The 57,671-nt window shown below is 29.3% G+C and carries 39 protein-coding genes, 2 tRNA genes and 2 rRNA genes (2 of these 43 cut by a window edge); 9 read left to right on the top strand and 34 right to left on the bottom strand.

Annotated features, from left to right (window positions below):
• The 28 genes from R9C05_RS00470 to R9C05_RS00335 all read right to left on the bottom strand — a co-directional run.
• Window positions 1–100, bottom strand: partial view of a cation-translocating P-type ATPase gene (locus tag R9C05_RS00470; protein ID WP_121940639.1) — the beginning only. 2,801 nt of this gene lie to the left of the window's left edge; only the first 100 of its 2,901 coding nucleotides appear in the window; the start codon lies at window positions 98–100; its stop codon lies off the left edge, out of view.
• Window positions 101–171: 71 nt separating this feature from the next.
• The gene (locus tag R9C05_RS00465) at window positions 172–1,899 is read right to left on the bottom strand and encodes a hypothetical protein (protein WP_121940638.1); all 1,728 of its coding nucleotides are present in this window, start codon (window positions 1,897–1,899) and stop codon (window positions 172–174) included.
• Between the two features lie 73 nt (window positions 1,900–1,972).
• Window positions 1,973–2,155: a hypothetical protein gene (locus tag R9C05_RS00460; protein ID WP_121940637.1), complete on the bottom strand. Its 183-nt coding sequence runs from the start codon at window positions 2,153–2,155 to the stop codon at window positions 1,973–1,975.
• Window positions 2,156–2,158: 3 nt separating this feature from the next.
• On the bottom strand, window positions 2,159–3,091 hold the full coding sequence (locus tag R9C05_RS00455; protein WP_277870171.1) for a carbohydrate ABC transporter permease: 933 nt from the start codon (window positions 3,089–3,091) through the stop codon (window positions 2,159–2,161).
• A gap of 10 nt (window positions 3,092–3,101) precedes the next feature.
• The gene (locus R9C05_RS00450; RefSeq protein ID WP_121940635.1) at window positions 3,102–4,142 is read right to left on the bottom strand and encodes a carbohydrate ABC transporter permease; all 1,041 of its coding nucleotides are present in this window, start codon (window positions 4,140–4,142) and stop codon (window positions 3,102–3,104) included.
• Window positions 4,142–6,094, bottom strand: a complete 1,953-nt coding sequence (locus R9C05_RS00445) for an ATP-binding cassette domain-containing protein (protein ID WP_121940634.1) — start codon at window positions 6,092–6,094, stop codon at window positions 4,142–4,144. Before R9C05_RS00445 ends, R9C05_RS00450 begins: the two co-directional genes overlap by 1 nt.
• 39 nt (window positions 6,095–6,133) lie before the next feature.
• Window positions 6,134–7,150 carry a thermonuclease family protein gene (locus tag R9C05_RS00440; protein WP_121940633.1) on the bottom strand — a complete coding sequence of 339 codons (1,017 nt, stop codon included), beginning with the start codon at window positions 7,148–7,150 and terminating at the stop codon, window positions 6,134–6,136.
• A 29-nt stretch (window positions 7,151–7,179) separates the two neighbouring features.
• Entirely contained in the window at window positions 7,180–9,297 is a 2,118-nt protein-coding gene (locus R9C05_RS00435) for a P68 family surface lipoprotein (RefSeq protein WP_318613926.1), read from the bottom strand.
• 414 nt (window positions 9,298–9,711) lie between these two features.
• Window positions 9,712–10,518 carry a nucleotide exchange factor GrpE gene (locus R9C05_RS00430; RefSeq protein ID WP_121940631.1) on the bottom strand — a complete coding sequence of 269 codons (807 nt, stop codon included), beginning with the start codon at window positions 10,516–10,518 and terminating at the stop codon, window positions 9,712–9,714.
• A gap of 1 nt (window position 10,519) precedes the next feature.
• Window positions 10,520–11,533 carry a heat-inducible transcriptional repressor HrcA gene (gene hrcA / locus R9C05_RS00425; RefSeq protein WP_121940630.1) on the bottom strand — a complete coding sequence of 338 codons (1,014 nt, stop codon included), beginning with the start codon at window positions 11,531–11,533 and terminating at the stop codon, window positions 10,520–10,522.
• Window positions 11,534–11,646: 113 nt separating this feature from the next.
• A tRNA-Arg gene (locus R9C05_RS00420) sits at window positions 11,647–11,723 on the bottom strand.
• A 4-nt stretch (window positions 11,724–11,727) separates the two neighbouring features.
• Window positions 11,728–11,802 (bottom strand) — tRNA-Cys (locus R9C05_RS00415).
• Between the two features lie 172 nt (window positions 11,803–11,974).
• Window positions 11,975–12,880 carry a hypothetical protein gene (locus R9C05_RS00410; protein WP_121940629.1) on the bottom strand — a complete coding sequence of 302 codons (906 nt, stop codon included), beginning with the start codon at window positions 12,878–12,880 and terminating at the stop codon, window positions 11,975–11,977.
• Window positions 12,880–13,797, bottom strand: a complete 918-nt coding sequence (locus R9C05_RS00405; RefSeq protein ID WP_170141519.1) for a DnaD domain protein — start codon at window positions 13,795–13,797, stop codon at window positions 12,880–12,882. The genes R9C05_RS00410 and R9C05_RS00405 overlap by 1 nt, the downstream gene beginning before the upstream one ends.
• 315 nt (window positions 13,798–14,112) lie before the next feature.
• Entirely contained in the window at window positions 14,113–14,997 is an 885-nt protein-coding gene (locus tag R9C05_RS00400) for a 5'-3' exonuclease (RefSeq protein ID WP_121940627.1), read from the bottom strand.
• Window positions 14,998–15,005: 8 nt separating this feature from the next.
• Window positions 15,006–18,011 (bottom strand): DNA polymerase III subunit alpha, encoded by a 3,006-nt coding sequence (dnaE, locus tag R9C05_RS00395; protein ID WP_121940626.1) that lies wholly within the window; start codon window positions 18,009–18,011, stop codon window positions 15,006–15,008.
• 112 nt (window positions 18,012–18,123) lie between these two features.
• Entirely contained in the window at window positions 18,124–19,017 is an 894-nt protein-coding gene (locus R9C05_RS00390; protein ID WP_147437877.1) for a hypothetical protein, read from the bottom strand.
• A gap of 229 nt (window positions 19,018–19,246) precedes the next feature.
• Entirely contained in the window at window positions 19,247–20,122 is an 876-nt protein-coding gene (locus R9C05_RS00385; RefSeq protein ID WP_121940624.1) for a hypothetical protein, read from the bottom strand.
• A 17-nt stretch (window positions 20,123–20,139) separates the two neighbouring features.
• Window positions 20,140–21,033, bottom strand: coding sequence for a hypothetical protein (locus R9C05_RS00380; RefSeq protein WP_121940623.1), 894 nt, complete (start codon window positions 21,031–21,033; stop codon window positions 20,140–20,142).
• A gap of 335 nt (window positions 21,034–21,368) precedes the next feature.
• Window positions 21,369–24,267: ribosomal RNA gene (locus tag R9C05_RS00375) — 23S ribosomal RNA — on the bottom strand.
• 179 nt (window positions 24,268–24,446) lie between these two features.
• Window positions 24,447–25,965, bottom strand: a 16S ribosomal RNA gene (locus R9C05_RS00370).
• The 16S and 23S rRNA genes sit together here, the layout of an rRNA operon.
• A gap of 392 nt (window positions 25,966–26,357) precedes the next feature.
• Window positions 26,358–26,834, bottom strand: coding sequence for a transcription elongation factor GreA (gene greA, locus R9C05_RS00365; RefSeq protein WP_121940622.1), 477 nt, complete (start codon window positions 26,832–26,834; stop codon window positions 26,358–26,360).
• Window position 26,835: 1 nt separating this feature from the next.
• A complete protein-coding gene (locus R9C05_RS00360) occupies window positions 26,836–27,537 on the bottom strand; it encodes a BC85_0335 family putative methyltransferase (RefSeq protein ID WP_121940621.1) in 702 nt (233 codons plus the stop codon).
• Complete coding sequence (locus R9C05_RS00355; RefSeq protein ID WP_121940620.1) at window positions 27,530–27,913, bottom strand: hypothetical protein; 384 nt, start codon at window positions 27,911–27,913, stop codon at window positions 27,530–27,532. The genes R9C05_RS00360 and R9C05_RS00355 overlap by 8 nt, the downstream gene beginning before the upstream one ends.
• A 4-nt stretch (window positions 27,914–27,917) precedes the next feature.
• Window positions 27,918–28,346, bottom strand: a complete 429-nt coding sequence (ruvX, locus tag R9C05_RS00350; RefSeq protein ID WP_121940619.1) for a Holliday junction resolvase RuvX — start codon at window positions 28,344–28,346, stop codon at window positions 27,918–27,920.
• Window positions 28,347–30,998 carry an alanine--tRNA ligase gene (alaS, locus tag R9C05_RS00345; RefSeq protein WP_121940618.1) on the bottom strand — a complete coding sequence of 884 codons (2,652 nt, stop codon included), beginning with the start codon at window positions 30,996–30,998 and terminating at the stop codon, window positions 28,347–28,349.
• Window positions 30,999–31,290: 292 nt separating this feature from the next.
• Window positions 31,291–34,038, bottom strand: coding sequence for a magnesium-translocating P-type ATPase (gene mgtA, locus R9C05_RS00340; RefSeq protein WP_121940617.1), 2,748 nt, complete (start codon window positions 34,036–34,038; stop codon window positions 31,291–31,293).
• Between the two features lie 280 nt (window positions 34,039–34,318).
• Window positions 34,319–35,065, bottom strand: coding sequence for an ATP-binding cassette domain-containing protein (locus R9C05_RS00335; RefSeq protein WP_121940616.1), 747 nt, complete (start codon window positions 35,063–35,065; stop codon window positions 34,319–34,321).
• Window positions 35,066–35,103: 38 nt separating this feature from the next.
• Here R9C05_RS00335 and R9C05_RS00330 point away from each other — a divergent pair, with 38 nt between their 5' ends.
• From R9C05_RS00330 to R9C05_RS00310, 5 genes are all read left to right on the top strand, one after another.
• The gene (locus tag R9C05_RS00330; RefSeq protein ID WP_121940615.1) at window positions 35,104–35,343 is read left to right on the top strand and encodes a Smr/MutS family protein; all 240 of its coding nucleotides are present in this window, start codon (window positions 35,104–35,106) and stop codon (window positions 35,341–35,343) included.
• A gap of 80 nt (window positions 35,344–35,423) precedes the next feature.
• The gene (locus R9C05_RS00325; protein WP_121940614.1) at window positions 35,424–36,401 is read left to right on the top strand and encodes a ribose-phosphate pyrophosphokinase; all 978 of its coding nucleotides are present in this window, start codon (window positions 35,424–35,426) and stop codon (window positions 36,399–36,401) included.
• Window positions 36,373–37,068 carry a 16S rRNA (guanine(527)-N(7))-methyltransferase RsmG gene (gene rsmG, locus R9C05_RS00320; RefSeq protein ID WP_121940613.1) on the top strand — a complete coding sequence of 232 codons (696 nt, stop codon included), beginning with the start codon at window positions 36,373–36,375 and terminating at the stop codon, window positions 37,066–37,068. Before R9C05_RS00325 ends, rsmG begins: the two co-directional genes overlap by 29 nt.
• A 216-nt stretch (window positions 37,069–37,284) precedes the next feature.
• Window positions 37,285–45,648: an ABC transporter permease gene (locus R9C05_RS00315; RefSeq protein ID WP_121940612.1), complete on the top strand. Its 8,364-nt coding sequence runs from the start codon at window positions 37,285–37,287 to the stop codon at window positions 45,646–45,648.
• Between the two features lies 1 nt (window position 45,649).
• The gene (locus R9C05_RS00310; RefSeq protein ID WP_121940611.1) at window positions 45,650–46,552 is read left to right on the top strand and encodes an ABC transporter ATP-binding protein; all 903 of its coding nucleotides are present in this window, start codon (window positions 45,650–45,652) and stop codon (window positions 46,550–46,552) included.
• 113 nt (window positions 46,553–46,665) lie between these two features.
• On the opposite strand, the gene R9C05_RS00305 is transcribed toward R9C05_RS00310, so the two are convergent.
• On the bottom strand, window positions 46,666–47,532 hold the full coding sequence (locus R9C05_RS00305) for a LicD family protein (protein ID WP_147437875.1): 867 nt from the start codon (window positions 47,530–47,532) through the stop codon (window positions 46,666–46,668).
• A gap of 182 nt (window positions 47,533–47,714) precedes the next feature.
• Between R9C05_RS00305 and R9C05_RS00300 the strand changes: the two genes are divergently transcribed.
• From R9C05_RS00300 to recO, 4 genes are all read left to right on the top strand, one after another.
• A complete protein-coding gene (locus tag R9C05_RS00300) occupies window positions 47,715–49,883 on the top strand; it encodes a HinT-interacting membrane complex protein P80 (RefSeq protein WP_121940609.1) in 2,169 nt (722 codons plus the stop codon).
• Between the two features lie 9 nt (window positions 49,884–49,892).
• On the top strand, window positions 49,893–51,653 hold the full coding sequence (locus R9C05_RS00295; RefSeq protein ID WP_121940608.1) for a HinT-interacting membrane complex lipoprotein P60: 1,761 nt from the start codon (window positions 49,893–49,895) through the stop codon (window positions 51,651–51,653).
• The gene (gene hinT, locus R9C05_RS00290; protein ID WP_121940607.1) at window positions 51,653–51,985 is read left to right on the top strand and encodes a histidine triad protein HinT; all 333 of its coding nucleotides are present in this window, start codon (window positions 51,653–51,655) and stop codon (window positions 51,983–51,985) included. Before R9C05_RS00295 ends, hinT begins: the two co-directional genes overlap by 1 nt.
• Window positions 51,986–52,055: 70 nt before the next feature.
• Window positions 52,056–52,721: a DNA repair protein RecO gene (gene recO, locus R9C05_RS00285; protein ID WP_121940606.1), complete on the top strand. Its 666-nt coding sequence runs from the start codon at window positions 52,056–52,058 to the stop codon at window positions 52,719–52,721.
• Here the strand turns inward: recO and R9C05_RS00280 are convergent.
• The 5 genes from R9C05_RS00280 to R9C05_RS00260 all read right to left on the bottom strand — a co-directional run.
• Window positions 52,718–53,596, bottom strand: a complete 879-nt coding sequence (locus R9C05_RS00280; RefSeq protein WP_318613923.1) for an ECF transporter S component — start codon at window positions 53,594–53,596, stop codon at window positions 52,718–52,720. The genes recO and R9C05_RS00280 overlap by 4 nt on opposite strands.
• Before the next feature lie 95 nt (window positions 53,597–53,691).
• Entirely contained in the window at window positions 53,692–55,062 is a 1,371-nt protein-coding gene (locus tag R9C05_RS00275) for a M17 family metallopeptidase (RefSeq protein ID WP_121940605.1), read from the bottom strand.
• 16 nt (window positions 55,063–55,078) lie between these two features.
• Window positions 55,079–56,440: a M17 family metallopeptidase gene (locus tag R9C05_RS00270; RefSeq protein WP_121940604.1), complete on the bottom strand. Its 1,362-nt coding sequence runs from the start codon at window positions 56,438–56,440 to the stop codon at window positions 55,079–55,081.
• Between the two features lie 216 nt (window positions 56,441–56,656).
• Window positions 56,657–57,301, bottom strand: coding sequence for a uracil-DNA glycosylase (locus R9C05_RS00265; protein ID WP_121940603.1), 645 nt, complete (start codon window positions 57,299–57,301; stop codon window positions 56,657–56,659).
• Window positions 57,291–57,671 carry the 3' portion of a methionyl-tRNA formyltransferase gene (locus R9C05_RS00260; RefSeq protein WP_121940602.1) on the bottom strand. Its footprint extends 480 nt past the window's final position, so 381 of the gene's 861 nt are visible here — the last part of the coding sequence; the start codon falls outside the window, past its right edge; the stop codon is at window positions 57,291–57,293. Before R9C05_RS00260 ends, R9C05_RS00265 begins: the two co-directional genes overlap by 11 nt.

Here is a 57,671-nt window from a genome sequence, read left to right as displayed (position 1 = left end):
TAACTTCATCTTCACTTAGTCCTTGTTTAAGGTCAGTTTTGATCAAGTTTTCGTCCAAAACATAATTTGAAGTAGAATCATTTTTGTTCTGTTTTTTCATTATTCTCCTTCCAATAAATTAATCATTATTTTAAATTTTAGTTGAAAAAAAATTAATCTTAAAATTTAAGATTATTTTTCAAGTTCATCAATGGTTCCAATATAATCAGCAGATGATATTTTTACCATCCTTTTAATTAAATCATAAGCTTTTGCATTAGCTTTAAAATCATCTTTATTAGTTGATGGATTTTTTTGGTCATCAAATAAAAAGTATGACATTGCAAGTTCTAAATCATTTCTAAATCTATTTGAATAAGCATCAACTGGTTCTTCAAAAGCATGATAATCATTATTCTTTATAGCCTCTTTAAAAAGTTCAAATGAACTTATTAATGCAGCATTTTGTTTGTTTTTAATAGTTTCAAATTTATTCAAATATTCTTGTGTTGGATAAATATATTTATTCTTGTAGTTGAAGTATTCAATAGGAGTAATGTCTTTAACAAAGTCATCGCTTTGATAAGTTTTGTTAAAATTCATTTTTTTGTTATAAAGTCATTTAACAAAAGATTTGACATGTTTTTCTCTTGAAGGTTTGATTTTGACACCCATTAGTGAAGGCCCTTGAAGTAAGAAATTACTACTTTTTTGACCTTCACTTTTCTTTAAAGGAGAAGGTAAAAATATGAAATCATCTATTGTTAAAGATGATTGAAAGCTTACTTCATTAGCAAGGTTAAAAATTGAATCATAACTATGTGAACTAATAATTGTCATCATTATATTCAAACCTAAAGGAAGTTCGTATCCATGGCCTGCTCATTTTTCTCTTCATTTATCGCGAAGTCCAATAGAATCATGAATTCTTAGTTCTTTAAATTCGTTGTAAATTGTTTCAAAGGTTTTGAAAAGACTTGATTTTTTATCTTTAAGGTTTGAATAATTTAGCTTAAAATTATTTTCTTTTTCTTTGCCATATTTCAACATATAATTGTCAAAATTTCCATCAGCCAAATCGAATGCTTTTTTAAAAAAATGATTAGCGGTGTGACTTAAATATAGAGGGTAAATATTCTTCTTTATTTCTTTCTCAAAGGACATAGAAAGTTTATAACTTGCATTTTCTAATTTGTCACTATAAGTAAAGATTTCATCAGTAAAATTGAAATCAGTTTTTGTTACATAATCATTGTTAACTTTGAATTTTAAAACATTATTTAAAGCACTAACTTTATCAGCGTTATTAACTTTTAACTTTTCAAAATAATCTTTGATTGAAATAAGTAATTTTGTTTTAGTTTTATCAGGCGAAATTAATGATTTTTTGCTTTCTTTTTCAATCTTGTCAAAGATAAAACCAAAGACAAATTTGTTGATTATGAGCAAATCAATGCTACGACCAAAAGGAAGGAGAAATTTGTCATCTTTTTGAACGTTTGGAATTCCTAAATTTCTATTTTCAGGAAGTAGTTTTTCTAAAAATTTAATGTTTTTAACTTCCTCTTTAAAATTTATTAATTTATTGTATCTTGCAAGCACGTTTGCCATGCTTGGATAATAAAAAATTAAATCAGGCATCATATGATTATTTGCCTCTAAATCATTTTCTATATATCTTTGAAATGGTGTTGAAGAATTATTAAAAGGAACAACACTTACATTCATCATTTTGCTATCTTTGTCTTCGTTGTATTTTGCTACAATTTCTTTAAAAACTGAGTATCTTGCATCATCAGTTTTGAAAGGAATTATTAACTCAACATAACTATTTTGCTGGCAACTTGCCCCGATTAAGGGAAGGGCAAATGTTGGGGTTAAAATCAGTGAAGATAGGATTATTTTTTTCTTTAAATTCATAGCCTTATTATATATTAAAAAAACAGCAACATATAAATTTGCTGTTTTAGATTTCCTTATTTTTTTAAGTTTATTAAACGCCCTTGTTTACTGCTTGAATTATAAAGTTTATTAATCCAAATGTTGCAAGTGCAACAATAGCTAAACCGGCAACAATAACGATAAAAATTAATACTCAAGAAATTGATTTTTTTACTCTTTGTTTTCCTTGTTGTTTTTTAATTAAAGAATATTCATAATTATCAATTTTTTCCATATTCTATCCTTTCGTTGCATTTCCTTGACGTGAAATTGCGTTCATAATTCTCTTTCTTAAAACAAAGTAAACTACAAACATTGGTAAGATTCCAAGAATAGTTCCGGCCATACGAATTGAAGTATAAATAATTTCAACTTCACCAGCACTTTCTTTAGATTTACCAACTTCCATGAGCCAGATGTTCATTACGGTTCATGAACCGGGTTCTTGTTTAGACAAGATAAGTAGAGGTCATGAGAATGAGTTTCAAGATGCAAGGGCAGTTAGAATTGCAACAGTTCAAGTGGTTGCTTTTACCATTGGCATTGCAATTTTAGTAAAGTAAGCGAATGCACTTGCTCCATCAAGCATTGATGATTGACGTACAACTCCTTGAATAGATTCGAATGAGTTTCTATACATAAATCCAGAAAAGACTGATGCAGCAAATGGCATTGTTAAGGTAACAATTCTAATTGGCGATATTTTCCAATCGACATGTCATCCGAGACGAACAACAACAAGATATTGTCCAGCCATTAAGGCAACTTCAGGAAGAACTAGCAATGCTAGGAAAAATCCTCATGAAAGTTGTTTGAATCTTCATTTTTTAATTGAGAAAGCATAACCAAAGGTTATTGAGAAAAAGATTCTTAAAACAACTGAAAGTGCAGTTATTCCAGCAGTGGTTACGATTGCTTTCAAGTAACCAGCTTGTGCTGCTGTTCTAAAGTTTTCAAAGTGAAAATCAACGCCTTTTTTGTCTGGAAATTTTAATGGGAATAAAACTAATGTGTTTTGGTCATTTTGTCAATATTTATCTAATAATGATTGGTTAATCATGTAATAGAATGGAAACATAATAAGGATTCCGAAAAATACAAGTACAAATATTTTAAATACTCAAGTTAAAATAACGCTAATTGGTCTGGTCGTTTCAACCGGCCTTACCATTGCTTCTTGTTTAGACTTTAAAAGTCGTTTTTGACTTCAATGTCTGAGTTTCAATCTTACGAGTGACATTTAACGCTCCTATCTTTGTACTTGCTTTGTATGCTAGAGTGACTAATTTTCTAAGTCCAAATGAAATAGTTACACCTAAAACGAAAAGAATTACTGATGCTGCACCACTTCTACCATATTCTCCACCACGAACCATTGAGTAAATGTAAAGCATAATTGATGATCCACCATGTGCAACAGCAGTTTCGGGACTATTATCAAATAAAGCTAGTGGGAAGATTTTAATACCACCAATTATTCCAATTGTAATTAAGAATGATAGGGTAGGTTTAATAGAAGGTAAAGTGATGGCAAAGAATTGTTTTGCTTTATAAGCACCATCAATTGAACCAGCACGGTAAAGGTTTTGGTCAACTGATAGCATTGCTGTAGTTAGAATTAATACTTGAAAGGCTAAGTTTCCTCAAACCCCACGGAACACAATTACTCCAAAAGCTGATCAGTTTCAATCCGATGTATCTTGCAAGAATAAGAGTGGTTTTTTAATAAGCCCCAGTTTTTGAAGTAAGGTATTAATAATTCCACCCTCACGTCTGAAGATATAAATAAATGAAATTGAAACTGCAACCATGCTTGTAACATAAGGTAAGAAGAATACTGTTTGTCAAAAGCTTCTTGCTCATTTTTTAACAACTTGAGTAATTGCTATTGCTATTAAAAGAGAGCAAGTTAGACTAATTGGTAAGGCAATTATTGCATAGACAATTGAGTTTCTAATACCTGTTTGAAAACCATAGTCTTTAAAAATATTGACATAGTTTGCAGTTGAAAGTTTGGCTTCATCAATATAGAATCCAGTTCCTCTATCTAGAAATGATTTGTAAATAACTAAGATAAAAGGAATTAAAGTGAAAAGTAAGATTGTTAAAAATGATGGAAGAATTAATAAGAATGGTTTTCAATAAGGTGTTCTTGTTGAGAGAATGCTTAAATTATCACCAATGTTTTTAACTCTCATTTTTTTTCAAAAATATCTTTTCATTAATCAATTCTTTCCCCAGTTTCAGCATCAAAGAAATGTAATTGATCAATTGATTTGAATCCAAGTTTAACTTGTTCGCCAATTTCATAAACGCTTTTTTTGGTTAAATAAACGTTACAGATCTTGTCAATTTCTTTGATATAAATTTGAGACTGAATTTCTTTTCCAAGATATTCTATGTTTTTGATTTCGCCAGTAAACATGCCTTTTGAGCTTTCAATTAAACTCTCACCACGAGCACCAATATGAATTAATTGTTTGTCATATTTAACTGGAAGTTCTGCAATAAGTTTGTCACTAATATATGCCTTGCCATGTTCAACTTTTGCTTCAAAAATGGTCATTTCAGGCATACCTAGAAAACGAGCAACAAATTCATTTTTTGGCTTTAAATAAAGGTCAATTGGACTTCCGATTTGTTGAACTTTTGCAGTTGACATACAAACAATACGATCGCTAATTGACATAGCTTCTTCTTGGTCGTGAGTAACAAAAACTGTAGTAATTCCAAGCTCTTGTTGAATAGAACGTATTCATTTTCTGGTTGAAATTCTTAGTTTTGCATCTAAGTTTGAAAGAGGTTCATCTAGTAATAAAATCTTTGGTTTTTTAACAATAGCACGAGCAATTGCTACCCGTTGTTGTTGTCCACCAGAAAGTTGAGTTGGTTTTTTACCTAAGTTTTTTGTAATTTCTACTCTTTGAGCTACTTCTAAAACATCACGAACGATTGCTTCAGGAATAGTCAATACATCTTTTGAAAGTTCTTCGATTTTTTCTTGTAAAGGTTGAGGTAGGAATAAAATCAACTTGTTAAGTTTTGATGAAAAAGTTAGGCCAGTAATACTGTGTTGTTCAAAAATTGGGTCAAATAATGAATTAACTTTTTCACGGTAAGCGTTATCAACGAATTTTTTTGTAGTTTTAAAGTCTTGGTTTTTCTTTCTAATTTTTTCGTTCAGTTCGCTTGATTTTCTTTCCTTAAGTTTTGCTTTATATTGAACTTTAGCATCTTTAATCGCTTGAGTTAGTATACGCTTTTGTTCTTTATAATTTTCTTCATATTGATCTTCAAGATCTTTAATTTCTTGTTTGCATTTAGATTTTAAAGATGCTTTTTTATCTGCAAGAGATGCCTTTAATTCTTCAGTTTGAACTAAGAATTTTGAAACATCTTGATTAGTAAGCTTAGCTTTAGAAATTTCACGATCAATTGTACTTAATTGTGAAGAAAAGTGTAAGTTTAATTTTCTTAAATTTTCTTCAAGATCATGTTGTAAGTTTTTAATTTTTTGTAAAACTTCTTTGGTTAAACTAGTTAAGATTGCTGTTTTTTTAGTAATTGCTAAATTGTATTTATTTTGTGAATCTTCTGTAATATCAGAAAGTTCAGCTTTTAAATCAATTAAATATTTTTGTATTTCTCTTGGATTATCAATTGTGTGAAAACATTTTGTTTTTAGGTCACTGATATCATCTTCAGCAACATTGAAGTGTTCTAAGATTAACTTAAAAATTTGTTGTTGAGCTAATTTTGTTTTTTCAATCGTTTCTTCTCTTCAATGTTTGTCATGAGCAAGAGGGAATGCTATATTTTCATAAACTGTCATATGTGGATAAAGTGCATAGTTTTGGAAAACAAGACCAAGTTCTCTTTGTTGAGGTGAATATTTTGTAACGTCAATTCCTGAGAAAAAAACTTTTCCACTTGTAGGTCTAAGTAAGCCTGAAATAGCATTTAAAGTAGTAGTTTTACCTGAACCAGATGGTCCTAATAAAGTAACAAGTTCACCCTTTTTAATTTGGAATGAAACATTATCAACTGCTACTGCATCACCGAAGTCAATCACAAGATCTTTTAACTCAATTGCTGCAGCATTTTTATTATCAAAATAGCGCTTTTGAGAAAAAGCATGGATTTTTTCTTGGGCTAGCATTTCTGCTTTGTCCATTTTTCTCCTTAATTTTTTAAGTTTATTTTGCGATATAAACTATAAACCGTATTGTTTATTTCTTGAATCAATGAAAGCGAAAATACTATTATTTGGTTCAAGTTTATCGAATTTACTAAATTCGGCACTTAGGATATATTCACCGCCACCGTTGGCAATCATTCCAATTCCATGATCTACATATTCTAAAGTGAATTCATAAGGTGAAACCATAGCTTCGCCTCTTCCCCCATTTTTGACATCATTTTCAACGCCTTTGTATTTATAACTTTCTGGGTTGTAGAATCCACGATTTTGTTCTATTCCTTCATTAAATGCATAAGCCATGTAGGGCAACATTAAAGCAAATGGTGAGTCGAATTCTTTTTCATTATAATTACTTGTAAAAGCACCCGTTTCACCTGATGAAAAACGAGGCAATGTTCAGCCACCGGCTAACATTTCTGTTGAAAAATTACGGTAGAATTTTCCTTGTTCTTCACCAGGTTTGTCAAAGAAGATATTTGCAACTAAACGATCATATGATGAATTTGCTCAATTCTCTGCAATTGCTCTAATTTTTGCACCTTTTGGAATTATAGAATTTGCATATCTATGATCTAAAGCCGCAAGAGCTCTTTCTCTTCTTTTAACAGTTGGGGTTCCTTCTTCAAGAGTATCAATACCTGAAATTCTAATTTTGCAAGCTCTTTTGATACCCCCACCATCAATTCAATCTGCTTTTAAAGTGTCACCATCAGATCAACCAGTAACGGTCATGTCACGGTAATTGAATTTTTCTCAATAAGTTCCTTGTCATGTTGTTAATGCACCAGTTATTGGATGTTTTTTGCTTAAAGTAGTTTTTTTATAAAATAGTTTACCTATTTTTGCATAATCTTTTGGCTCAATTCCTTCATAAAAAGAATTTAATTTGATGTCTTTGTAACTTACACCTTTACTGTTATAGTATTTTTTAACTTTTTCTTCTTTTTTACAAGAAGCAGCTAAAACAGTAGTTGGAATTAATGGTAGAGAAATTAAACTAATATTTAATAATATTTTGTTGGTTTTCATTAGATTATTCCTTGTTTTTAAGTCTTTTATTAATCTAATCTAGTTCCAAGAATTTGTTTAAATTTCTTTAATAAGCTTTTGAAATCATGAGGTTGACCATTGCTTGCTGAGTCCATAGCATTCTTGCCTAATGTAGTCATAGTATCACGTAGAATTTGTGATTGAGAAGCTGCAACGTCTTCAACTAAATGATAGTTTTTGTCATTCATAGCTTTTCTAAAGTTATCAAAAGCAACTCTATTTGCTGCATTTAATTTAATTTTTCCTGGATCTTGGCTAAATCATGCACTTGTTGTTGAAACATAACTACCTAAACCATTGAAAACATCAATTGGGTTACCATTAAATGTTTGTGCGAATGCTTTGAAGTCTTTAAGTTGATGAGTAAAGAATCATTTAACAAATAATTTTGTTGCTTTATCTTCTCTTTCGTTTGCATGAATTCCAATAAATGATGGGCCTTGAGCAGTAACTGAGAATGTACTTGCCGCATCAGTGTTTGCTTTAAGTGGAACACTCTTTCACATTGCTTCATCAAAGTTAAGATTTTCTGTGCCTGATGTAGAATCAATAAGAATTTTTGTTGATGGAATGTAGTAAAAATCTAAGGTTGAAGCACCTTTACCGTTAAGAATTTTCCCTAAATATTTTGCATTAGGAATTTCTTTTCCATCTTTTTTAACAACATCACCGTCATGAGTTAAAGTATCATCAACTACTAAATAATCACCAGCTTTAAAAATTGCTAAAGCTTTGTCTTCAGACTCTTTATCAACAAACATTCAACCATGTTCTCCTTTTGCTTGAGGAGCGTTATGTCTTACAATTGGATTTTCAAATTTTTCGTTTTGGAATAAAGCAATAACTTCAGTACCTGTAGTATCAACTAGATTAAGTTTAAAAGTACTCTTAAGTTCTTTACCAATTTTTCCGTTTGCACTATCAAGAGCAAAAATTGTTTTACCACCAGCACCATCACTTATAAATGTGTGTACATATCCTGCAGTTGAACCAATTAAAATTGCCATTTCATGAATAGTTAAAGGCCCTGAACCGTATGCACCTCCGCCTCCAACATAAACTGCTTTCTTCTCAATTGCAGGTAATAAAATTTCTCAACTAGCTTTGAAGTTTTTGTGTTCTGGACTTGCTTCGTTTTCACGGAATGAAGCAAAGTCAAAACCACCAAATTTTGCATATTTTTCATCTTTTGGATGATATGTAATAAAGGTTTTACTCTTATCTCCGCCCGCTAGTGAAAGTGACATTGCGTAAATTGTGTTAGGAATTGAGTCAAATCCAACAACAAATCTTGTCTTTGTTTCGGGTGCATCTTGTTTACTAAATGCAAGTTTTGAAAGTTCAGCAAATTTTAAAAGTTCAGTATAACTTTCAAAAATTGCATCACTTAATTTGTAATCTTTTAGCATTGCAACAACAGCGTTTTTGTCTGGACCATCTGGAAGTAAAGTTGGATCTCATTTTTTATCGACAGCAGCCTTATCACTTCCTGTTGTATATGATTTAATCATTTCATCAATAAGTGTATGTGTTCCTTCAAGTTGAACATTGTAAGGAGCTTGTGTTAAGGTATAAAGTAGTTTTCCTAAAACAGGTTTGTTAATTGACATCATTTCTGATGAACGTGAAATAGGAACAACTCATCTTTCGTGAGATTTAATACCTGCAATTTGATCATTAACATTTTTAAATAGTGGGTGAAGTCCGTATGATTCAAAATCTTTTGAAAAATCTAAGTTCATTCTATATCTTGCAATAATTGATGAAGCAGTTGCATAGTTAGTCATTAGATTAAAGAATTGTTTATCATCCTTAGCTTCTAGTTTGTTTTTTAATTCTTCTGTACTGTATCCGTTTGAACCAACAGCAACATCAACTGGTAAGTATCCAGCAGCTTTGGCTTCAGAAGTTTTTGCAAATTTATTAAATTCAGCAACGATTGTACGAAGACCTGCACCTTGAGGAGCAGAAGTAGCAAATCCAGAATATAATTTAATTCTTCCATCATCTTGTTGATCAAAAAGGAATTTAGTTGAAGTATTTCCCCCACCACAGCTAGCACCTACTAAAGGCAGTGTGGCAACAGCTAAAGGTGCTAAAGCAAATAGTATTTTTTTGGTTTTCATTTTTTTCCTTTCAAATTTAATTTTGAAAACTTTTTTTTTTTTTTTTTTTTGATTAGTTGTTTAAAAATTTCAAGATTAATTTTTATATTTTTTCTATTTTCTAATATCTTTTAAAGTTAAATTTTGTTTATCACTAATGTAAAATAATTTACAATTCGTGTCATTGTCAGTTGTCATAAATTAGTGGTTTTTCTTAAATAAAAAAGTTATAAGAAATAAAAAAACGCGTAAAAAGACACGAAGCTTTTTACGCTTTTTTAAGTTTAGTTTGTGAAGTTTTTATTACTAGATAATTCACAATCTAAATTTTATAGCATTTTTATTTTTTTTAAATAAAATTTAAAGAGTTCAAAATCTTATAAAAAAATTCATGTTTTTTATTTCCGAAACTGGTAAAATTTGTAAATCATTTGCCTATTTACTTACAACTACAGATGCAGGTTTTAAAACCCTTCCATTTAGTTTATATCCAATCATTTTTACTTCTAAAATCTTATCTTTTGTCTTGCCTTTTTCTTCTCTAAGTTCAAATGCATGTTGTTCTTCAGGATTAAAAGTCGAACCTACTTCAGGAATTATTTTAACAACTCCATGTTCAAGTAAAACATCTTCAATTTGTTGATAAAGCATTATAAATCCAGTTAAATAATTTTTAATAACTGAATCATTACTTTTTTTAAGGTAATCAAAAGCTTGATCAACTTTTGAAAGCGGAACAATTAAATCTTCTAAAAATGATTGTAAGGCATATTTTTTAGCATCACTTTTTTGTTCCTCAAAATGTTTGTTATTCTTTTCTTTTAAATCATTTAATTTTTGTTGAGCTTTTACTTCAAATTCTTTAATTTTTTCTTTAAATTCATGAACAAGTTTTTTGTTTTCAAGTTCAAGAACTAAATTTTTTGAAATCAAAGAACTAATTTTTTCCTCAAGTTTTTGATTTTCTTCTTCTAAGCTTTGACTTATAGTCAAAAGATCTTTTAATTTTTTATTTGGTTTTTCAACTGAAATAATTTTTAAAACATTTTTCTTTTTATTTACTTCAAATGTTAAATCTTTATTTAATTCAATTTTTTCAAGAGATAAAAGAAAATGAATTAGTTCTTTATCTTCATAATTTTCATTTATTAAAATTTCAACTTTATTTTTTTCTTCTTCAACCTTTTTGCTTTTTAAAGTTGAATAACTTAAAGTAACAATATCAAACTTTTCAATCTTCATTTTATTTCTTTCCTTTCTTTAAAATCTTTTCAACAATTTCAAATGTTTCAAGTCCTTTTTCAACATTTAAATTTTTAGGTCCAATAACACTAATTTCAGAAATATTATTTTCATTTTCAAAATCAATTTTTTTACTAATAATCGATAAATTGGGACGACTTAAATCAAGTTTTAAGTTATTATCTTCATCAATGTTATTTTCAATAGCATCTCAAACTGAATGACTATCAATTAAATTTAAAACTTGACTAATTTCTTCACGGCTAATATTTTCAGATAAAATCATGGCTGATTTATTGAAAGTTTTTGCGGTAACTTCTTCTTTAAAAACAAAAACATTTTTAATAAATTCTTGAATAATAATTTCGCAATTTTTAACTTGCTCACTTAAAATTGGAGCTAAACTTTTTACTCTTTCAGCAAGGTAAATTAAAGGTGTGTCAATTAGTCTTTCTTTAAAAATTCTAATAGCAATTTTTACATCATTTAATTTAATTAACTTGCTTTCAATATTGAACATTTTAGATTCAACTCTACCACTACTTGTAACAATAACAACAATTGCTTGTTTTTCATTTAAGGTTGTAAGCTGGATTGAACGTAAAGTTTCTGTAGCATTATTGCTTGTTGCAATAACAGTAAAACCTGCCATCTCGCTAATAATAGAAGCAGCTTCATCAACGGTAGCATCAACTGCAATTCTTCTTTTTGCAAGTAAGTCTTCAAGCTTTTCGTGAAAGAATTTTTTACGATTATAAACTAAGTATTTTGTGTAATATTCAAGACCTAACGTTGAGGGAATTCTTCCACCGGAAGTGTGAAGTTTTTCTAAAAGCCCCATCTTTTCAAACTGAGCCATTATTGCTCTAACTGTGGCACTTGAAACTTTTAGTTTATAAAAACTAACAAGTTCTTTTGAAGCAACTGGTTCGCCTGTTTTTATATAAAGATCAACTATTTTTTTAAAATAAATTGCTTGATTTTCATTAAGTATAATTTGTTTTAAATCTTCCATGTTTTCACCTAATAATAATATTAATTTAATTTTAGCACTTAAAGTGTTAATTTGCTAATTTTTAAGGCAAAAAGAAAAGCACCTTGCGGTGTTTTCGGGTCAATTTCTTGAAATGGCGCGCCCGGCAGGAGTCGAACCCGCAACCTCATGGGCCGTAACCATACACTCTGTCCAGTTGAGCTACGGGCGCATTTTGGAGCCACCAACCGGATTCGAACCGGTAATCAGGGTGTTGCAGACCCATGCCTTGGCCGTTTGGCTATGGTGGCAACACAGGCTAAATTGCAAACTATATTATATTACACTTTTAACTTTTTAAAGTAAATAGATTAGAGAGTTTCTAAAAAATTTGAGTAAAGTTAGTCTCATCAAAAAAAAGAAGATAGCAAAAGAGGGATTGCTATCAAAGTGTATATTACACTTGTTAAAATTATAAACTATTTATAAGCGTTTTTTGAAGTATTTTGTGCATAAATTTGAAATTACTTGCTTAAAAAATGACTCAACTATATCAATTGCTTGATTTCTTTTATCTTTTGGAGTAGACAATAAATCAACGCTACTATTTAAAATATCAATTGGAGCAGACATAAAAGTTGCCAAGTTATTTTCATACCTTGCTTTAAAAACATCAATAACTTTGCTCATAAAAGGTTGAGGTTTTTGGCCAATTCCAATATCTTCTACAAATAAATAAGGAACTTGTTTTAATATTTCAATAACATAATTATTATTTTCAATATCCGAATTCAATAAGGTTACAAAAAGATCATCAAATTTAATTCAACAAGTATGATCTTTTTTCTCATGTACAAGTTGAAAGCAAAGATATTTCAAAATGTTCTTTGCATCAAAAAATTCTTTATCAATTAAGAAAATTCCTTTTTTTGAATTTTTGTTAAAAATTTCATCAATATGAACACGCAAATCTTTTGAAAATTTTTCAATTGAGTTTCCGGCTTCTTTGATTAGTTTTCTTGGTTTGGCTTTTGATGGAATTAAAAAATAGTCTTCAAAATCTTTGGGAAGTGGTGTGATTGAAGTTAATTCAAATTGTTGAAGCATTAGTTTCTTTTTAACTTCGGCACTATTTGTTGGGTCTATTTCCAAAATTCCGTATTCACTTAAAAATACTGAAATGGTAGGTTTGCCATTATGCTTTTTACAATTTTCATAATAGTTCATCAAGATAACTAAATTATTTTCAATAATTTCTTCAGTCAAAGAAAGTTTTGATATTAAATTTTTGACTCAATTTGAGGTCAAAACTTCTTCTTTATATTTTTTAAAATCTTCTTCCTTCAAAGGACTTTTGCTAAACAAATTTTTAAGGTAATTATTTTCCATTAATCAGCCCACTCACATTCATCATCATTAGTTAATTTTAGCAAAAATTCTTTTGTCTCTTCAGAACATTCTTTTTGTCTCATTTGAGAATCAAAAACTAAGTTTCTTTCACGTTTTGAATTAATTTTATTTATTAAAGTGGTTTCAAGTTCAAGGTCAATTTCTTCAGCATCAAAAATGTTTCTTTCAGCATAATCGCTTGCAATTTTATTAATGTAATTTACTACAATTGCATTATTAACATTCATAGAATAGTTAATAAAAAGATTAATTGAAAGATCAGAAAAAGAAAGACGGCGAAGTTTTTTGACCATTAAAATTTCACTAGGGCTTGCTAGTCTATTATTAATATATTTAATGAAATTTAGAGGTTCTAAGGTATTAGTTTTTTCTTTGAAATTATATGAAACTGGTGCTTTGTTTTTAATATCTTCTCCTTCAAGAGATTCAAAATCAAAAACTTCAAAACTTTTCTTACTTACATCTAGTAAATTTTGTTTTTCAAAAGTTGCAACTTGTTTTAAATCAAGAAGTTCATTAAACTTTTTAACTCCTATTTTTTTAGATAAGATTGAACTTAAAAGTTTATTATTAATAATTTCATTTGCAGTTAATGGTTTTATAAGCTCAAAAATTAAGTTGCCGTTTGAATCAACATAAGTTTTTAGTAAGTTACTTGCTTCTAAAAGTTCTTTTGCTTTCATAAATTTAGTTTCGTTCAGTGCTAAAAAATCCATAAGTTCTTCAAATAGATATTTTTTAAGACTATATTTGTATAAATTGAAACTATCAAATAAGTAAAAATATAAAGCAATTCCTTTTCTTCCAACAATTGGAGTATAAAAAATTCTCAAATTTTCTAAGTCTTGAGAATTTATGCCATTATTTGAAGCAATGTAGAAGTTTTTTCCTTGCATAACCACCCCCAAATTTTTTCTATTTAATCTCATTTTAAGTGATAAAAATGGCCAATTTTGATTATTTTTTTCTTTTGCCACATCTTCTAAGTCAATAAACATTAGTTATTAACACGGCCAAAGATAAAATTAGCCTTCAATTAAGACTAAATATTAAAAAAATAGCACTTATTTACAAACAATAAATGTCTATTTTATTTAGGTTTCAAATTATATTTTTGGTAATTTTTTGTGTGTTTTTTGGCTCTTTTTTTAATCTTAAAAATCTATTAAATTTCAAAACTATAAAAAATTAGATTTTTTTTGTATTTTTAATTAGTTTAAAATTAATTTTATAAGTTTGTTTTTTACGTTTTTAAGCTCATAATCTTCCAAAAATTCATTTGCCTTTTCAGTTATTTTAAAGTTTTGGAAATCAAGTTCTTCTAAAGGAATTTGTGGCAAAGTAAATGCATCTCTTAATGTTGCAAGATATTTATTTTTAAAAACAATTTCTTTAAATTCAAGAAGTTTTTGACTAATCTTTTCACTAAATTTATCTAAATTTTCATAAATATTTTCAACATTTCCAAATTCTTCCAGCATTTTTGCGCAGGTTTTAGGGCCAATTCCTTCAACACCTTTGAAATTATCACTAGGATCTCCAACAATTGCTTTAAAATCAATTACTTGGTTTGGATTAAAGTCATAAAACTCTCTGAAGTTATCATTATTAATAACTACATATTCTTGCTTAACCTTTTTTAAAATACTTGTTTTATTATTAATTAGTTGATTTAAATCCTGATCAGCAGAAAAGATTAACTTTTCATTATCAGCATATTCTTTAACTATCTTAGCAATTACATCGTCAGCTTCAAACCCATTTTCTATAATCACTTTAAAATTTAAAGATTCAAGAATCTTTTGAATAAGAGTAAGTTGAAAATAAAATTCCTCAGGTGCTTTTTTTCTATTAGCTTTATAATCAGTAAAAATTTCATGGCGAAAAGTTTTGGCATGTGCATCAAAAGCAAAAACAATATACTTAAAATTAAATCTAGTTTGTAAAGAAATTAAGGTGTTCAAAAAGCCAGCAACTGCTGCAGTAGGTTCACCTTTTGAGTTTGTAAGCTTTGCTTTTGAATAAAGCATCGCATAATAGGAGCGGTAAGTTAAATAAGTTCCATCTACGATTAAAAAATCAAAATCCTTTTTCATTTTGTTATTTATCCTTTAGTTACAAAATATTCTTTAATTTTAGTAAGTTTGTGTCTTCCATCACTTTTTAAAATAATTTCAGCTTCAATAATTTTATTCTTAAATTTAATTAAATCTTCTGTTGCATTAAATGCAAATACTTGAAGTTTTTGACTACTATCTGAAAGAGTTAAGATGTAAAAATCTTTGCCGTTTCTTGCAACTCTTTTTAAAACATTTTCGCATTCAACTACAACAACATAACTATTTCCGAAGTGTAAGTCTTTTAATTGAGAACCAATTTTTTCTCAACTTTGTAATATATTTGTATTATAACTTTGACCTAAAAATTCAATCTCATTAGCTTTAATTTCTTCAATCTTATCATCCTTGGTATTTTTAATTTCTATCTCGCTTGATTTTGTAGAAATATCAAGAAGATTTAAGTTTTCTAAATTTTGCATTTTTAATGAAAGCATTAAATAACTATTGGGATTTGAAATCTCATGTAGCATTGTTTTTTGCGATAAATTAAAGCATCTTAAAGCACTTGCTTTAATTAAAGTTTCTATGTTGCTAATACCAAAGTTTTTAATCAAACTTACGCACATGCAAAAATGTGCAAACGATTTATAAGGGCCATACTCTTTTCTATTTTTTACTAAATTCTTAATAGTTTCTGGCCCTATTCCCTTAATCATTGCAAGTGGTAAGTAAATAGTTTCATTTTTAATTTCACTAACAAAAGAAGAGAAGTTAATATCAGGTGATGCAACACTAATATTCAAGCTTTTTGCTTCATTTACATATTTATTAATATTAGTTTGAGAACCACGATTTGATGAAATAATAGCAGCATAATATTCAAGCGGAAAATGTGCTTTTAAGTATGCCATTTGATAAGAAAGATAAGCGTAACTTACAGCATGTGCTTTATTAAATCCATATGATGCAAACTCTTCAATAGCAGCATATATTTTTTCACTTATTTGTTTTGGATAATTATTTTTAATAGAATCTTTGATAAATTTTTCTTTTAATCTTTCCATTTCATCAAGTTTCTTTTTTGATATTGCTCTTCTTAAAATGTCAGCTTCACCATAACTCATTTTGGCCACTTTTTGAGCAATTTGCATTATCTGTTCTTGATAGACAATAATGCCATAAGTTTCTTCAACTATTTTATCAAATTCAGGCGAAATTTTAGGTACCTTTTCAATGCCGTGTTTTCTTCTTGCATAAGTAGTTAAATTAAGCATTGGCCCAGGTCTAAAAAGTGAGATAACCGCAACTATATCATTAAATGTTGAAACCTTAACTTTTTGAAGTGTCTTTATCATTCCTGGACTTTCAAGTTGAAAGATTCCAGTAGTTTGTCCGCTTGTTAAAAGTTCAAAAGTTTTTTTGTCATTGAAGTTAATATTTTTAAGCTTAAATTCTTCTTTTTTCCCTTCATTTATTTTGTCTAAAATTTCTTGGATTGTTGTTAAAGTTTTAAGACCTAAAATATCCATTTTTAAAAGTCCAAATGGTTCAAGATTTTCCATTGCACTTTGAACTTGTTGAACATTATTTGATAAAAAATATGTAGGTATAATTTCTTCAATATTTTTAGGACTAATTACTATACCAGCGGCATGAGTTCCCGTTTGTCTATAAAGGCCTTCTAATTTGCTTGAATTATAAACGATTTGAGTGATTAATAAGTTGGTAATATTTTCAATTCTTGCCATTAATAAAGCAAATTTTTGGTTTTTTTGATACTCTTCAACAAGGTTTATATCTTCATCACTAATTGACTTAGAAATTTCATTAATTAAGGATGGAGAAACACCATAAACTCTTAGTACATCTCTTATCGCAGATTTCTTTCCGAGGGTAGAAAAAGTAACAATATTTGCCACTCTTTTTTCGCCATATTTCTTGATTAAATATTCAATAACTTCATCTCTTCTGTTATCTTGAACATCAACATCAATATCAGGCATTGAAACCCTTTCTGGATTTAAAAACCTTTCAAAAAGTAGCCCATATTTTAAAGGATCAATTTCAGTAATTCCGAGTATAAAACTAACAAGTGAACCTGATGCAGAACCACGCCCTGGCCCAATACTAATTTTGTTATTTTTTGCTCAGTTTACATAGTCTTGAATAATTAAAAAATAGTCTTCAAAATTTAATTTTTCAATTATTGATAGCTCATATTCTAGTCTTTTTTGATATTCTTTAGTAAATGTTTTTTCATTGAATTTTTGAGTCAATTTTTGCTTTAAAAGATAACGTAAAAATTGCTTTGAATTCATGTTTAATTCATTCTCAAAATGTGGTAAAACATATGGGTTTATTTTAGTCTCAAAATAACAAGATTTAAGTAAATTATTTGTATTATTAATTAATGTTTTTTCAAGCTCATCTTTTATTTCAAATTCAAAGTTCAAAGGTTGATATACAATGTTTTTGTCCTTTTCATCACCGTTGGTTTTTGATAATAGATTAATAATTTCATTTTCAGAAATATCCAAAATACAAAAATGATTTATAACAAGAGAATTATGTAAATTTTTAATTATAAACTCTTTGTTTTTTTGAATATCACTTAATTGAAATGAATAAAAATAATTTGAAGAACTTACTAGTTTTTTATGTTCTACAGTATAAAATCCAAATAAAGGATGTTCAACAATTTTAATGTTTTTATTCCCAAGCAAAGTGTCTAATGAACATAATTCTTTACCTGATAAAATTTCATTTGAAATTCTTTTTATTAAGTTGAATCCTTCTTCATTTTGAGCATATAAAATATAACGATATTTTTTGTTTTCAAGTTTAATATCAACTTCAAGAGCAAAAATAATTTTTATGTTATTTTTTTTAGAAAAAAGTAAAAACTGAGCATAACTAAAAAAGTTGTTATACTCACTAATTACTAAATATTCAGGGTTTTCTTGCAATAAAAAATCTTTTAATTCATCACTAGTAATAGAACTTTTTAAAAATGAATATGATGTATTTAAATGTCCATTAATTAATTTCATAATTTAATTATAATCAATTAAATTTTAATTGAATTTATTAGTTAAAAAGCATTAAATTTTAAGTATTAAAAAAAGAGATCGCACTCTTCTTTTAAACTTTCTGTTGATTCAACTAAAGCGGATAAACTGCAAAGATTGGCATAAAAGCAAAGAAGTATTTTAAGCCACTTTTTTCTTTACGATACACTGCTAAAACACTAATAAATCTTATTAAACAAAATGCTGGAAATGTTCCTAAGATTGAAAATGCTAACATATATAATTCATTACCAGTTATAAAGGCGAAATTGGTTAAATGATCTAAAACAATTCATGCAAGCATATATCCTATAAAATAAATTGTTTTTAATAAATGAGATATAAAAAGTGCTTTTTCGCTGTCAAATTCTTTACTTTCCTTGCTTTCGAAATACATTGAATAAATAGAACAAGAAAATAGAATATCAATTAATATAAATTTAATAAGTATTAAAACTACATAAACAAGCATTCTTTTATCATCAATTACTGGAGAATATCCGTGATGTCACATGAATGGACAAAATGTTAAATATAAATATACTATTCATATAAAGGTATTTCATACATTGTTTGCTAAATCAATTCTATTGATTTTTTGATCATTCAAGATTGTATAAATTAGATATCCACCTTTTGAATTAGTATATTCAAAATCTTCATTTTTAAGTTTCATTATTTCTTTAATTAATAGATCGGATATTAAAAATCTATTTGCTAAAAATAAAATTATTAGCTCAAGTAATTTAATTCCTAAAAATACTCCATAATGACGAAAATAATCAATATCCTCAATTTTTGAAGGAGATTTTAGATTTCAAGTAACGTATCAAACGATATCAGAAATCAAAATGGTAAACATCATTAAAATACTTAATATATTTAATGCGAGTATTTTTTTGACATTTACTTTAGTTTTAAGATTTTTGTCTAAGTTTAAAGTATTCAATATTTTAAAATTATCCAACATCGAAAATTGTCTAGTCATAAAATTGTAATTTACTCCATATATATTTTTATCTATTTTTATTGTTAAAGGTTATGACATAAATATATATGATAAAAATATAAATGACTAATTATTTTTAGAAAAGACTTTTATTAATACAAAAAAATGGCAAAATATGTAATTTAAAATGCATTAAATTATTAGTTAAAAATGATTTTATTGCAAAGCAATATTGAATTAAAAAACCAACCAATTAAGGTTAGTTTGTCTAAAGTGGATATACTGCAAAGAAAGGCATGAAAATATAAAAATATTTCAGAGAGCTTTCTTCTTTTGCATAAAGAATAAAAAGTAAAATTACTTTGATTGAATAAAAAATTGGAATTGTGAACAAACTAGTGTAATATACAGCTAAATAATAAAGGGGTGTTAGTCCATACATAGTAGTTGAAAAAGTGGTTACTAAGCAAAAGCAAGCAATGAAGGTGAAATATAGTGCTATGAATAAATAGTTTACAAAATTTCCCATTTCATTTTTTGCTTTTATTTTATTTTCAAAAATAAAGATTTTTAAGTATCAAATGTAAGATCAAAGAATGTCAACTACTATATATTTTCCAATTATTCCAAGCGAAAAGATTGGTAATAATTTTCCTTCATCAGGTTCATAAAAATAGTAAAAGAATGGAAAGACTGAATAAGCAAAATAACAAATGAATAAAATGAAACTATAAGCTCTATTTAATAAAGTAAGTTTGTTTACTTTTTTGTTAGATAGAAATAAGTAGATTAAGTAATAACCTTCTTTATTTTGATAGGCAATTTCTTCATCTTTAAGTTGGTTTAATTTCTTTGCCAAAATGTTATTTATGACAAATTTATTGAGCATATAAAATAGAAAGAAAGCAAATATTTTAACACCAAAAAATATTGCTTGTTCAGGCTTGTATTCATCATGTCCTCAAAACTGATAATGAGAATAAAATAAAATTACATCGCAAAGTAAAATAATAGTAATAGATAAAATGCTAATTATATTAAAGGCAAGTAATGTTTTAGTTTTAATTTTACTTTTGATTTTATTATCCAAGTTTGCAACAGTTAGGATTTTAAGATTATCAAACATAGTAAAATTTGTGTTCATAATTTGGTTTTCTTCCTTTAATTAAGATTATTTTTTTGCATTGGATAGATTGCAAAAAGCATAAAAATGTAATAGTATTTGATTTTGCTTTTTACATTTCTAAATACAATAAAGAGAGTAACTAGTTTAATAAAATAACAAATAACAAATAGAGGTGCAATTGATAATAAGCCATAAAACTCAACCAAAAAATCAGCACCTAAAACTACAACAAAGTATTGCATTGTAGTTCAAATTAAAGCACCAATGCTTAAGGTAATCGCAAATACTAAATAATTTGCAAGGCTTCCAATTTCATGATTAATATCGCTTGTATTATCATCCTTGAAATATTTTGCATATAAAACAAATGATCAAATGAAATCAAAAACAATGTATTTTAAAAGCATAATAATTGAAAAGACTCAAATTCTTTTACCATATTCAAAAGATGCATATTTAAAAAATGGTGCAACTGAGAATGCTAAATAACTTAAGATTAGAATAGTATCAAAAATGTGATGAGTTAATGTGATTTTATTTACTTTTTTGTTGTTTAAAAATGAATAAATCAAGTAATGACCTTCACTACTTTTATAAATAATTTCTTCATCTTTAAGTTTGTTTAATTCTTTTGTTAAAACTAAGTTTGTTATAAACCTATTAAAAAGATAGAGCAAGATAAAAATAGATAATTTTATGCCTAAAAATATTGATTGAGTAACATTGTATTCTTTATCATATGAATCGAAAAATTCAATGTGTTTATTATACAAAATGATGTCGCAAAGGAACAATGAAGTGAAGATTAGAATTGAAAGTATGTTAAAAACAAAGAGGGTTTTTGTTTTAACTTTGCTTCTAAGTTCTTTATCACTATTCAAAGCAATTAATACCTTAAAATTCTCTAAGGTTGAAAAGTGTAGATTCATTTATTTCTCCTAAATAGATAAAAATTTTATATAAAATGTTTCTTAATAAAAGATTAATATAGAAACGGTTAACTTAGTTAATTAAACCTGTTAAAACTATATAAAATTAGGTCTTCTTTATTGTATTTTTGTACATAATTTGCTACTTTTTTGACAAAAAAAGATGCTTAAAGGAAATTAAAAATTGTAAATTTATAGGTTTGAGAAAGTTTAAATTTAAAGAAAAAGTAATAAAAAAAGCCCTTATAGGCTTCTAAATGTCGGCTCATCGCATTTATTTTTTTTATGTTCTTTGAAAACTGAATAAGACTTTAATTTAAACAATCTATAGTTTCACTATTAAACCAATCAATTTATTAGTACTGGTCAGCTGAATACATTGCTGTACTTACACCTCCAGCCTATCGACCTCATAGTCTATAAGGAATTTAAAAGGGAATACTAATCTTTGAGTAGGCTTCCCGCTTAGATGCTTTCAGCGGTTATCCTTTCCACACTTGGCTACCCAGCTATGCTCTTGGCAGAACAACTGGAACACCATCGGTGTGTCCACTCCGGTCCTCTCGTACTAAGAGTAGCTCTCATCAATATTCCAACGCCCACATCAGATAGGAACCAAACTGTCTCACGACGTTTTGAACCCAGCTCGCGTACCGCTTTAATGGGCGAACAGCCCAACCCTTGGAACCGACTCCAGCTCCAGGATGCGATGAGCCGACATCGAGGTGCCAAACCTTCCCGTCGATGTGATCTCTTGGGAAAGATAAGCCTGTTATCCCCAGGGTAGCTTTTATCCGTTGAGCGACGGCCTTTCCACAAAGAACCGCCGGATCACTAAGTCCTGCTTTCGCACCTGCTCGACTTGTAGGTCTCACAGTCAATCACACTTCTACCTTTATGCTCTATATACGGTTTCTGACCGTACTGAGTGTAACTTTGAACGCCTCCGTTACCTTTTGGGAGGCGACCGCCCCAGTCAAACTACCCACCACACACTGTCCTCTTGCCAGATGATGGCAACAAGTTAGAAGTTCAACGTAACAAGGGTGGTATTTCAACGGCGACTCTACGAGAACTAGCGTCCTCGCTTCACAGTCTCCCACCTATCCTACACAAGTTAAATCAAACTCCAATATGAAGTTATAGTAAAGCTCCATGGGGTCTTTTCGTCTAGATGCGGGTCTCCGGCGTCTTCGCCGGAACCATAATTTCACCGAGTCCAATGTCGAGACAGTTAAGAGATAATTACTCCTTTCGTGCAGGTCAGTATTTAGCCGACAAGGAATTTCGCTACCTTAGGACCGTTATAGTTACGGCCGCCGTTCACCCGGGCTTCATGTCAATGCTTCGCATAAGCTAACACCTTCACTTAACCTTCGGGCACTGGGCAGGAGTCACCCCATATACATTGTCTTACGACTTAGCATAGAGCTGTGTTTTTGATAAACAGTTCCCCCTTACTATTCACTGCGGCCCAAATGTTACTTTGGGCATCCCTTCTTGCGAACTTACGGGATGAATTTGCAGAGTTCCTTGACATTGGTTTTCTCGCTCGCCTTAGAATACTCATCTTGGGGACGTGTGTTCGTTCTTGGTACGGGTTCCACAGAACTTATAGTTAGAAGCTTTTTTAAGAAGCATGAAATCATCTAATTCGCTACTCAGTTTCCCTTTCACTATGCATCATAACTCAAGGTTATGCCATGCGGATTTGCCTACATGGCCCTCTCATTATTTACCCCGCAATCCAATAAGCGGTAAGACTATCCTCCTCCGTCACTCCATCACATTCAAGGAAGTACAGGAATATTAACCTGTTGTCCATCGGCTACGCCTTTCGGCCTCGTCTTAGGACCCGACTAACCCTGGGTGGACGAACCTTCCCCAGGAAACCTTCCCCAATAGGCGTCAAAGATTCTCACTTTGAATCGTTACTCATACCGGCATTCTCACTTCTAAGCGCTCCAGCAGTCTTTACAGTCTACCTTCAATGCCCTTAGAACGCTCCTCTAACGTACTTTCGTACCCGTAGCTTCGGTATTGTGTTTTAGTCCCGTTAAATTATCGGCACAGAATCTCTCGACTAGTGAGCTATTACGCACTCTTTAAACGATTGCTGCTTCTAAGCCAACATCCTAGCTGTTTAAGAAATTCCACAACCTTTCTCACTTAACACAATTTTGGGACCTTAGCTGACGATCTGGGTTGTTTCCCTCGCGTGCATCGACGTTATCACCGATGTACCGACTGCATAACAATACGCTGTAGTATTCGGAGTTTAATTATAGTCAGTACCGCTAGGCGCGGCCATTCCATATTCAGTGCTCTACCCCCACAGCTTAACGTTACACGCTAGCCCTAAAGCTATTTCGAGGAGAACCAGCTATCTCCAGGTTCGATTGGAATTTCACCCCTACCCACAAGTCATCCGGGCACTTTTTAGCGTACTACAGTTCGGTCCTCCACTTAGTATTACCTAAGCTTCAACCTGCTCATGGGTAGATCACCTGGTTTCGGGTCTATATCAACATACTTAACGCCCTATTCAGACTCGATTTCTCTATGGCTTCGCTTTAATCCACTTAACCTCGCATGTTGACATAACTCGCCGGTCCATTCTGCAAGATGTACGCCATCACCCATTAACGGGCTCTGACTAACTGTAAGTAATTGGTTTCAGGATCTATTTCACTCCCCTCCCGGGGTTCTTTTCACCTTTCCCTCACGGTACTAGTTCACTATCGGTGTCTGGTTAGTATTTAGCCTTACCGGGTGGTCCCGGCAGATTCAGACAGGGTTTCACGTGCCCCGCCCTACTCAGGATACTGCCAAAAGATTTACACATTTCGCTTACGGGAATTTCACCCTCTATGTTTAAGCGTTCCAACTTATTCTGCTATATGTAAATTTTGTAACTTTTAATAGACAGTCCTACAACCCCAGCAACGAGTGCTGGTTTAGGCTCTTCCCCGTTCGCTCGCCACTACTGAGGGAATCATTCTTTATTTTCTCTTCCTGATGCTACTGAGATGTTTCAATTCACATCGTGTCTCGCCATTCAGCTATGGATTCACTGACTATGGCAATGGAGGATTAGCTCCATTAGGTTTCCCCATTCGGAAATCCCCGTCTAGTTGCCTATTTCCGGCTAAACGAGGCTTATCGCAGGTAATCACGTCCTTCTTCGACTTCCAGACCCAAGGCATCCACCAAAAACTCTTATCTTGTTTAATAGTTATTATTTTTGTATGAGACCTATTATTTGTCTTTAAATATTCTATAGGTTGATCTAAACTTTGAAATATTAATTTCAATGTCTTATTCAGTTTTCAAAGAACAAAATTTGAGAGAAAAGTTCCCTCAAAACTGGATACGATATTTTTCCATAACGTTTTGGTTAATGTACTCCGTAGAAAGGAGGTGATCCATCCCCACGTTCTCGTAGGGATACCTTGTTACGACTTCACCCCAGTCACCAGTCCTACCTTAGGCAGTCGCCTCCGAGGTTAGCAAACCGACTTTGGGTATTACCAGCTCCCATGGTGTGACGGGCGGTGTGTACAAGACCCGAGAACGTATTCACCGCAGCGTAGCTGATCTGCGATTACTAGCGATTCCGACTTCATGAAGTCGAGTTGCAGACTTCAATCCGAACTGAGATCGGCTTTTTGAGATTTGCTCCACGTCACCGTATTGCTTCTCTTTGTACCGACCATTGTAGCACGTGTGTTGCCCCACTCGTAAGAGGCATGATGATTTGACGTCATCCCCACCTTCCTCCCAGTTACCCAGGCAGTATCTCTAGAGTCCTCGACATGACTCGTTAGTAACTAAAGACAGGGGTTGCGCTCGTTGCAGGACTTGACCAAACATCTCACGACACGAGCTGACGACAACCATGCACCATCTGTCACTCCGTTAACCTCCACTATATCTCTATAGCTTTGCGAAGGATGTCAAGAGTGGGTAAGGTTCTCCGCGTATCTTCAAATTAAACCACATGCTCCACCGCTTGTGCGGGTCCCCGTCAATTCCTTTAAGTTTCACTCTTGCGAGCATACTACTCAGGCGGATCATTTAATGCGTTAGCTGCGTCAGTGAATGCTCCACCGACTAATGATCATCGTTTACGGCGTGGACTACCAGGGTATCTAATCCTGTTTGCTCCCCACGCTTTCGTCCCTCAGCGTCAGTATAAACCCAGTAAGCTGCCTTCGCCTTTGGTGTTCTTCCATATATCTACGCATTTCACCGCTTCACATGGAATTCCGCTTACCTCTATCTAACTCTAGTTTACCAGTATCCAAAGCGAGCCAGGGTTGAGCCCTGGGATTTGACTCCAGACTTAATAAACAGCCTACGAACGCTTTACGCCCAATAATTCCGGATAACGCTTGCGACCTATGTATTACCGCGGCTGCTGGCACATAGTTAGCCATCGCTTTCTAATAAGGTACCGTCAGCTTGGCCTCATTTCCTAAGCCAAGTGTTCTTCCCTCACAACAGAACTTTACAACCCGAAGGCCGTCATCGTTCACACTGTGTCGCTCCATCAAGCTTTCGCTCATTGTGGAATATTCCCTACTGCTGCCTCCCGTAGGAGTTTGGGCCGTATCTCAGTCCCAATGTGGCCGTTCAGTCTCTCGACCCGGCTAAACATCATAGCCTTGGTAGGCCATTACCCTACCAACTAGCTAATGTTCCGCACCCTCATCTCTTAGCGGGGCAAACGCCCCTTTCACAACGGAATCATGCGATTCCATGCGTATCCGGCATTAACCAATGTTTCCATTGGATATTCCAATCTAAGAGGTAGATTAAGCACGTGTTACTCACCCATTCGCCGCTAAAGTATTGCTACTTCCGCTCGACATGCATGTATTAGGCACACAGCCAGCGTTCATCCTGAGCCAGGATCAAACTCTTAATAATGATTGATTTGATTCTTTAAATAGAATTATAGAATTTTAAAAATAAAAAAAATTGACGTTATGGTATCGTATCCAGTTTTCAAAGAACTTTTTGCGAGCAAATAAAACTTGTAAGTTTAATTATAACCCAATAAATGAGATTTTTACAAAATTTTTAACTTTTTTGCTTCAAAGTTTTAAAATCACTTTTATATCATAATTTTGTTAAAAAAATAATTACCTATTCATTAGGCACGTCTATTATTTTATAATAATTTTTTAGAGTTTTATAAAAATTTTTATAATTTTTTTTATTTATTAATAATTACATATTAAGAGGCTGATTTTTGAACTAATTTTTAAATAAAAATGGCTTAAAAAAGCATTAAATTAAAAAAATCTAGGCCTTTTGCCTTAGATTCTTTTTATATCTAAAATTTCAATATTATATTTGTGTGGACCTTCAACTTCGACAACGCTTCCAACTTTTTTATCAAGTAATGCTTGAGCAAGCGGACTTAGGTTAGAAATTTTTTCTGAAAAAGGGTCAGCTTCTAATGCACCAACAATAGTTACAGTTTGTGTGGTTTGAGTACTTAAATTTTTAAATGAAACAATTGATCCAATTCTTACATGATTTGAGTCACTGGTTTCAATTAGCTCATAATTATCTAGAATTGCTTGAATTTCAGTGATTTGATTTTCAATCATAGCTTGTTTATCACGAGCAGCATCATATTCAGCATTTTCTGAAAGGTCACCTTGATTTCTAGCTTCTTTTATTTCTTCAATAACTTGAGGTCTATCAACTTCTTGTAGTCTTTTTAATTTTGCTTGATATTCTGCTAATGCTTCACTTGTTAAATAATTTTTTTGTTTATGTGTTGTCATATTATTCCTTTAAAGTACTTTGCAATAAATCTTTTGCTAAAAGTATAACACAATTTTTATTAAACTTAATTGTTTCATAACGTAGGTTATTTTGGGTTAAAAATTCTTTTGATTCTTTGAATTCTTTAGTTTTTTCAAAATCAATAACCATCATTCCTTGATCATCTAGAAAAGGTAAAACTTCTTCAACTTTTTCAGTAATACTTTTATTTAAATCAAAGTTTATTAAGTAATCAAAATTGCCCTTACTATTATTATTTATATTAATAGGATTAATTTTGGACTCAACTTGCTTGCCAAAACTTTGCAAATCATATTCTTTGGTTTCAGTTGTTTCAAAATTAATATCTCTATTAGTTAAAACAGCAAGTGAAATTGCTAAATACTCATCTTGTGTTGATAAATAAATTGATTTGAAATTATTTAGATAAACATTATTAACTAAAAATGTTACTAAAAAATCATCAAGTGAACTTTTGCTTTTAACTTTAAGTTCTTCTAAAATAATTCCAAAATTTGGATTAATTCTTTGTAGTTTTAGCTTTTCTTCTTCGTAATTTAGTGATCTATATTTTGATAAAACTTTCTTTTTAAGTCTTCAAAAAACTATAAATGCAATAACAATAATTACTAAAACAACTAAAACTGAAATTGCAAGACCGATTCTTGCTTTTATGCTTAGTGATGACTCTTTATTAATCATCTGCTTTTTCGCTTTCTTCCTCTTTTTCAAGATCTTCGAAAAATCTTTCAATTATGTCATAACTTTTATCACGTGAAGGTACTGTACATAAATCGTTAAAGCTCTTTAAAACTCTTTCAAGTTCTTCATATTCTTCTTCATTTGAAGCAATGTCTAAAAAACCTGCTTTGTGAATGTTTTTTCCTTTTAAAGGAGTAATTAGTTTGTTTTCTTCATCATAAACTAAATAGTATGAATCTTTGTGATTAAACTTTGCTAATGAAGTTTCTAAAATTACGTAATAAGTTCCTTCAACATTGTTTTTGTTTTTAATTGTGATTTTTCTTCCGTCAGTAAATATATTTAATTTTTGTCTTGGATCGTTTTGTATTTTCATATTCTTATTTTACTCTTTCTAAGTAGTTTTCTAAAATTATTTGGGCGGCTAGGCTATCTTTCTTTGTTTTTCTTTTTTTTCTAGTAAAGCCTGCTTGAATTAAAATGTCTTCAGCTTGACTTGTCGTTTGTCTTTCGTCTTGAAAAACAACAGGAATTTTTATTTCTTTTTCCAGTAAAATTTTAAACTCTTCAACCATTAAAGTTCTTTCGCTTTTGCTTAAATCCATTCTAATAGGATAACCTAAAACAATAAGGTCAATTTCGTTTTTATATTCACTTTCAAAAATAAAAAATTTCACTTTATTTATTACAGCGTTTCAATCTTTTTCAGCAATGTGATAGTTTTCAATTCCTGTGGCAATTATGCCAAAAGGATCTGAAATTGCAAACCCACAAGTCTTAGTTCCTAAATCAAGGCAAAGTATTCGCATTTATATTAATTCCTTTATTTTTGAAGCAAGCGTTTTTTGATCTAATGTTGAAGAAATTGAACCTTGACAAACAAGCACATTTCCCCCACCTCTTCCATTGAAACTATCAGTGATTTTTTTAAAGATTTCTTGAGCGTTAAATTTCTTAGTTCCTACTAATATAAAGTAGTTTTTCGGTTTTGTCTCACTTAAAGCAACAACAATTGATGAAGGATTTGTTTCACGTAGTTGAATTGCAACTTTTCTCAATGTATTTGCATCATTTTCAAAGAATAAAAATAGTTCTTTTCCATTAACTTTTTCAGCTTTATATGCTTCAATTGAAACTGCTTCATTTTGTTTTGCTTTTAAAAATTTACGATAATCTTCACGAATAATTTCTTCAAGTCTTAAGTAATCATTTAATAGTTTTTCTTTGTCTTCAGTTTCTTTTGGAATCTTGGTTTCAAAAGTCTTTGAATATGTTTTTTCAAACTCTTGATTTTGCTTAATTAAGGTTTTTAAAAACTCTTGTTTTAGTTTAATTTGTTCATCTAAATAAGCATGAACATAAGATTTTGAAATTAGAACTCTTAAACGATAAACACCAGTACCTTTTGAATCAACAGAAACTATTTTAAAATCTTCAATATCTTTTGAGTTTGCAACGTGAGTTCCACCGCAAAGGTCACGAGTAATATTTTCAAATTCAACTACTCTAACTTTGTTTGCGTCATGATATTCGCTTTCTTCAATAGTCATTCAAGCACCAAGTTTTTGTGCTCCTTTAATTGAAGTAATAATGTAATTTCTTTTTGCTTTTTTTGCAATAAAAGAACGCATGATTTTTTCAATATTAGCAAGTTCTTCTTTATTTGGACGTCTATCAAGCCCGAAGTCAAAAGTGAAATGTTCTCAAGTAATATTTGAACCAAGTTGTTCAATTTTTTCATGTGGATAAGTTTCACGAATTGCATGATACATTAAGTGAGTTGCTGAGTGCCCTCTGGCAAAATTAATTCTTTTAGCTTCATCAACAAAACAGTCAATTTTGTCTTTAATGTTAATCTTCCCTTTTACTTTATGAACGTGGTTTCAATACTTATCTTTAAAAACATCTAATATCTCAATCTTGTTTTTGCCTTGCATCATGTATCCATGGTCATGATTTTGCCCACCACTTGTTGCATAAAAAGGAGTTTTATCTAAAATTAGATAAGATATTTCATCTTCTTTTGTTTCTTTAATTTGTTTTTCTTCATTTAAAAGATAAAGAATTTTTGAAGTTGATTTTGTGAAATCATAACCAATAAATTCACTTACAAGATCTTTTACTAAAGCAAGGGAATTTATAACCTTGTCCATTCCAACACCAACTTCACCTCTTGATTTTTCTTGATGAATTTTTTGGTATTTTTCAAACTCTTTTAAATCTAAGAAAATTCCTTTTTCTCTTAAAATTTCATCAGTTAATTCAATAGGAAATCCATAAGTATCAAACATTTTGAAGGCAACTTCCATTGTGATAGTTCCCTTTTTTTCGATTTCATTTTCAAGTAATTTTTCACCATCATTGATTGTTTTGGCAAAAAGTTCTTCTTCTTTTTTAATAATGTCTTCAACTTTTTTAACATCAATCTTATAAATTAATGAATCACGTACAACTTTTGTTAATTTATATAAAAATGCTTTTTCATTAATTTTTAAGGCAAGCCCTGCACGATACGAACGTCTAATTAATCTTCTAATAATATAACCACGCCCAATGTTTGAGGGATTAACACCATCATTGATTGCATTCACAGAAGCTCTCATATGATCTGCAATTATTTTAAAGTTTGTATTAATTTTTGTCTGTTTAGGATTTTTTGTAAAGTAATTATTAATATCGTATTTTAAGTTTGTTAATTTTTCAGTTGCATGAATTATAGGTAGAAATAAGTCTGTATCAAAATTAGTAGGAGCATCTTGCAAAATAGAAACAATTCTTTCAAGCCCTGCCCCAGTATCAATGTTTTTCGTTGCCAAATCAGTGTAGTTATTTTCACCATCATTATTAAATTGACTAAAAACTATGTTTCAAATTTCAATGTATCTGTCGTTTTCAATATCATCTTTTAAAAGTTCAATGCCACGTTTATCATACTTTTCACCACGATCATAAAAAATTTCAGTATCAGGCCCACATGGCCCTTGCCCTACATCTCAAAAGTTAGTTTCACGGCTTCCTTTAATCATATGATCTTTTGAAATTCCAAGTCTAGTTCAAGTGTCAAAAGTTTCTTTATCTTCTGAATAATATGTAATAAAAATTCTTTCTTTTTCAAGTTTTAAAACTTTGAAGATAAATTCATAAGCAAACTCTATTGCTTCAACTTTGAAATAATCACCGATTGAAAAGTTACCAAGCATTTCAAATAAAGTATGATGTCTTGCAGTAACACCAACGTTTTCTATGTCATTAGTACGAATAGATTTTTGTGAGTTTGTAAGTCTTTTTGCGGGTGGAATTTTCTTGCCACTAAAATAATCTTTTAATGTAGCAACTCCTGAATTTATTCAAAGTAAACTTGGATCATTAACAGGAATAAGTGATTTTGATTCAACAACTAAATGACCTTTTGATTCAAAAAAGTCAAGTCACATTTGTCTAATTTCTTTTGATGATAACATATTAACTCCTTTAAGCAATATTAAATTATATAGTTAAACATAAAATACTAATAATTGATATTTTAAAATTATAACTATTTAAAGCAAACAAGTTAATAAAAACTTTGCGAAAAATAAATAGATAAATGGTTAATTTTTTGAGTATTTTAAATAGCCAATTCATTATAAAAATTGTTCAAAGATTTTCTAATGATTTTTAACACTAAAAATTTTTAAATTTGCTCTTAAGATAAGAAAGAAATTAAAAAAAATACGTTCAATAAAATTGAACAATATTTTCTTATGTTTTTTTCTATAAAAATTGTTTATAAATTTTTCTATAAATAAGTTTGACAATCATAAGCAAAATGATATAAGTTGCTAAGAAAAGTGCTAGTCAAGCATAGAAGATTGGTTGGAGTGCTTTTAAGATTAATCCTTCATTTAATTTAGGTATATAAGGCGCAGCAGTTACTATAACCAAACCACCAATGCTCATTACGCTAAGAGCTCATGAAGCATTTGATTTTATAACAGGTATTCTATCAGTTCTTAGGAAATGAAGCACTATAACTTGAGTTCACATGCTTGTTACTAATCAACCAGTTCAGAATAATTTTTGAAACTCTTTAATTAGAGTTTTATTCGTTTCTGCAATTGCTTTGTATTGTGATCCAACTTGGTTTGGAACGACTACATAATAAAGAATCATAAATGCCATAATATCAACTATTGAAGATACAGGCCCAAACCAAAGCATAAACCGTAGAATTGATTTATATTCTCATTTTTTCGGCGATTTTATAAATTCACTATCGACATTATCTCAAGGAATTGATCCGCAACATAAATCGTAAATTAAATTCAAGAAAATAACTTGAACAGGCATCAATGGAATAAATGGCAATATTATTGATGCAAGTATTATTGAAACTATATTTCCAAAGTTAGAAGAAACTGTCATTTTTACATATTTATTAATATTTGCATGTGTTTTTCTTCCTTCTTTTATTCCAGTCGCAAGAACGTTTAAATCTTTTTCTAAAAGAATAATATTTGCCGTTTCTTTTGCAATATCAACTGCAGTGTCAACTGATATTGAAACATCAGCAACTTTCATAGCAGGAGCGTCATTAATTCCATCGCCCATATAACCAACAACATGACCATTCTTTCTTAAAACATTAATTATTCTTGCTTTTTGATCAGGTGAAAGTTTTGCAAAAATTTGTGTTCTTTCAACTTCTATTGAAAGTTCTTCATCACTCATATTTATTAAATCTTTACCAAGCAAAATCCTTTCGTGAGGAATCTTAACTTTGGTGCAGACTGCTTTAGTTACTAAAGGATTATCACCAGTTAAAATCTTAACTTCTACACCTAAATTATGAAGTTGTTGAATTGCATCTTCAGCAGAATCTTTTGGAGGATCTAAGAAAGTCAAATATCCTACTAAAGTCATGTTTTTTTCATCTTCAACTGAGAATTTCCCAACTGGTGATGAATCTTTTTTAGTTGCAATAGCAATAACTCTCATTCCTTCTTCAGAAAATTCTTCAACTTTAGCTAAAACTTTTTTAATTACTTTTTTATCAAGTTTTTGCACTTTTCCATCTAAATATATAGTGTCACAACAGTGAATTATTTCTTCCACCGCACCTTTGGTAATCATCTTTACACTATTATTTTTTAAAGAACGCACTAGTACTGACATTCTCTTTCGATGAAAATCGAAAGGAACTTCGTCAATTTTTTCATAATGAAGTTCAAGATTATCTAGACTTAAATCTTCTTCAGCAAGTTCAAGTGTTTTTTGAATAATTGATTTATCAAGTAAATTTTTAAGTCCAGTTTGATAATATGAATTTAAAAAGGCGTGTTTTAGAACATAACTATCTTCTTTGCCAGTAACATCAAGATGACGTTCTAAAATAACTTTGTCTTGAGTGATTGTTCCAGTTTTATCGGTGCAAAGAATATCCATGGCACCAAAATTTTGAATAGATTTTATATTTTTAATAATAGTTTTTTGTTTCCCCATGGCAATGGCACCTTTTGAGAGACAACTTATCATTATCATTGGAAGCATTTCAGGCGTTAGCCCAACCGCAATTGAAACTCCAAATAAAAGTGCTTTAATTCAAGGACTTTGAAGTCCATCATGCTTTGTAGTTAGACCCACTATTAGAAAAACAATAGGAATTACAACTGCCATAATAATAGTAAGCATGATTGAAATTTTTCTAATTCCCTTTTCAAAATTAGTAGGTACTTGCTTTTCATTAACTTTGGCGGCAACTCTACCTAAATAAGTTTCATCTCCGACTACAACAACTACAGCTTTTGCAGATCCTGAAATAATGTTTGATCCTAAAAAAGCTAAGTTCGGACGATCTGTTACATTATCATAATTTTTATTAGGATCAATTTCTGCAAACTTTTCAAGTGGTTCACTTTCGCCTGTTAAAGAAGATTGACTTACGAATAAGTCTTTTGCTTGTAAAATTCTTACATCAGCAGGAATAATGTCGCCCGCTGCTAAGTGAATAATATCGCCAACAACAATTTCATCAAGAGGAATTTCTTTTAAAACTCCGTCTCTTTCAACCAATGAAGTTGTCTCAATAATTTCAATTAATTTATTTGCACTTGTGGCAGATTTCTGCTCTTGAATAAAATGAATAATTGAGCTAATAATTACCATAGCAAAAATGATTGACATTGTTAAATAATTTTTCTCCCCCGCAGGAGCTAAAATTATGTCTACAATAATTGAAATAATTGCTAGTATTACTAAAATGATATTAAATGGATTAAAGAAAGAACGGAAAAGTCTTTTACCAACATTATCCGCACCTTTTTTTGAAAGTATGTTTTTACCATACTCATTTCTATTGTCATTAATAGTTTCCTCGCTATTAATTCCGTTAAGTGAGCTATTATATTTTTTTAATATTTCTTGAGTGCCTGTTTCACTAGATTCAACTAATCTTTTTTTAGTTTCTAAAAGCCTTTGTTCAGCTATTATTTTTGATCTGTGATTTTGACGTAATAAATTCATGTTTCCTCCTTATTTTTTAGATAAAGAGACTCAATATTTTTTAAAGATAACAAATTCAAAAGAACTTGCTATGCAAATATGTCGCCTCATCAGTTGATAGTTCCTTTGAACTCATACACTTCCTTTCAATTTTTATTGATTAATTATACCAAAATAATAAAAGAAAAAATCTTAAATTTTTATTAATTTTTTTAAGGCATTTTTAAACACTATAAAATTTCAAATTTCTTCTTTAAATTAAATGTTTTTTGAAGAGTAAGCAAATAAAAAAGTAGGTTCGCTACTTCTTGTAAAGTTCTTCTATAAATTCTTTCGTAATTTCTTCCACTTTTCCCTGCTTTAAAATCTTACCTTCTCTAATAGCAACATAGTCTTCAAAATTATTTTCAAGTAGGTTTAAATCATGAAGTGTTACTAACACTGTTGCATGATTTTCTTCGTTAACTTTTTTAAGTAAATCAATAACCTCTTGACTCAAAATTATGTCAAGTCCAGTAGTAGGTTCATCTGCTAAAATAAGTTTCTTTTTATTTGTTAAAAGTCTTGCAATTTGTACCCTATGTTTTTGACCACCTGAAAGTTCGCTTACAAGGCTAAATGCTTTATCAAAGATGTTAAGTTTTTCTAAAATTTCAAGTACATGTTTTTGCTTCTTTTTTCAATCCAAATTAAATAAATTAACAAAGAAATTATTAGAAAGTTTTACCTCACGATATACATTTTTAAATACAGTATCTGTTGAAACTAAATCATCTCCTTGAGTCAAATATCCAACAGTTTGAAGGAAATTTTTATAATCTTTTTTGCTCATTTTTTGAATAGATTTTCCTTCTATAAAAAGATCCCCCTTTTTAATAGAAAGTTGATTTAAAATTGCGGCAAAAAGCGTACTTTTTCCTGCCCCACTTTGTCCAATAATTGCAACCATTTTGCCTGCAAAAATATCTAAATTAATACCTTCTAAAACAAGCTCATTTGAGTTTTTGTAAGTACCTTCATAGTCATTAAATGAAAGAATTTTTTCCATATTTTCAATTATAGCATTGTCAAGTTTATAATTAGGCTATGAGCGAATATTTTGTTAAAAAAATTGACCTTCATGGTCTTAGCGTATCACAAGCAACTGCAAAAGTTTTGAATGCACTTTTTGAATTTAATGAAGATTCTTATCTTGATTTTTTAGATATCATGGTTGGAAATGGAACTGGTGCTTTAAAACTTCAAGTTGAAACTTTACTTGAAGAAGAAGGCTACTCTTTTACTTATTTAAATCAGACGCATTCTCTTATTAGAGTTAAAAAATAGTTAGTTTCAACCTTATTTGCCAAAAAAATTTTGTCTGGAATATAATCTAAAATATACATAAAATGAAAAGGATAATTAAGATGCAAGATACCAAAAAGAAAAATGTTGTTATTTTCGGAATGGACAACTCTTGAGATTTAGCAGTTGAAATTGGGAAAAAGATTGATCGCGAAGTTAATTCAATCCAAAAAACAACTTTTGCCGATGGTGAAGTACTTTTACAATCTAACTTTACAGTTAGAAATAAAAATGTTTTTATCGTTTGTCACACTGCAAAACCAGTTAATGACAACATAATGAGCCTTCTTGTTTTTATAGACTCATTAAAAAGAGCAAGTGCAAATACTATTAACGTTGTTATTACTTACTATGGATATGCAAGACAAGACCGCAAGGTTTCAGGAAGACAACCTATTAGTGCAAAATTAGTTGCTGATTTATTATCAACAGCAGGGGCTACAAAAATTATCACAGTAGATCTTCACAACCCTTCAATTCAAGGTTTTTTCGATATTCCTGTTGATGATTTGGGTGGTCAGTTCATTTTTACAAATGAACTTAGAAAAAGAAAAGAAAAATTTGTCATTGTTTCACCTGACCACGGTGGTGCTGTTAGAGCAAGACAACTTTCTGAACTTTTAGAAAATGATGAAGAAATTGCCATCATTGACAAACGCCGTACTGGACCAAACAAAAGTGAAATTCTTGGTGTTTTAGGTAATGTTAAAGATAAAAATGTAATTATTTTCGATGACATTATTGATACAGGTGGAACTATTATTAATGCGGCGATGGCCCTTAAAAAACAAGGTGCAAAAAAAATTATTATCGCTGCAACACACGGGCTTTTTTCACGTGGTTTTGAAATGTTTGAAAACAATGAAATTATTGATGAAGTAATGATCACAAACTCAACTGGAATAAAAAATACTGGTGAATACAAAAAACTTAAAATTCTTTCAATGGCTGACTTTTTAGGTAGAGTTATTGAAGCAAATATAAATAAATCATCAGTTACAGAAGTTTATTATGATTACATCAGAACAAATAAAAAATAATTTAAAAAATTATTTGCCTTTCTTAAATAATGAAGCTTTGGAGAAACTTGAAGCTTATTATTTTTTAATTGAAGAAGAAAATCAGAAGTATAACTTGACAGGTTTTAAGGATGAAAAACTTTTAAATGAAGGAATAATTGAATCAATTTTAACTTTCAAATTTATAAATGAAAATATTCTTAATTTAAGCGAAAAAGAAGTTTTAGACATTGGAGCAGGGGCTGGGTTTCCAACAGTTCCTTATCTTTTAATAAATCCTACTTTTAACCTCACAATTTATGAAGCATTAAATAAAAGAGTTAATTTTTTAAATTTAGTTAAAGAAAAATTAAATCTTAAAAATTTAGAAATCAAACATATTAGATGTGAAGAATCCAAAGAAATAAACAAATTTGATTTTATTACAGCAAGAGCAGTTGCTGAACTTCATGTTTTGATGGAAATTAGCCATCATGTTGCCAAAATCGGAGCAACTTTCTGTTTCTTAAAATCAAAAAATTTCTTAGACGAAGTTTTAAATTCAAATTTTATAACTAAAAAATTAAGAGCAAATTTTACTTTTTTTAATTTAGAAAAATACTTTGAAAAAGAAAATATTTTAGTCACTTATACAAAAGAAAGTGAAACTCCTCAAGGTATTCCTCGCAAGTGAAATCAGATAAAATAAATAATATTAATTAAATAAAATCACTAATGTGATTTTTATTTTTTGCAAAAGCAAAACTATTAGTTTTCCTTGTTTAGTACTATATTAAACAAAAATAATAACCTCTAAGTTATTTTTTTGACTTTTCTATTTATAAAAGTTGCGTATATTTTTTTCACTATTGTATAATAGTAAATATTAAATTTTAATTTTATTACTTAAAGTTCGGAGAACATTATGAGAAGACTTTTTAAAGAGGTTTTTAGATCGTTAGCTTATAACAAAATTACTTTAATTTGTTTAACGATTCTTATTTTCATAACATCGGGAATTTTTACCTTACTTTTTGATGTTAAGAAATCTTACTCAAACACTATTAAATCTTATGACAAGATAAGTAAATTACATGATTTAACTGTTGATATTGATGCTAACTTATCAGGTGCAATTCCGAATGATGGGTTTGATTTAATTGGCTCAAATAGCAAAGATAAAGTTAATGAACCAGTCAAATTTAGAGCTTCAAAAGCAACTGATAAAGTAAAATATTCAATTTATTTACCTAAAGTTGACACCGAATATATTCAACTTAAAGATAAGTTTGAAAACCTTGCTGTTCATGATGCAAATTTATTTATTAAAGCAGAAGATTTTTTAAACTTTTATAACACTTCTTTAATTGAAACCTCTAATGTTTACTTTGAAATTGCAAAAGAAGAGGGCAAACAAGATAAATTAAAAATTCGTAATTTCAAAACAAGTGAACCTTGAAAATTCCAACTTTTTGTAAAAGATGGCGAAACATTCAAAGCAAAAATTGAAAAAATTGATGCAAAAGTCGCTGATACTTTTAACTTCAAAGAAGTTCTAACTCTTGATGAACTTGGAGAAATTGTTGCTAAAAATGACGGGCTTACCAAAGATTACATCAAAGATCCAAGATCACTTTACTTAAACTTAAAAACAAAAAAAGCAAGTTTTCTGCTTTCAGATTATGAAGAATGAAAACAAAAAGGTGAACTTTTTATAGTAAATGGTCAAAACTTGATGAAACTTTTAGGTTTTGAAAAAGATGCATCAAGTGACAAATACTTTTTCAAAAAAGAAAATCAACCAACTTGTGACATAAAATTAGATGCTACTTTTAAATCAACAAATGAAAAAATTGACCCAAGCGATAAATTAAAATCAAGTTTCAACTTAACTAACTTTTTACTAACAAATGTAGTAAGCTCTAACTCAATAACCTTTCAAGAACTTGAGTTGAATAAAGAGTATAAAATTCCTGAAAATTGAGTTAAAAAAGATGAAGTTTTCACAACATATGATTGATATAGATATCGTTTAAATTGAAATGAAAAAGAAGATGAAAATTATAGCAATTGAAAAGGATTAAACCTTAAATTCATAATTCAATTTAAAAAGAAATATCCAGAGGAATATAAAAAAATTAAGTACTTTTCTTATTGAACAAAAAGTCAAACAAGTACTTTTACAGTTGGTTCAAAAGAACCATTTGTTAAAAAAGAAAACCTTCCTTTCACTAGAGAAGATTTAGATGTAATTTTTGAAGAAGGATGAGACGGTGGAGAAGTTGATCCAGTTAATCCCAGTGCACCTTTTACTAAACCAACATCACCACTTCATTCAGTAAGACAAATTGAACTTCCAGGCACTTTAGCACATAGCATTGTAACTGATGAAGAATTTGATAGAATTACTAATTCAAAAAACTTGCAAAATAAACAATTTTTCATTCGTGACAACGCAACCAAATATGCGAAAAATGTCATTATTAATGAGCTAATTAAGGAAGTTGGAGAAGAAAATTTAGGTATTAGACAAACAATGACTGTTGAAACAGTTAATGATAAAACTGCTTCCAAAAATGTCTTTCACTTCATCAATACTGGTGACATAGATTATAGAATTAGAGGCGTAAAACAAAACGTTGGAAAACTATATGATGAACAATTTTCACCAAGCAGATTGAATGAATCTATAACTAACGAAAATGTCGAAAAATTCCTTTTAAAACCAAATCCAGCGAGTCCATATATTCAAAAAATTCCTCCAATTTATACTAAAAATATACTTGATTTAATTTTTAAAGGTTATACTCCAGATTATGAATTTTTTGCCCCAGATACTCGTTTTGAAGACTACTACGATTTTTATCCAAATACTCAAATTCCAGTAAAAAGAAATGGCAAACTTTTAATCATTACTACTGATAGTGATGAACTCAAAACTCACGGTGCAACTGAGGTTGCTGCTATTGCAAGAGTTGAAGAAAATAAATACATCTTTTTAGTTAAAGGTCAAATTGATGGTTTTGGTTCACAAACAGTTTGAAAAAAAGTTGTTTCAGGTACCAAAAATGGATTTTTCACTCTTGATGAAATGTACCAAAAACTTGTTAATGAAGGTTTAACTATCAAAGGAAAAATTGGAAAAGAAGGCTGAGTTTCAGTTAATGATAAATTCAGAAACTTAATGACTTTACCAATCGGTTTTGGTGCAATCGTTAATGAATATACAAACGACATTATGCAAAATAAGTCAATAAGACTTTTAACTGAAGCTATTAAAAAAATCTTAATTGAATCAGATTTATCTAAGTTTTTAAGAAAAGATGACATCATCTTATTGACTGAAGCTGCTAGAAAATCTATTGAACAAAATGATTATCATAAACTTTTAGCAATTGCAAAATCAAATTACTACGTTACAATCAAAGTTGTTATTGATATTATTAAATATTTAATTGAAGGCTTTGATTCAAGTACTAAATCAACTGAATTCATTTCAAAAAATGCAAACTCTTTCATCCACGGTCTTTTTGGTAATGTAATTGATTATTTCAAAAGAATTTATGTAGGAGCTGGTGTTGAAGGAAAAGTTGCTTCTAAAGAAGAAAGAGATAATTACTTATTAAGTCAAATTGATATCATAACTAAACTATTAAAACTTGACCAAATTACTATCCTCCCACAAATTAACTTAACATTATCTGATCTTTTAAAATACATTGAAAACAAAGAACAAATTTTTGATTATCTTAAAAATTTAATTGCATCAATTGATTTCATAAAATTTTCTCGTTCAATGGACAATTGATACAAACATCACCCATTAATTCCATTCACAGCAACCGACTTGACTTACTGAGGTCTTTCAACTGATAGAATCGTTATTGAAGTTATTAAATCAGTTAACGAAGTTAAATTCAAGAAAGCATTAAAATCAATTTTAAGTACAATTAGTTTCAACAAAATTCTAAATCCGGACCTTGAAAATAGTTTCTTTGACAAACTTAAAAAAGCAAATGAACAAAGAGGAATGCCTTATTCAAAAGCTGATGAAGAAGAAATTAAAAGCGTTTTCAAGAAAATAAATGGTTCAAAAGATCCACTAAACCCTTATTCAAATGTTTTAAGTGGAATTAGTAAAATAATAGATACTTTTTCAGTTGAACGTTTTGCTGAATCTTTAGATAAATTAATCAAGCATGTTAAAAAACCAATAACAGCAAATAAAAAAGTTTACAAAGATTTCAACACCGAAACTTTAGAAAGTCAAGATTGATTAACAAGTGCAATTATTGCTCTCTCAACTTCAAGTGATGCAAACGTTAGTGGAAAAATTGCTAACATTCATTATGGCTTAATTGAAGCTTTAAACCTATCAAACAAAACTCTAAAAAGTTTGTCAAGTTTAGATATTTCAATCCCAGCAAAAGATGATGAAAAACTTTCACTTTTTGACTTATTCACTTTAGCAAAATTAAATATTCCATCAGGACCAGAAGATAAAAACTTTGATCCACTTAATGTTCCAATTGATGCCTTTTCACTTGAAGACATTGAAAAAGTTAAAACAAAAGTTAAAAACTCAATTGAAAGTAAATCTCAATTTATCCCTACATTAAATGAACTGAATTTCTTGAAATTTAAAGTATTAACAAGCAGTGGCGATCTTCAAAATTTAGAAAAAATATTAACTAAACTTGAAGCATATGAAAAGATGGTTAAAAATCTTCAAATTGTCAACCTTAAACCAGATGTCGACAATGAAGGAACTTGAAATTGAGATTTCAAATTTAATGGAAAAGAATTACTAACTTTTGGTGACTTGGCTTACAAAGCAGCATTAATTGATCAAAATAATAATGATAATCCAGACGCAAAAAATCTTTTAACAACAATTCACTCAATTTTATCAAAACAACTTTATGCAAGAATGTTAGGTTCTTCTCAAGAAAAATTCATCAAACAAGAGCTTGGCCTTTATGCACCTTGAATAAAACTTGGCTATGAACTATTTAACCTAGCAGATTTCACTGAAAGTATCATTACAAATCCAAGCACTGGTGAAAATGAAATTATCAGAAAAAAGACTAGAAAATTAACCCTTGCTCAAGTTTCATTTATCCTTGAAGAACTTTACAAAACTGCTAACAAAAAAGAAATTTCTGACTTGCTATCTAATTACAGCAAAGTTGAAAATTCATTCCCAGATTTTGGAATTATTGGTTCAAGCGGAACATATCATTCAAGTATTTTAAAAATAGCATATGCACATGCTAAATCATCACTTGCAAATAGACTTTTCAAAAATGCTTTAACAAATTCAACATCTTTCAAGGACCTTTACCAAGCCTTAAAAGACAAAGGTTTAAGCGATGAAATTGTTGAAGATTTCAAGAAAATTTTAGACAAACATCAAAACGAACTTACTTATTCATTTGGATATTTAGCAAGTTGCGATCAAGTTCCAACTTTCTATAAAGATTCAATTGAGAAATTTGTAAATTCCTTCATTAATAAAGATATAAATTCAGATTTCACTCCATTAGTTTCAAACGAAACTGACTTTGACTTACTATACAATCTAACTTTAGAAAGTGTTCAAACAACTGATAAATTATCAATAATAAATGTACCTCGTTCAGCTTTAAATCCTTTAGTCTCAGCAACCTTCCCGCAAATTCTAATGTATTACTTACTTTCAAATAAAACAGGTGAAGGTAACTTAAGCTTTATTGTTAAAAAACTTTTTGACAATTTAAAAGGTATGACTCTTGAAGAAGTTAAAACAGAAATCAATCCTCTTTATGATAAATACGTTTTCCCTTCAACTGAAATTGGAACTGGAGGAGATTCTCCTGTTACAATTGATATCTCATTAATTCACAACTTAATTAATAACGTTCTTAGTGACAATGGTGCTGATATCACTCTATTCGGAATCAACTTAACTAAAGCGTTCAAAGAGACTGTTTGAAAAATTCTTCAACCTGTTATGATTTATAACTCAATTGCTTATTCAGACACAGGTTCTTATCTTGCAAAAGTTAATCACGGTCACCTTGCAAAAAATGGAAAAGAAATTTACAAAGGTGACATCTCTGATGCGCTTTCAAGCCCAATCAAGATGGAAAACTTTTTAAAATCACTTGATGAAAAATACAAAATAAGAATTAATAGTATTGAATATTTAATCATCGGTGAAGAAACAACTGCTGACTATCTTTACGCCGTAGTTAATGAACAAAACATCCAAGTTGATACCAAAACTCAAGCAATAGTTTATGTTAACCAAAAGGGATTTGATAGAATTTACTCAGCTTATCCAACCTTTGCAATTAAAGAATATGTGCTAGTAAAAGCACCTAGAAAAGGAAAGAAATTTGTTGAAGGAAAAACTCCAATTGAACTTCAACGTAAATTTAATAAAGCAATCAGTCAAATCACAGGAAGCAACTTCCAAAAAGTTTACTTAAAAGATGAAACTGACTTCTTAAACCCCGAAAGAGCAATTCGTGTTAAAACTGTAACAAGCGTAATTGATGCCATTTCAGCAACAACACTTTACTCAGTCTTAATTCTTTTAATCTTAGTTGGATTCATAGTTTATTTTATTATTAAACGTTACATCGGAGCCAGACATAAAGTTATCGGTATTCTAAGAGCTCAAGGTTATAAAGTTAGCGAAATTGCAATAAGTTTCTGTGCTTTTGGATGAATTCCTACTATTGTTGGAACTTTGTTCGGTTATATAGTCGGTTTTAGTTTACAAAGGCAATTTATGCAACTCTTCTCCAGTTACTGGACGCTCAAGACGGCAACGTTAAGTTTTAATTTCTTATCATTTGCAATTACTTTATTTATTCCATTTATAGCAATTTCACTTCTTATTTTCTTAATCACATTTATTTCTGTAAAAAGAAAACCAACAGAAATGATGAGCGGACTTGTTGAAGTTAATGTTGGAAAAGTCGCCCAAAGAATTTCTAAATCATTTAGAAATTGAGGTGTTAAAATGCGTTTCATTATGTCAATGGCATTAAACAACTTCTGAAAAATGATTTCCGTTTTCTTAGGTTTTTCAACAACATCGCTTCTTTCAATGTTTTTCTTATCATCAAGCAACGTTTTCTCAAAATCAATTTCAAGAACTTACGAAAATAGAAACTATCGTTATAAACTTGACTTAATCACTCCTTCAACCGAAGGTGGTCCATTAGTAACTTATGATAAAAATAATTTATCTAACTTACTTTATTTACCAAATGATTTAGCAGGTAATACTTCTAAAAATGGTTCACAACTTGATTATGACAACCCAAACTTCTTACGTCCAGGTGCAAACTTTAATACTGATGTTATATTAAATAAATACGACCCAGTAGTATTAACTAAATCTTCACTTGATCTTTTACTTGACTTATCAGTTGAACTTTCACCATGAGATATTACTTATGCTAACCTTCCAGAAACTCAAAAAGCAAGAGTTGTTGAAATCTTCAAACAAGTTTCTAGAAAAATTGAAAACACTCAAAACATTATTAGAAACGAAGACGGAAGCCCTTACTCAGCTGTTAAAGACATTAAAAAATACTATGAAGATAAAGCAAAAGGCTTGCCTGAAGATTTATCAAATAGAACAAGTTTCTTTGCAATTTACACTGATGAACACTATGATGTAGGAAATTCATTTTCAATCAAAAATCAATTCAAATTCGTTGAATGAGATCCAATTAATGAAGCTTATGCTAAACCAGTAAAAGTTACAACTTCTTCACACCGTCAAGAATATAGAAACTTCTTGATTGAATCATATAAGAAAATCGATCAACCCGACTTCTTCGTTTCATTCAGTGGAATTTACTGAAATGAAAACACTAACGAAAAATACAGTTATGCAATCGCTAAAATTGATGGCAAAGAACAAAAAATTTACGGTTACCACTTAAATAGTAAATACATAAGTTTTACTGATGAAAAGAAAAATAATTTAACTCAATTATTAGCAAACTACAATTGAAAACTAGGTGATGATGTTCCTATTTTAGTAAATAAAGTTACCGCTAAATCACTTAACTTAAAACTAGGTTCAATCTTACAAGGCGAAATTAAAAACCATGTTGATAGATTCAGTTGACAAAGTTTAAATTTAGAAAAACCAAACTTTAATCATAGATTTAAAGTTGTTGGAATTTCAGCAACTTATATTAACAATGAATTTGCGACAAGAAAAGATATCATTGACAAGATTTTAGGCTTTGATACTTTAACAAAAAGACTTGAAGATTCAAGAAAAGTTGAGTTAAATAATATGCTCGCTCGTTTCCCAAATGATGCTGAAGAAATTAAAGCAAAATTCCATCAAAAATATGAAGCATTTAACGGTATTTTATCTCAAGACGAAACACCAGTTCAAACAATTGATACTTTAACAACTTATTCAAACTTAGGTTTTTGAGGAGCTCAAAATAGTTACAACGTTGCAGGTGCAAGCGATGAATCAATTTGAGACTTTTTCAGAAAAATATTTATTTCTAATCCTTCTTTAAAATACACATCAGTTTATGAACATATTGTAACAAGTTACAATGAAGCTCACGGAACTAACTTCACTTATCGTGAAAAAATTAAAGAATTCTTGAACAACATATTAGATGAATCAAATAAGAAAGATAAGAAAAAAGAACCTTTCATTGATGATGCTAAATTTGATGAAATAGTTGAAGCAAAAGAAAAAACTGGATATGAAAAATTAGCAAGATCTGCTCTCGAAAAAATGTTCGGTGATGTCAATGAATCAATTTATGGAAAAGATATCATGTTCGGTGCATCATTTGATGTTAATAGTAAAGACATTGAAGTTGGATTTATCAGCGGAATGAGTAAAACTATTACTACTTTATTAACTGCGTTTATCTTAATTTCATTCATTATTTCAATTATTATCCTTATTGTTATTACTAATATTATGATTGCATCAAACCAAAGAGCAATTGCAATCTTCTCAGTATTAGGATATACAAGAGGTGAAAAAATCTTACTATTCTTCTTTAACTTTATCCCAACTATCTTACTCGCATGTTTATTAATGATTCCAATCACATTCGGACTAATTGCAATCTTTAATGCTTTCGTTATGACGACGAGTCAGATAATCTTACCACTAACACTTCAAATGTCTTCAATCATCTTATCGGCAACAATGTGCTTGTCAGTATTCACTATAAGTTCTATAGCAACCTGACTAAGTTTAAACAAAGCAAAACCAATAGAAACATTGAAAGGAAAGTAATATGAAAACAAATAAAACAAAAGAAAAAAACAAAACACTTGAAAAAACAATTGAAATATCAAATGTTGATTCTAACTCATATCAAGTTGATAACAACACTATTAAAAAATTAAAAACAGCAAACAACAAGCCTCGTCCCAAAGATGAAGGTGCTAATGAAATTAATAGTGAAAACTTTATTGTTGAAGTTGAAAATTTACAAAAAACTTATCTTTCAGGTAACGTTGCAACTGAAGTTTTAAAAGATATCACTTTCCAAATTGAACGTGGCGAGATTGCTATTTTATATGGAAAAAGTGGTTCAGGAAAATCAACTTTACTAAACATTATCTCTGCTTTAGATAGACCAACAAGTGGTAAAGTTATAGTAAATAATATTGCTTTACCTTACTTAAATGACAGACGTCAAACTCTATTTAGAAGAGAAAATACTTCCTTTATTTTTCAAGACTATAACTTACTTCAAAACTTAAATAGTTATGACAATGTTGAAACTGGTGCTTACCTTCAATCTGATAAGAGAAAACGTTTAGATCTTAAAAAACTTTTTAAAGAATTTGATCTTGAGAATTGTATGTTCAAATATCCATCTCAAATGTCTGGTGGTCAACAACAACGGGTATCAATTCTTCGTGCAATTGCTAAAAACTCAGAGATTTTAGTTTGTGACGAACCAACCGGAGCACTTGATGAAAAAACAGGAAAAATCGTTCTTAAACTTTTACAACTAATTAACCGTGATTATGGTTCAACAGTTATCATTGTAAGTCACGACCCCGACATTGCAAAATTAACTGATAAAATCATTTATTTAGAAAACGGAAGAATTAAAGAAATTATCAAGCAAGAACGTGAATGAATTATTCCAAAAGTGGCTGAAAAAGAAGAATACAAAACTGCTTAAATTAATAATTAAAAATAGGCAATTCTTACTTAAAATAAGACGCCTATTTTTTTATTATTTTATTGAACTTAAATTTTGAATTTTCTGCTTAAATTTAAATGTTTTTTGAAAATTTACTCTTCAATATTTTTATCTGAATCTTTACTTAATTTTTCTTTAGATTTTACCTTAACTTGTGGATCAGAAATAGTATGCTCAATTATCTCTTCTTTTATCTTATCTTGTTCTTCTTTTTGCTTTGCTAAATTAAATGTATTTACACTAACAAAATCAACTAAATTAATGTGAATATTTTTCAAAGGTTCAACTTCAAAATCACTGAAATTTTCACCAAAAATGTTAGTTAAATAGCTTTCAAATTCACTTAAAATTTTAACTTTTATACCGTGAAAATCAATTGTTTTTCTTTCAAAAGAAACATGAGTAATTCAGTTCCTTTTTCACTTTTTATTAATTCTTTCACGTGTAGTTACATAGCCTTCATACTCTTTATCTTCAAGCGAATTAATGATTTCTTTATATGTTAATTTCGGTCAGAAAAGTGAAAGAATTTTACCTTCAAGTTGTGCAGAAGTAGATCTATATCTTGTTTGTAAATTTTGCATTCTTGAACGTTCATAGTTTTTAAAATTCAAGAATTTTTTTAGAGTTTTTACCTTAACTGGAAGAAGCAAATTTATATTAACAAATGCTTTTTCTTCAAGAAAATTATTTGCATCTTTTGCAAATTTTATTTGAGTAGTTTTATAAGAACTATGCTTTGTGTTATCAATTACAAAATCAGTACATTTAGTTTTAAATTCTTCATAAGATTCATAAGTCATCATAACTTCATGAAAATCAATTTTATCTTCAATATCTTTTTCACTAACCGTTGAAAGTAAAGATAAGTTGTCCAAACTATACCAAATTTTATGTGTGTCACAAAGAGTCACAAACTCTTTAAGAGCATCAAGTTTTTCATTCATTATTTTATTCATAACTAAAATTATAATTCATTTAGAATTATGCTTTGAATTAAAAGACTAAGTAATTTAACAAAGAAAAAGTTGAACAATTTTAAAGGTTTATGTAATTACTTATTAATACTTACAAAATTTATTAATATATATAAATGTCAAAATTTGGTAAAATTTAACAATGATAAATTAGAAAGGATGCCATGCCTAAAGAAAATAAAAATCAAACTACTACTGAGAAATCAACACGTAGAAAAAAAATAATTGCAGGCGCAATCTGAGGGATTGTACTTGCTGGAGCAATTGCAACTGGAATCACAATTCCTGTTGTTCAAGCACAAAAGAAACTTCCTAAACCATTGCCTTCTCTTAAAGAAAGCGATGTAATTTTCCAAGTAACAGATCCAAACGGAAAAGTACACCAAATTAAATATGATGATGTTTCTAAAATTAGTTCAACCATTAACAAAAAAGCACACATCACTCAAGAAGTTGAAAAACATTTAGCAAATTATTTATACGAAAAAGAATATGAAGCCTCTTTAAAATATGAAGCAATTTACAATGCTAACAAAGTTGGTTCAGCTATTAAACATTTTGCTCTTCAATCAATTGATTCAATCAAAGATGAAAAGAAAAAAGAAATTGAAGATCTTAAGAAAAGATTCCAAAATCAATTTGGCTTTGATAAACAATGAGAACAAAAATTTAAAGAAGAAATCGCAAAACCTGAATGAGGAAATGCAACAAGTGAACAACTTGCAATTGAATTTAAAACTGCTGAAGCATTAAAGGCAAATGCCTTTAGACGTTATCAAACTGAAATCAACCAAGACTTCACTTACAAAGAATTAAATGATGGATTCATTTTAGCTAACGCAGATATTTATTACACTTACAAAGGAAAAAGAGTTGATATTGCTAAAAAAGGCGATAAGATTCCTTTACCATTTGCAATAAAAGATGAAAACTTCGTTCTTCCAAAAGCAGGTGATCCTGAACTTCAAATTCATAAAGAAGAAGAGTTAAAAATTCCGCTTTTTGTTACAAGATCATTTATTTTTGAAGAAAAAAATCCACTTAAATTTATAACTGAATGAATCAAGAAAAAGCAAATCATAACCAGCGATTTAACTCTTCTAGCTCATCCAAATGAAGATAGAATGAAACCTTGAGTTGTTACAAAAGAAGAAGTTATAAAATTGCTGCAATTTTCAAGTTATCAAAAAGAAGATGATGCAAATAAAGTTGAACTTGAAATTGGAATTAATAGACTTGCTAAATTTAAAGGAATTAGTCCTGTAATTCTTGCAGCCGAAATTAATGAAACAGTTGTAAGACAAGCTGAAAACGAAAAAACTTTAGTTCAACAAGTTTCTTCAAATACTTCTAACGCTTCAAAATATGGTTCTCAAGGTTTTAAAAGCTTAAAAGATTTAATTTCAAGTCAACAACCAAATGAATACTTACCTTTAATTTCATCACTTTTAGGTGATGCAACAGGTTCAGGCAAAAACTTATTCAAATTTGAAGAAAAAAATACTCTTTTTGTAGACTTGGCTAAAGAACTTTTAACACAAGTTTTCAAAGATGATATTTCTATTAAAACTGAGATTGAAACTAAATCAGATCCTGCAAACAATGTTAAACTGCTTGATGATAAAACATATGTTGAAGACTATGCAAAATTAAATAATAAAATTAAAGATTTTATTACTGACATGGATCAAAAGGATTTTGAAAAATTAGCAGGTGAAGCTTTTAGAAAAATATTTGCTAAAAGCACTGCTCCCGGAAAAGATCAATACAAAGTTTCAACAGTTATTAAAGTAAATGATAACTTCTTATATGTAACAGGCACTGGTGTTACTATCAAAAACATTCAAGAACTTAAAAATGAAGATCAAATCAAGAAAATTATCATCCGTGACTTAGGTATTAAAGCAAAACTTGAATTTGTTCATGGATTTAACTCACCAGTTTTCGAACTTGATTCAATCTTTAGTTCATTACTTGATAAAAACTTCCAAATTGCTGATCTTTTAAATAAACCTGATTTCAAAACTTACATCAAAGAAAAAGAATTTAATGAATATCTTTCAGTTGATAAAAAATCAAAATTCACTGATAAAGAAATTAATGAAGCATTAGAATACGAAAAACTTTTAAAAGACATCTCAACTTTCAGTTTAATTAAAAATAAAGCAAACGAAATTGAAGGTTGAATTAAAGGACAAGCAAATGGTGATTTAAATGCTGACTTTGATTACGATGGAATCAAATCAAAATTTAGTTTACTTCCACACACTGATAAAGAAATGTTGCCATACATTTTCAACACACTTTATGAATTCTTAAAGAAGATAGGATAGGAGAAAAATATGTCAAAAAAATTAAAATTACTAAGCACTCTTTTTGCTCCTATTATGATTGGAGCACCTCTAATTGCACTTTCATGTAAAAATGGTGATGGAAAAATTGATCGTGGAACCCAAACTGAAATTATTAAATCAAACATCTCAAAAAATAAAGTTCTTACAGAGCTTACTAATGCTTACTTATTAACTTTCTATGAAAATGAAATCAAAACTCTTGATGAAGCAAGCAAAAAAGGTGATGTTATTTTAAATGTAGTAAAAGGCAAAAAAGGCGAACTTTACAAAGATTTAAAAGACATGTTCACTTACTTTAGTCAAAGTGAACTTGATAAAAACCCACAATACTTTTCAAATTTAAAAGCTGAATTTATTAAAGCAAATGTTGATGCTTCAAGCTACAACGTTAATCCCTTTTCTTCACCAACTGAAGAAGAAATGATCTTCCTTTTTGAACACTCAAACATTTTAGAAGATAATGTTAGATTAACTTTACAAAAAAATTTAGCAGTTAAACTTTACCTTCTAAAATCAAGAGAAGAAATTAAAAAACTTGCAAATAATGACAAAAAAGAAGATAAACAAAAACTTGAACAATTAAATAAAAGACTTGAAAATAAAGATCAAAAAGATGACAGAGACACAACTCTTTTACAAGCTTTAGATTTAACATCAGATTCACTTTATTTAGAAGAACATTTATTGAACAACCACTATCACGTAACTTGATCATTCACAGACTCACGTGATATGAACTTAAGAAAAGGTCATGGAAAAGTTAAAAACGTTGATGAATTCAACTTGCTTGCTTCATATAACCCAACCTCAAAGCCTCAATATGATTACAATCCAGTAGCTAAACACAAAAACTTGCTTCTAGCAAGTGGTGCTAATGAAGGAAATCTTGACACAATGAGAGCTTACAAAGGTTTTGCAACGGCCGCTCATACAACAGGCGATCTTTACCATGGTATTTATTTCTTAAAAAGTATTACCTCTCCAATCTTTGGTTATTTAGATGCAAAAACCAAAAAAGTATTCTCACAAGATGCATTTAAATTTGCTGAAATTCTTGAAAAAGCTAAAACCGCACCTAAAGTTAAAATTAAAACCGCTAGTGCAGATAAAATAAAAAACAAAACTCAAGTTCTTTTCACAGCTAATGATATTCAAATTGATGATAGTACCAGTGCTAAAAACGAACTTGATAAAACAATCTTTACTTTAAATAATAAAATCACTATTGGTGCTTCTAATTACACCTTACAACTAGAAGCTGAATCATTTGAATACGATTTTGCTAAATCATTTGATGTTACAATCAACTGAAAATTAACAGTAAAAGAGCTTGAAAAAAGACAATTCTACACCTTCAAATCACTATGTAAGGATTTACAAGAAGATTCAAAAACAAACAATTACAACCTTCTTTCATATCCTAAATATGTAAACTTTGAAGCAGATGATTCATCAAAATTTGATGCAACTTATTTAATAAAAATCGCACCTCTATACAAAGAAGAAATGAAAAGCGTTCAAAAAGATGGCAAGACTGTAAAAGAAAAAGTTGGATTCTTCACTTTTGAAAATACTCCTTGATCTTCAAAAGAAGAAAAAGAAAAAATTATACAAAACTTACTTCTTGTAGAAAAAGATAATCTATTTAAAAACGCTGCTAAATACTTCAAAAATTTAGGTTTCAAAATTGATGAAACTAAGATCGAAAAAAATATAGTAGACATGCTAAAATCAGAGGGAATTTTATAATGGAAAAAGACACATTTCAACGAATAATTGACCGAGAAATTTCTGCAACAATCATCTATGAAGATAAAGATGTCATTGCAATCGTTGATATTAATCCAGTAAATAAAGGGCACTTTCTTGTAATACCTAAAAAGTTCTCAAAAAACTTATTAGATATTGACGAAAAAAACTATCTAATCCTAATGCAAAAAGCTCATGAACTTGCTTTAGAACAAGTTGAAAAACTTGGAGCAAAAGGATTTAGATTACAAGTTAATAATGGAAAATGTGCAGGCCAAGAAGTATTCAGAACCCACATTCACATTATTCCTTATTACGATGATGAAGATTAAGAGAGTTTTCTCTCTTTTTCTTTTACTTTAAATTCAAAAAACACCTTTAAATCAAATAAAATTTAAATATATGCAATCAAAATTAAAAGAAGCAAACTTGAATGTAATAATCTTAGACAAAAAGCCCATTAGAGATTATGATGAAATAATTACTTGTTTAACTGATGAAGGTATTAAAAAAATCTTTGCTCCAGGCGTTAGAAAAGCAACTTCCAAAAATAGAAATGCTCTTTCATTAATGTCATATGTTTCTTTAGAAGTGATTACAAGTAAAAAACTACTCCTTCGTTTGAAAAGAGCAGAACTTATTGATATTTTTGACCCACGTTGAAATATGATTTATTTTCAACAAACATTTACTCATTTTGCTTACAAATTAATTGATACAAATTGCAAAAATATAATAGATCAATATTCAATTTTAATTAAAGAAATGAATCAAAATAAAGACACTAAAATTTTGATTTATTTGCTTCTTGAAATGCTTGTTTCTTTAGGCTTAAATCCGAGATTAGATTCCTGTGTTGAATGTAAAAACAATAAGGTTATTGACTTCAATTTCCACAAAGGCGGTTTTCTTTGCAAAGAGCATACAGAACATAATTTTCCCAAAGAAGATTTACTTGCAATTTATACTCTATCTAAAAGTTTTGCTGAATTTGAAGAAAAATGTTCTTTTAAATTTGCAAATTTTTTTCTCAAACTAATTATTCAATATATGTCAGAAGTTATTTAATAAGTTGACCTTTTGCTTGTATGAAAAAGAATTGATTCTCTTAGTTTTCTAACAATAGGAAAGATTGCGAAAATAATTAACGCATAAACTGGTATTTCAATAAAACTTTTAAAAATAATCGGAATCATAATTGGAAAATATTTTGTTTCATAAGTTCAAGCAGATTTTTTAGCTAAAAATCTATTGAAATAATTAATAAATGCAAATGGTCCCCACAATCATCTAGTTAAAATTAAAATAATAAAAATAGTAATTAAGATGGCAAAGAAAAGATGACATTTAAACTTAGTTTCAACATTTCTTGTTTTAGCAGATGTTATTAATAAACTTAATGATGCTGTTCAAATCAATGTTAAACTTATTGAACTAATTATTGCAACTATTAAAGGTGAAACCTTATCACTTTTAAGTTTATTTTCTACACTTGGAATTTTGCCACTATTAAATAATAGAAAGGCAATCATAAAACAAGTTAAAAAGCTTAAAAAACTAAGTCCTATAACAAAAGTAGTTTTGCTATCTTTATAAATTAAGTATCTAAAAATTCCAGAAAGAAAAGCAATAATTGCAGGAATAATTGCATATTCAATCATCCACGTGCTAACTCCAAAAATAATTTGATCTAAAGTATCGGAAAGAATACCTAAAAAGGCACCTTTTCAAGGACCTAAGATTATTCCAAAGATTATAAAAATGGCATAAGTTATACTAATATTGTATGGACCTCTGAAAACAAATCTTTCAACAAGCCTTGCAATCATGTAAATTGCTAAAAGAATTCCAAAAAGGCAAATTTCATAAACAGTTAGTCTTTTAGATTTGTATTTTAAGCGGGAAAGTTTGTAGAAAAAAGAACTTAAAATTGCTTTAGTCACCTCATGTTTTTTAAATATTTTTAAATTATACTTTATTAAAAATAAAATGTGAAAAAATAGCAGACGTACTTTGTCTGCTAATTTCTATTTATATATTAAAGAGCCATTTCAACTAGAGTTTTAACCATAGCAAACATTGGCTTTTCGTCAATATCATTTGTGCCGGCTATATCTAGGTGAATATATTCAACATTATTAGTAAATTCTTTTAAAAACATTGCTGCTGAACAAGAACCAGCATTTCCAGTATAATCTGTATTTTTTAAGTCAGCAACAACACTACCTTTCATAAATTCTTCAAAATCTTCATCAAAAGGCATTCTTCAAATAAGTTCATGTTGTAAGTTGGCTGCTTTTTGAATATCTTCATAAGCTTTTTCAGTTGTTGCTCAAACTCCGGTATAAGTGTCACCTAGAGTTCTTACAATTGCGCCTGTTAAAGTAGCAACATCAACTAATCTTGTAGCTTTTAATTTAGTTGCACCGTAATAAAGTCCATCGGCTAAAACAAGTCTTCCTTCAGCATCAGTGTTATTAATTTCAACAGTTTTTCCGCTCATTGAAGTAAACACTGAATCAGGTAAAGAAGCATCACCATTAATTCTATTATCAGTTATGCACATAATAGCAGCAACATTTCTTTTTGGTTTTAAAACACTAATTGCTTTCATAGCAGATGCTACAATTACTGAACCTGACATGTCATATTTCATACCTAACATATACTTAGGAGGTTTTAAAGAATAACCACCTGAGTCAAATGTGATACCTTTACCAACATAAACATATTTTTCTTCGCTTGATGGATTTCCATTGTATTCAATAATAACAACTCTTGCTTCAAACATTGAACCTTTATTAACTGAAAGTAAAAGACCCATTCCAAGTTTTTCAATTTCTTTTTTATTTAAAATAGTCACTTTTAAATTAGGATATGATTTGAAATCATTTTCAATAATTTTAGCAAGTTGTTCTGAGTTTAAATAGTTTGGAGGAGTAACACCTAAATCTCTTGCATAGTTTTGTGCTTCAATTAGAATTCTTGCTTTATTAAAAGCATTTTTTGATTCTTCAGTAACATTTTGTAAGTAAAGAGATAGATTGTTTTTGTTAACTTTTTTAGTAAAAGTTTTTGCCGAAAAGTATTCAAATGCTGAGAAGTTAATTCCTTTAACAAAGGCATCAATTACATCAGTAAGTTTAACTTTTTCAGTAGCAAAAGACTCAAGGTCGATTTGATATGAACGTGCTGCATTTGAAGCTAAAGATTTTGCTGTTTCATAAAGACTTTCATATGTATAATCTTTTTCTTCATCTAAATAAATATAAGCTAGATTTTCATTTAAATATTCAGTTATCTCACCTGATTTTTCGATTAAAAATTTAGGTAATTCTTTTGATTTAAAAATTGCTTTTAAAAGAGGAAGGTCGCTTCTTTTGGTTTCAAATAATTTAATTAATTCCATAATTTTCTCCTTTTAATTAATTTTGTTTTTTAGCAAACTCAACTAATGTTGAAACTAAAATTCCAAAACCCATTCCTTTATTATCAGCAGTACCTGCAACATCACAGTGAATGTAAGGCACATCTTTTGTAAATTCTTTTAAAAACATTGCAGCAGTGTTTGAATCTGCTTTTTCGGTCGTTGAATAGTTATTTAAATCAGCAACTTTACTTAATTTATTAGGTTTATGAAAATCTTCATGTAAAGGCATTCTTCAAACTTTTTCATGAGCAATTTTTGCAGCATCTTTGAATTTTTCTCACTCTTTATCGCAAGTTGAATAAATACCTGAATAAGTTTTTCCTAATGCAGTTAATATAGATCCGGTTAAAGTAGCAACATCAACTAAAAGTGAAGCTTTTAAATCACTTGCACCGTAGTAAAGTCCGTCAGCTAAAACAAGTCTTCCTTCAGCATCAGTGTCGGTAATTTCAACACTTTTACCACTCATTGATTTAACAACTGATTCTGGAACTGTTCCATGAGTATCAATTGCATTGTCAGTTAACATCATAACAGCAGAAACATTAACTTTAAGTTTAAGTTCAGCGATTGCTTTGACAGCATAAGCTACAATAGCAGAACCTGACATATCAAACTTCATACCGTCCATGTAGTAACCTTTTGTATTATAACCTCCAGTATCAAAAGTTATACCTTTACCAACATAAACATATTTTTCTTTACTTTTTGGGTTACCTTTATATTCAACAGTAACAACTCTTGGTTCATATGAGCTTCCACTATTTACAGCAAGTAGCAAGTTCATATTTTTTTCTTTAATTTGTTTTCTATCAAAAACTGTTACTTTTAAACCTTTAACTTTAGCAAAGTCTTCTTCAATCGCTTTAGCAATAAATTCACTTGTAGCAATATTTGGAGGAGTAACTTGTAAGTTTCTAGTTTTATTGATTGCACATGCTATAGTTGCAAGTTCATTGTTTAATTCTAGGTAATCACTTGAATCTAAATAAAGTGAAATTGAACCTTTTTTATCTTCTTTTTGTTTTTCCTTTGCTGAATATAATTTTGCAGTGTGAAATGCTTCACGTAAAACAAAAGCACGTAAAACTTCTTCAAGAGTTAAAAAGTTAGTTACAAAAGATGCTAAATCAATTTGATAATCTCTTCTTGGAGATGCAACAATTGAATCTACAACTTTAATAAATGAATAGTAATTTTTAACTTCTTTTGAAATAAAAATATACGCAACATTTTGATCTAAAAATTCAGTAATATAATTATCACTTTTTGCCACCATTTTAGGAAATTCATTTTCTTCAAAAGCGGCCTTTAAAAGCATTGATTTATTACGTTTTTGTTCGTATTTTGAAATCATTCTTTTTCCTTTCTTAAATAGATTAATTTAATATACAAATTATAGTTAAAAAAATACTTTTAATTCTTTTTATTACTTAGATTTTTTAGGCTTTAATTTTAAAAATAGAAACCCGTACTTATTAACAATTCTTTTAATATATTAAAAAGAGAAAAAAATTAAAAAATTATTGACATATATAAAAAATAAAAACTTGGCTTTTGTTTTTACCAAGTTTTATTCTGTAGATCAATCAATTTCTTGCTTGCCTATTTTTTTGAGTGATTCATTAATTAAAAAGAAAATATTTGAACCAAAAAATCCACGTGCAGCAGAAAGAGGTGATGGATGTACTGCTTTTAAAATTATTTGATTTTTTAATGATAAGGTTTGAACAAAATTTTGTGCATTCTTGCCAAGTAAAACATAGACAATATTTGCATAATTTTCATTAAGCTTTTCAAGCAAATTTAGATTAAATGTTTCTCAGCCAAAATTTGCATGAGAAAGAGGTTTTTTAACTTCAACCGTAAGAATAGAATTAAGTAAAAGCACGCCTTGATTTTTTCAACTTTCTAAACTGTTTGATTTGAAAGTTGCATTAGGATAAGATGACTTTATTTCGTTAAAAATATTTCTTAAAGATGCAGGAGTTATACTTGATTTCGTTGAAAAACAAAGTCCATCAGGAACGTTTTCATTAGCATAAGGATCTTGTCCTATAATAATCACTTTTAGATTATCAAAATCAAATTTTTTAAAGGCATTGAAAATTTCATTTTTCTTCGGTAAATAAGGTGTTTTTTGGATTTTAGCTTCAAGAATTTTGAAATAATCTTTTTCCTTTTCAAGTTTTAAAAATTCATCAAAATTAAATGTCATATTTAACAATCTTTTTACCTTCAAATTGATATTCAATTAAATAAAGTTTTCCATCAGAAAAATCAAGTGTAAGCGGAACTTTTACTTTATTTTTTGTTGCTCTAAAAATTTTAAGTCTTTTATTGTTTTTGATGATAAAAGCACCTGGTTGATTGTTAAAAGCTTTGATTTTTCTAAGTGCTTCTTCAGTAGTATTTGTTTCAAAAATTTGAGGCATTTCATTGGGAATTTTAGGTGCAAAAGTTACTTTACTTTCATCTTGTTTTTCGCCCTCTAATTTACCTAAAAAATGTGCATTTAATCAAATAGGTAAATTTAAAATTGCAATATCTGCTAACTTGTCAAAAACTTCAATCGCTGTATCATTTTC

The sequence above is a fragment of the Metamycoplasma subdolum genome (assembly GCF_033546815.1).
Lineage (GTDB): Bacteria > Bacillota_I > Bacilli_A > Mycoplasmatales > Metamycoplasmataceae > Metamycoplasma > Metamycoplasma subdolum.
This window is presented reverse-complemented; position numbering and strand designations above follow the sequence as displayed.